This window comes from uncultured Roseobacter sp. (assembly GCF_947501835.1).
Lineage (GTDB): Bacteria > Pseudomonadota > Alphaproteobacteria > Rhodobacterales > Rhodobacteraceae > Roseobacter.
In genome coordinates, this window is sequence record NZ_CANMXR010000001.1 from 1 (window position 1) to 56,151 (window position 56,151).

The following is a 56,151-nucleotide window of genomic DNA, read 5'->3' on the forward strand; positions in this document are numbered from 1 at the left end:
TCTCCCATGTTCACAGATATCCTGTGATCCTATCGGGAGCTCGACCTCAGTTCAGGGTCAGCCCAATTACGCATGCTTCGGGCCGGGGAGCAGTAATTTGATCAGTTTGTTGCAAACAGTACCTTTGAACCACTTCTGAGTACCTAATTGTCGTCGCGAGTCCGGTCATCGCAGATCTCTGGTGGTACTTTATGTGGTACCATTTCTATAGTGTAAAATAATTATATTTAAATACAACACATTAAAAACTTAATAAGACGGACTGTCTCTCCGCCACTGGCCTGTTTCAAGAACAGCTTCGGGCCACGTTTGAGTGCCATGTATTGCGGTTTTGAATGGCGGTGGGGTCCGCAGTGATCTCAAAAATGCAGGCCGTAAGCGATACGAGCTGTCCGGAAAGGCAAATCAAACGGACAGGTTTTGCCAACAGCGAGAAAGATTACATGAAGCGACCGGGCGCACACTTAGATGGCCCGGTCTTCAGGTGAAGCAGAAATCGCTCTTTGTTCCAGCGCGTTAGCGTTTGATCAACGTTGGCAGGCCAAAAAACTTCGAGAACGAGAAGCCCTTACTTGAATTTCGCGGTGCACCATCGCCATGTTTGATCACCAAGGGCAGCAGGACATCGGCCATCCGCGCGTGACGTGGGAACATTGACCCGGTGAAGGGCTTACGGCGGCTGATCAGCGAAATCGGGAAACTAGCCATCCGCGCGTGACGCTTGAAGATGGACTTGTCGAAAGGCTTACGACCGCTCAGCAGTGAGATCGGGAAATTGGCCATCCGCGGCCCCCCCGGGATCAGGGAGTTCGTGCCGGTCTTGCCATTGATGAGATGCGGGAACGGCCAGTTGGCCATCCGCTGATGGCGCGGGATCAGCGACCCTGTGTAGGGCTTTCTGCGGCTGATCAAGGGGATCGGGAAATTCGCCATCCGGGCATGACGCGGGAATATCGAGCCGGTGAATGGCTCACGGCGGCTGATCAGCGGGATCGGAAAATTGGCCATCCGCGCGTGGGGTTGGATCGCGGACCCCGTGTAAGGCTTTCTGCGGCTAATCAGCGGGATCGGGAAGTCCGCCATCCGCGCATGCGGCGGGAACAGCATTTCCGCAAATGGCTTGCGGCGGCTGATCAGCGGGATCGGCCAGTCCGCCATATGGAAGTTCGTGGCATAGGGGTCCCTGGGTCGGGTAAACATCAGCGGATGGTCTGGCAGGATGCTGAGCGATGGTTTCACTGCGTCCTTGACGTAAACCTCTTCGACCAGATCGCCCAGATCAACGGCCCCCATCGCTGCCGTGACGTCGCGCGCGGTCTGAGCCACGCTCAGCGGTTTGAAACCCGCGCGCACCATCAGCACGGCGCCACCTTTCGCCAGACGCTTTTGATAGGCCTCCGCCGTCTCCGCCGCGACATCGGCGGCAACAAGAGCACCCGCTGCACCTTTCGCATCCTCATAGAGGCGCAGGATTTTCTGATTGAACCGTCTCCGATATACGAGTTCCTGTCTGACCAGACGGGCTTGTTCTACGCTGTCGAAATACCGCGTGATTACCTGTGTCATGATACCTCCACCGGGTTTGTGTTTGCGTTCGAAAGCTCAGGACCAGGTGCGCGCGTCTCCGGCTGAAGTCTTTGTCTCTTGGTGTTTTTGAGAAATGGCATTGCGACGACAACCGCCATGATCAAGAACACGATCTCGATTGTGAATACGACATTGTAGGGCGTTTGCGCAGCACTTCCAGCCGCGCCTTGCAGACCGACGATCAAATCCCGCACGATCCCCGCCAGCGCGATGCCGATGCCCGCCGCCGTGGCCTGCACAGCGCCCCAGGCCCCCAACGCCAGACCGATCCGCTCTTTGGGTGCGGCTCTGATGGTCGCCGTCAGCGTCGCGTGACCAAAAAGACCCGCACCGAGCCCGGTGGCAAAAACGCCTGCCAGGAATACCGCCACGCCGATGCCCATTGATGAAGCAATGATGCCAGCAAACCCCGGCACGCCGATGCAGGCCCCGATCACTGCAAACCGTGCGGGCGCCCCGCCTTGGGCCAGCCCCCGCGAGGCCACGGCAAACCCCAAAAGCGTGCCCGCCGCAAAAAGCGCCGTCAGTTTGGTGGTGCTGGCCACGGACAGACCAAGCGCCTGACCGCCGTAGGGCTCCAGCAGCACGTCCGCCATGCCGAAACCGAAGGTTCCCAGCCCGATCACGATCAGCAACCGCAGCATGCCGTCAGCTTGCATCAGCAATCGCCAGGCTTCGGAAAATTGCATGGGACGGGCGGCTTTCATGGCGCGGGCGCGGTCCCTGTCGCGCGCCTCCTGCTGCCACATGGCAAAGAGGTTCAATGCGGCCGTCGCCACCGCCGCGCCCTGAATGACCTGTATCAGCCGCCCGGGCGTATAGTTTTCAAGCAAAGCGCCAAACACCAATGCGCTGACCACCATGCCGACCAGCAGCATGACATACATCAGGCCAACCACCTTGGGCTGGTCTTCTTCGGCAACAAGATCTGTTGCCAGCGCGAGCCCTACGGTTTGCACGATGTGAACGCCAGCACCCACGAGCAAAAAGGAAAGGGCCGCGGAGCTATACCCGACCCAGCGCGGGGCATCCACCGCCTCGCCATAGCCAGAGAGCACCAGCAGCGCGAAGGGCATGATGGCAAAGCCACCAAATTGATAAAGCGTGCCCTTCCAGATGTAGGGCACACGGCGCAGTCCCAGTGCTGAGACATGCACGTCCGATTTGAAGCCGATCAGGGTCCGAAAGGGTGCAAAAACGAGGGGGAGCGCCAGCATCAATGCCACGAGCGAGGCAGGCACTGCCAGTTCAACGATCATCACCCGGTTGAGCGTGCCCACCAAAAGCACCAGCGCCATGCCCACGGTGACCTGAAACAGCGACAGCCTCAGCAATCGGCTCAGCGGCACCTCCGCAGTGGCCACATCCGCAAACGGCAGGTATTTGGGGCCGATGGCCGCCAGTTTGCGCGTGGCGAAAGATCGATAGTCAAACATGTCTTTGATCAATTCCCGAACATGCCGCAAACCGCAGCACATAGGTTCTCGTCAGAGAAAATGATTGGGCCCGCTGGCAATGCGCCACGGGCCCGATCTTCTATTGGGTTATGACCGAATGCGATCCCGACGCACCTGCCGTGGCATGTACCTCCGGCGGCTGTAAGATCGCCTTTACCGGTGTGCCGTCCGACATGATGATCGTCACCTCGCCCGCGTGCTCACCTGATGGCACGACATAGGTGGCCTTGGCCGTGTCCGTCTCATTCAGCATCGCCGCGGCGGCTGTTTGATCCCCAGATCCCAACTCCTGGCCTGACAGGAAGTCAGACACCCAGGATGTGTTGGTCAAAACAGCCACATGGACTGCGAAGGATCCGATAGCGACAGCGCTTAGAAAAAGCGGAACACCGACGGTTGGCTTAACGACAAGCCACATCTTTGCATTGTTCATGATGTGCCTCCTTTATCCGAGCCAGGGGGTCGCGAACGCGACCAGAATGTGAGCAAGCAGCGCAATCGCGCCAAAGACGCGCGTGCCATCGATAAGATAGCTATGCACTTCCTCCGCTTCCTCAAGCGTCAGGCCTGTTGGCCAGACTTTGTCTTCACTTTCCGCCATTTTCCGTCCTCCGTTAATTGACGTAAGAAGCCGCACCCGGGATATCATTGCCGTCCGGGACACCTTACTTGAAAGAACGCACACTGTATTAATCAATGTGTCACGGATAGATTACAATCACAACTGTAAATTTAACTAGACAGCTTAATGTGATCTGATCGCTGGTCGAGAGGATGATCTCAAGCGCTACATCGTCTGCGAAGAGATATGTGCGACCCCGAGCCGACCTTGCCTGAAAGGCGACCAGGCGGACCCTGAGTGGGTACAGAGCTTTGGACGCACATCGCTTTCACGGGCGCCCGAGGGCGTTTAGCTTGAATGGGCCAACCTCCTAAACCGCTTGGCCGAAAGCCCGTCATGGCATAACCTTTGGTTGTTTAGCTGCATTTGAAGACTACCAAATTGAAGATTCCAGAAGTTATTTTTAATGTAATTCAATGCGCTACGAGAGGATTTTGAGTTAATTGGAGCGCGCCATGACTGAAAAAACCATGGAAAAGAAGCCCCCTGAGGCAGCAAGTGAAGACAGCAAAACCGCCCAAGCGGTGCCGCCACAAAGCGAGTCCAAGGCAGAAACGATGCTGTCACTTCCCGATATGCTCGGCCTTGAGGCCCCGCAGAGCCATGAACCCATTCTGTCCGGACACCCCGATGCGCAGACCAAGGCGCGGCTGCTCTACAACTACTGTATCGCTTCGGAAAGAAAGGTCACGGAGAGCGTGCATATTCTCTATACGATCGCGGAGCATTACGCCGGCGATAACCCCAATGAGTTGGACAGCCCGGAGGTGATCAACGGCATCCCGCGTTTTTTCAACTCCCTGACGGCCCGCGAAAAATCGGAGTTTTGCTATAATCAGGTGACCGAAGCCCTGTCGCGCGAAGCGCTGCCCGTCACGGTCAACTCGCTGCTGGCGACGCGGCGCACTGACCCCAATGACCGCACCAGTTCCGCCGCGGGTCGCTTTGTGCAACGCGTGACGCGTTATGTGAGCTACACGCTGCTCATCCTGCTGCTGCTGTTTGCGGTCTATTCGCTTTGGAACTCGCTGGTCCCGCAGGAGTGGCAGGTCGGCAAGGACACCGATTTCATCCAATGGGCGTCCTGGATTGCCTTTGGCTGCGTCGGCGCACTGGTCCATCTGCTGAACCACGCGCTGACGGCCACCCGCATGAAAACCTTCGAGCTGAGCGAGGAACGCAAGGTCTGGCCGCGTTTGTTACTGGGCGGCATGTTTGGTTTCGTTGTGCCCTGGATCTTGATGACAAGTTCGGCGCTGGACCTCGAAGCGGGTCTCGCGGTGGGATCGGTCGCGGCCTTCTTCGGCGGCTATTCAGTGCGGTTTTCAATTGCGCTGCTGGAACGCCTCCTGCAGGCCCTGTTGCCCGAAACCAAGCCAAACGGTTAGCCGCGCCCGGCAGAGCTTCCTCGCCTAAGTCTGTTTCCAATCACCCTGCTTGTTCCACCAGCGATGCGGGTTGTCCTCGTCATCGAGCCCCTTGCATTGGCTGCGCAGCACATCCGTGACGGTGATGACCGGCTCATAATAGCTGTGCACCTCGTAAATCGCCTCGATCACCGATCTCAACTGGTCCCGGTCGCGGGGCAGGAAAAACCGCATCTCGTCCACGTCCGGTCGACGACGTATGTCATCTTCGGCGCCTGTGGGGGTTCCTTCACGCGGGCGGTAATACTCAACACCACTTACGGCACGGTAGCCATTTTGATCGGTTTTGCCCTGTGCCAACGGGGCAACCTGCGTCACCGCTTCGAAAATGCGATCCACGTCCTCTTGTGGCGCCTGAAACGCGACCATCCACATGGGCAGCATTGCAATCGGGGGCGTATCGAAAACGCCTGATGTGATGGAAGTGTCAGTCATATTTCACCCCGGTTTCGAGCAGTTCAAAGCCAGTGATCTCAAACTCATAAAGCGCACTGTTGTCCGGCTTCATCGTGCGCGCCATCAATCGACCATCCGCCGCATGATACACCGCATTCGTCGTGTGCAGCGCGCGGTAGCATGTGTCGCCGTTGGGGTAGTAGTATTTGATCATTGGTCTTCTCCTTGGGAAATCTGGTCCGGCAACCCCCGGCCATTGTTCCACCACCGATTTGGATTTGTGTTATTCGGATCGTAGGCCGCGCGGCTGGCCCAGTCTTCGCGCAGGTAGATGACAGGCTGCTCATAGTGGTGGAGATCGAGGATCACATCCATGACGCGCTCCAGCGCATCGAGGTCGCGCGCGATTGAAATCTTGAGCTCAACCATTGGGTAGGTCTCGGTGGCACCGGCACTGTAGCCCGATTTATGCGTTGTGGTCGTCGACTGCGCCATCGGCTGCGTCGTCTCCGCGCCAACCGCTGAAACGGAGGCATTGCGTTCATAGCGCCCATAGGCCAGCGGGTGCACTTGCATGATCGCGTCCAGCAGGCGGTCGGTCTCTTCTGGCAGGGTCTGGATTTCCAGGGTGAAGACCGGGTCGAAGCGGCCTGAGCGCGCTGAATAATCTGATAGCATTGGGCCGTCCTGTGCTGCGGAGCTTGCCCCTGTCTAACAATTCACTGCTGACATGTATGTGTCAGCAGTGTTGTGCTACCCAAGTGTATGACCCGTTCAACCCGTTTCTTTGAAATCATCCAGATGCTGCGCCGGGCCACCGCGCCGATGACCGCTGCGCAAATGGCTGAAACGCTGGAAGTAACCAAACGCACGATCTACCGCGACATCGCTTCGCTTCAGGCCAGCGGTCTGCCGATCGATGGCGAGGCGGGCGTTGGATACATCCTGCGGGCGGGATATGATCTGCCGCCAATCATGCTGGATGAAGAGGAGCGCGAGGCCATCGTTGTCGGGCTTGCCCTCTTGGGCCGGACGGGTGATCAGGCGCTGGAAAAAGCCGCGGTGCGCGCCAGCTCAAAGATCGCTGATGCCGCTGCAGCGACGCCGGGATTGCCGGAAACCTTTCGTGTGTCCGAATGGAATCAGATCCCGGCGGGGGCGCTGTCACCTGCGGACGCGCGCCGATACATCCGCGAAGAAACCGAACTGCAGATCACCTATCGCGACGAGGCAGGCCGGTGCACGGACCGCTGCATCCACCCCATCGCGCTGATCTACTACATTGATGTGGTGGTCTTGGTGGCATGGTGTGTGCTGCGCGACGGTTTGCGTCATTTCAGATTGGATCGCGTTCAGGCCGTCAAACCTACTTCCGGTGCGTTTCATAAGTCCGGGGAAGCCCTGCGACGGATTTGGCAGTCCGAAGACCCCAGCCCGTAAAAAATCATGGGCTTTCGGCTGATCTTTGAAACGGTTTACCACCACCGATCTTGCGGGTCTCCGCATCCGCGCTTTGCTGAAAACATCGAGACCTCGCACCTTGATTGATACAAAAATGACATAAAGGGGCAATCGCTTGAGCATTTTTGCAAATTGTTCAGGAAGTCATTTGTCCTGCAAAAGAAGCAAAAAAAGAGCATTCATCCGTAAAAATACGAATTACGGGCGCAAAATCTAGTCAGTTTAACTAAAATACCCGGAACGCTGACCGGTGAAGTACCGCACCCAAGCTCAACTTTGGGTTTGCTGAAAAACACGCATGCGTTGAAGTTGATCCACACGATGGACTCGGAAAATAAAATAAAGGGACAGAAAATGACCACGAAACTGGTGATTGGCTTGGACGGGCAAGGGTCAGGCGACCGCGCTCTGACGTATGCCAAGGATCTGGCAGAGAGGATTGGAGATTGTGAACTTTTGGTTGCTTATGTGATCGAATGGTCGCCCTACTCCTTCCAGACTGCAGAAGAAAACGCGCAACGCCACAAGCGCCGCGAAGAGGAAATCTCGATGGCAAAGGAGCGTATTGTCGATCCTGCCGTCGCCTCCCTGCAAGGCGCTGGGATGACCGCGTCGGGGATTGTGCGTCATGGCGACGTTGCCCACACGCTCAACAGCATCTGCGAAAAGGAAGGTGGGCATCAGATCATCGTGTGCCGGTCGTCTGAGGGCGGTTTTGCACAGCGTATTTTTGGCAGTTCGACCGCAAATCTTGTCATGAGCGCAACGGTGCCGGTCACGGTCATTGGATGAAAAGGACATGAAAATGAAATTTATTAACAGAGCACTGCTCGCCGCAGCGGCGACCGGCGCGGCCCTGCCGGCTTACGCACAAGAGGCCATGAGCCTGGATGAAAAGGTCAACACGGCTTTTGCAAATTTCACCGGGCCCTTTGTCAGCCTGATCTTTGCCCCCCTGCCCGGCACCAGTTTTCCGTGGATCGTTTTGTGGCTGGTTGTGGCCGCGTCGATCTTCACCATCTACTTTTCTTTTGTGCAGTTGCGTTACTTTGGGCACGCGGTTTCGCTTGTGAAAGGCGACTATTCCGACCCAGACGATGCGGGCGAAGTCAGCCACTTTCAGGCGCTTGCAACAGCGCTCTCCGGCACCGTCGGCCTGGGGAACATCGCGGGCGTCGCCGTGGCCGTGGGCATTGGCGGTCCGGGGGCGACATTCTGGATGATCCTCGCGGGTCTTCTGGGCATGGCATCCAAATTCACCGAATGTACGCTGGGCGTGAAATACCGCAACGAATACCCGGACGGTACCGTTTCGGGTGGCCCGATGTACTATATTTCCAAAGGTTTCAAGGAACGCGGCATTCCGGGGGGCGGCGCGCTGGCGATCCTCTTTTCGGTGTTCTGTATCCTCGGCGCACTTGGCGGCGGGAACATGTTCCAGGCCAACCAGGCGCATGCGCAGATTTCGGGTATCGTTGGGGATTATCCGGGCTGGATCACCGGCCTTATCTTCGCAGGCGTGGTGTTTGCCGTCATCGTCGGTGGCATCAAGTCGATCGCGAATGTGACGGAAAAAGTCGTTCCTTTCATGGGCATTCTTTATGTCGGTGCGGCGCTGATCATTCTGGTGGTGAACTATGACAAGATCGGCTGGGCCTTCGGTCAGATTTTCGCAGGTGCCTTTACCGGGCTCGGCGTTGCAGGTGGCTTTGTCGGTGCGCTGATCCAGGGTTTCAAACGCGCGGCCTTCTCAAACGAAGCCGGTGTTGGTTCGGCAGCGATTGCACACTCTGCGGTGCGGACAAAAGAACCCATCACCGAAGGGTTCGTATCGCTACTGGAGCCGCTGATCGATACCGTTGTCATCTGTACGATGACAGCCTTGGTGATCACAATCTCGGGCCAGTTAATCCTGGATGCTGAAACCGGCAACTACGTGTTGAACGAAGCGGGTTCGGCCATTGCAACGGTAGATGGCAACAGCGGTGTGGCCCTAACATCGGCGGCATTTGCCTCCGGGATCAGCTGGTTCCCCTATGTTCTAGCCATCGCGGTTGTGCTCTTTGCCTTCTCCACCATGATCTCCTGGTCGTACTATGGGTTGAAAAGCTGGACCTATATCTTTGGTGAAGGCAAGACATCCGAGCTGACCTTCAAGATCATTTTCTGCATCTTTATCGTCATCGGCGCGGCAGCCAGCCTCGGTCCGGTGATTGATTTCTCGGATGCGGCGATCTTCGCCATGGCGGTGGTCAACATCACGGCGCTTTACTTCCTGATGTCGATTGTCCGTGAGGAGCTGCGGTCCTATTCGGAGCGTCTCGCCTCCGGAGAGATCAAGAAGTTCGCACACTAGAACAAACAATCTCAAGGCAGTGACCTGCTGCCTTGGGAAACCTCAATTCAGACACGGCGTCCGTTGCGCCGATTGTAGTGGGCTTTTACGTTCTGATCGGCTCACTGAGCAATCTGCATGTGTTTTTGACGTTCCGCAGACAAAAACACGCATAGGTCCTCGAACCTCATCGGCTCCGAAAAATAAAATCCCTGCAGCGTTTCGCATCCCATTTCCTGCATCATGTCGGCGTGTTCCTGTGTTTCCACACCTTCGGCGGTCACGCCTATATCCAGAGAGTCCGCGATCCCGATGATCGACCGCACCATGTTGCGACACACCCTTGAGTGCGGTGCACCGAACACCAGGCGCTGGTCGATTTTCAGAACATCCGGACGCACCCGCATCAGGCTGATCATTGAGGCGTGCCCGGATCCGAAATCATCGATTTCGATGGACAGGCCCTTGTCGCGGAGCCGATCAAGATTGAAGTCCAGATATTCCGGCTGATCATCCAGGAAGACCGACTCAAGGATTTCAAACGACATCTTGGTGTGGCGAAACGGGCGGGCGTCAACGGCGATCAGAAGCTCAGGGTCACAGAGTCTGTCAGCCGTCACATTGAACGACACTCTGGGCAGGGTCAGGCCCAAATCTTCAAGCTCAGCAACATGTCGCAGGGCTTTTTCCATTACGATCTTATCCAGAATGGTCAGCATAGAGAGCTGCTGGGCTACCTGGAGAAATTCGGACGGTAAAACGACACCTTTCTGCGGATGGATCCAACGGGCGAGCACCTCTGCACCGACAATGCGGCGGGTTTTCGCATCGAATTGCGGCTGAAAAAACGGCTCGAACTCGCCACGGTCCAAGCCCACTCGGATCAATTCCGCGGTCGCGCGGACTTCATTCACCTGCTGGTGCTCCTCGGTGCCGTAACACACCACCTGATTGCGGCCACGTTCCTTGGCGATATAGAGTGCTGCGTCCGCAGCACGTACCAACTCACTATGCGCAACAAGTTTGCAGCTTGACGATGCGATGCCGAAGCTCGCGCCGTAGCGCAGCGATTTTCCCTCGTATTCAATTGGTTCTGCAATCCTTTTGAGCAAGGCCGTCGCAAGGATCTGCGCTTTTTGCAGCGTGCCATCGACGGTCATGAAGACGATAAATTCGTCACCGCCGACGCGCACTGGGACATCATCCGGCCCGATTTCTTCGCGCAGTATTCGCGCCACTTCGCATAACACAAGATCGCCCGCTTCATGGCCCATCGTGTCATTGACGTTTTTGAAGTGGTCCAGATCGATCCTGACAATTGCCAGGGCTCTCGCCTTATCGGGGTTTGCGCAAATCTCATCGAACGTCGTGTTGAAGTAACGCCGGTTCGGAAGCCCCGTCAGTTCATCATGCAATGCCTGCCATTCCATCGCCGATGTCGTGGCAAGCAAATTGGCTTCGTCGCGTTTGCGGTCGGAAACATCCTGCGAAATCGCCATGTAGCCATAGGGTTGCCCCTCGTCATCGAACATCGTCGAGATGCTCAATTGGATCCAATACTCTTCCGTGCCATGGCGATAGTTGAGAACTTCGATCGTGATGGGTTCGAAAGCCTGCAGTGCCGCGCGGATTTGAGCACGGGCTTCGGCGCTGGTATTGGGTCCTTGCAGGAGTTTGCTGGGCAATTGGCCCCTGATCTCCTCGGACGTATACCCTGAGATGTTTTCGAAAGCCGGGTTGTGCCACATTATCCGGCAATCGAGATCAGTGATCAGGATCGCCTCGCCTGCCCGTTCGGCAATTGCAGCAAGCTCCTTTAGTTCTTTTTGCTGCTCTCTCAGCTTGTTACGGGACATTTCCATTTCTGCATGCGGCAACAGGATACTTTGCTTGCCCAGCCAACCGAAAACAGCGAAAGGCAGCAGCAAGGCAGCGGCAATGGACAAGATTGTCTGGATCACCAGGGCCTGACCGATCTGGCGAAACAGGCTGGCTTCGGACTTTACCGATAGAATAAGACCGGTTGCTTCAATGGGGACATTGATCGCGCCCTGCCCCGCCGAAACCAGCGCCCAGTTTGAGGACGGATCAACGATACGCGCATACATCGAGCTTGTGCCGTCGGAGATCGTATCGGTTTCAAAGGGAATGAACACCACCGTGACAAGGACCCCTTCCGCAAACCCCCTATTTCGAATGGGGGCGGCGATCAGCAGCTCCTGGGTTCCCCTTTGTACCGCGCGGTAGCTGTCGATTGTGCGCACGGTTGGTTCCCCGGTGCTGAGGACAAAGGCGGCCAGATCAGCGGCACTGGCGGCAAGTTCCATGGACTGCGCCTGCGGCGAAACGATGTGGAAACTGATGGGTTGCCCTTCGAAATCGAAAACGAAGAACTCAGTGACTTCCTGCGGCAGGATTGTATTGCTCAAGCGGTCGACAAACGCGTCGTCTCGGGCCTGATCGCCCATCACAAAGGACACCAGAGAGGGTTCGGTCGCGAGAAACGCGGTGAGTGAGACACTGGGGTCGAGCAAGGCATCGACCCGGGCTGCTTCTCTCTTGGCCTGAGACATGATTGCTTGTTTTTGCGTGTCCGCCAAAAACGGTTTGGACGTGATCCAGACCGCAATGGCGGAAAACACCAATGCAAAGGCAAAGCTGCCGATCAATAACCCCCAGAAGACCCGGTTGATTGATCTGCCAGCCATTATAAATGGCCCAAAGGTGAATGATCCACCAGAACAAGCCGCCCGGTTTCGTCAAAGGACGCCATGCACAGGTCTCCCAATCCAAGGGCTTCATGAGCGTCACGATATGCAGGAGAATAGGGCGCGAATGGTTCAGCGTAGGTCTTTAAGATTCCATCGACAGGAGCGTCCAGACGTGTGAGGGCCAGCCGCACGGCCGCGCGCCTTTGTTGAATGGAGAGAACTGCCCAATCCGATGCCTGTGCCGACTGCTCAATGGCGGCGAGTAATAATCTGGTCAGGTCATACCCATGCACAAAACCGGTTGAGGCCGGAATATCGGACAGCGAATGAAACGGGCTTTGCGGATTGCTCGCCAGATCCAATGCGCGCTTCAGGGCCGGAGCTTTCCGACGCTCCTGCTCCAGGCCGCAGGTCTGCAGCACTTCCAAATCCATATTCGATAATGTCGCAGGCGCTATTCTATCCTCGAAATCCGCCGCCAGAATACCCCAGTGGCTGATGACTTTTGTGCTCGGCAGCTCTTTATGAATTTCGTTAAGCAGCAAGGCGCCCTCTGCCGCGCTGGCCAACATGATCACGCAATCGGGGCTCACGCGCGCGATGCTCTGGACCAGCGTCCGGGCGCTTGCAGCCCCGATCGACGACGGAAACATGAAGACATAGGGCTCCTGAGCCTCGGCGGTCTCGAATGCCGTGCGCATCGTGCCTTCGTTGGCCCGCCCCCAACCTGTGTCCACCAGCAGCAATGCTGTGCGCGCGCAATGGGCATGCGAGAGCGCCCTTGCTACCAGAAACGGTCCCGCCTTTGTGTCATCGACGGACAGCCGGTAGATCCAGTTTTCAACGCCATCGTCTGCGCGTGTGATCGGCCCCGCCGCTGACCAAGGCAAAAGCAACAAGACACCGTTTTCGTTGATGAAACGCTTGTTTGTCAGATAGGGCGGCGAGTGTACGCCCCCAATCACCGCAAGTCCCTTTGGATCACGGAGGTAGTTGCGCATCGTCGCGAGGGATCGTTTGGAATTGGCACGGTGGTCTCGTGGCAGGACCTCAAGGTCAAATCCACCAGCGCGACTACCCACCTCGGAGAGCGCTGTCGTGACACCAAGTTCTATCGCTTCTGCGCCATGTCGGGAGATTGAATAATCGGCATCGATGTAAAGCCGAAGGGTTTCACCAGATGCGGGCGCTGCAAGCGCAACGAGCAAAATGAGGTATGAGCGGAAAAATTTGAACATGAACTCCTCCGGCACTGCGCCTCAGAATGATCCCCCATCTTCGTACACGCCAAGCTCTCGTGAATTCGTTAAACCTATTTAGGTTGATGTCGGAAAAAACGCGTTTTATGCTCCCCATTTTGCTCAAATTTGCCGCGCTCTGATGTAAATTTGAATTGGGTCTTTTCAGGCGTCCATTGATCGCCTGACAGATGCGGTGCGGCTCAGCTCGTGTACCCGGCAACCACTTGCAAGAGCTTAAAGGAGGTTGCCGCGTCATGCTCGACAACGGCCAGGAATTCTTCGGCACCAAGCCGCAGCGCGTCGATATCTGTCTGCGCGCGCATGCTCAGCACCCGCGGAACATTGCGGATGAGCCCCAACTCGCCCACCAATGTGCCAGGCCCAACCGTCGCGATCTCGGTCTCGCCAAAGCCGTCGTCGGGCTTGAAAAGCGCGGCCTCGCCCGAGAGGATCATATAGGCTCCGTCCGTCGGCGCATCATCTTTGCTAAAGATCACATCACCTGCCGGCGCCGAAAACCACTTCGCGCCAAAAGCCAGCAACCTCAATTGCTTACGGTTCAATCCTGAGAAAAGTGTGGTGGATTCAAGCGCACGCACCTTGCGCAGCAGATCAGCGCTCGCCGCCCCATCTTCGACATCCGCAATCCCCTGGTCAGAGGAGATCATGCGGCCCTGGCGGATTTCCAGATAGGTGTCGAACTGTTCCGGCGCCTCGAACCCCTCCCCCAAATGGATGATCGTAGTTTGTGGCAACAGATGACGTAATTTGCTGTTCAACTCATCCAGAGCGCTTTGGTCATGGCCAGCAAGCATCTTATCCAGGATCAGGATGTCCGGGCGTTTGACCGCCGCACGGCTCAAGGCCAGCGGTTCCGCAAAGATCGTCGGGAGGTTTTCGCCCGACAAGGACAATGGTAAATCATAGATGAGTTCGATGACCGCCGATTTCAGGCCCTCTTGCTCCAGCACCTCCGATACCAGTTTGCGCAGGTCGTCCGCGCGCGCACCCGCACCGTCCGAAATTTTCCCGTAAAGCGCATTTTCCAGCACGGACAATCCCGGCGCGATCTGGTCCGGCCTCAAAGGCGAATAAAGCGCGCTCAATTCATCCTGAATGCCCATGCTGTTGCGCTGGCGCAATTCAAGAATACGCTGCTGCATGTCGGCGGAAAACGCAGGGCCAATTTGCTCCGCGGAAATCTGCGCGGGCACGGTCATCAGCATGATTTTATCGGCTTCAGGCAACAGATCGGTGCCCGTGCGTCCTTGGGTGCGCAGCAGTGCCACCGAGCGCTCGAAGAGCTCAGGATCCAGCCCCAGTTTACGAAAAAGCGGATGCTCCGTGCCGTCGGTGCCAAAGATCTGGTTCAACAGATCAATGACTTCCTTGGACAGATCCAGAAGCCCCTCTTCCAGACCGAGCTTGCGCATGACTTCAAAGAGTTCCGTCTGACCGGCCAGTTCGCGCTGGGTCATGGGCTGTCGCATGGTCGCGAAAAACAGGTTACTGGCAACCGGCAGTGCGGGATTGTAGCGTTCCGGATCAAACCGAAAGACATGCCTCTCCAGGCCAGCAGCGACCACCGCCTCCCAGATTTTGGGGCGCGCCTTGATCAATCCGGCACTCAGCGCTGTTTGTGAGGTTGAGCTCATTTTCTGATCCAGAGCCCGCCGATAGAGCGCGCCGCCCTGCCCCATGACGTCGAACAGCGACAACCACCACTGGCGCAATTCCGCATCGTCCTTAAGACCCGCCAGCGCCGGGTCCAACCATTGCGCCTCCAGCGGATCATGGCTGTTACCGGCCGCAGCAGCCTCTTCTGCCGCTGCCTTTGCCGTCTCCGTCAGATCGCCGACGGGGTGTTGTTTCAACGGCATCATGACATTGTCGCCAAAACTACCCTGAAATAGCACCGGGCGGGCGCTGGCATATCCGATCCGCGCCGCGATGACCTCCTGGTGCAGCGTGTCGAGCGGCTGACCCCCAATGGTAATGTCACCGGAAACCGGCAGAATTTCACGCGTCAGAACCTCGGCCAGCGCACGTCTGTCTTCGTCACTGGGCACGTCAATGCCTACCAGAGATCCCGGCTCAAAGCGGGCGGAGATGTTTTCCAGAATAGCGTTTCCGTCAAAATCCTGGACCGTGATGCCCTCCAGTGCGATGGTTTGATCGAGCCGCGGCGCGTCGGCAGGGCGCCCCTCCATCAATGCGGCGTCAACCGCACCGGCAGGCGAGAACTTTTCTGTCACGGTTTCCCACCTCAGGCTCATATCCTGCGCCTGATTGTAATAGGTCAGCAGTTCTTTCCACGGCGAGCTAAGGTCTTTGTAGGCCGCCAATGCTGCGACCAGCGCACCAAGAGACACCGCACCCTGAATGACCAGATAGCCCCCGACTGAAAAGAAGAAAAATGGTGTAAGTTGCGTGATGAAGTTATTGATAAACTTCATGAAAAATTTCTTCTGATAGATTTTGAAGCGAATGTTGAACACGATGCCCAGACGGTCGCTGATCATCGAAAGCCGATGCCGCCAGCCGCCGTGGATGCGCAATTCTCCGGCACCTGCCGCGCTTTCGCCGATCATGGAGGCCAGGTGACGCACCTCTTTGATGCGCTCCTTGTTCATCAGGTTGATCTGGCGTTGCAGTCGCGGAATCAACCAGGCCTGCAGCGGGATCAGCGCGATAGCCGCCAGCCCGAACCAGACGCTTTGCAAAAACAAAAACACCAGGATGGTGAGCATCTGACCGGCCTGTAAGACCGGTTGGGTCAGGGCGTCCCCCATCATCCCGCCCATCGGCTCGGTTTCGCCCGTGATCATCGCCACCATCTCGCCTTGCGATGTGCGCCTGAAATAGGACCTGGGAAACCGCAGCATTCGAGAGATCAACCCATATCGCAGGCGGCGCAGCATGCGTTCCGACAAAACTCCTTTCATCGTATTGATTCGCATTTTCAGCAGGCCGTGTGTCAGCACCGACAGCAGGAAAAAGGCGCAAAGCAGCGACAAAAAGCCGATCTGCGTCATTTCGAAGCCAAGAAAATCAATACGGGAGGTCTGCGCGCCAATTGCGTCGTTGATGATGCGCTTTGGCAGCTCCAGCGTCAGATAAAGGAAAGGAAACAAAGCGGTTGTGAATGCCAGAAGGACCATCTGGTCGCGCTTTGAATACTTCCAAATGAATTGAAAGAGAGTCTTTTCTATGATCCGCACCCCCATGCGAGACGTCAGATCTTAATGTACCCGCGTCCTTATCTTTACGCGCACCATACCTCAGCAGTTTCAATTCGCGAAACCTGATTGTTTCTTTCGGCACTCGCGAAGATGCTGGCAATCGTCAGGCAACAGGCGCCGGACCGTGTGATTTCGCAAAACATGGACGGACTTCAGGTTTGAAACGCCAGCATGACGCCCTTTTTCGGCCTGATCAGGGCCGCAGTTCCATGAGACGGTTTTGCCAGACAAATCCGGAAGGGGCGATTCAATGTCGTTTATGCATCGCGAAAAAAATGCGCGTCACACCAGGCTGTTCGAATTGATCAGACAGAAAAATCAGGCGGAAACGACAGTTGCCCGCGTCGCGCAATTCGATCTCCGCCCTGTCAGCGCAGAGGAGGCCGCGGCCTTGCAAGCCGCCGCCGCAAGGTCGTTGCAGGTGAGCGCATAGGCCCACCTGCAACAGATGTCTAAAAGAAGGCCTCGGCGTTCAGGCCGATGGTCATCGCGCCGATAACCTCACCGGTTGCCGGGTCGGTCAGAGCCACCGATACCTGCCCCTGATAGGATTGTGTGCTTTCATCGAATTCAACTTCATCGACAAAAACCGCGCCCGCACCAACACCATAGGTCTTGGCATGTTTGTCTTCATCCCCCTGCCAATAGTCAGAGGTGACGTCGCTCGCAGCCACGTTCAGACCCACCGCATCCATGACAAAGATTTCGGTGATGCGCCCACCGGAGGCCGCAACCTGCTCGCCCAGGAAGACAGACAGAGGCCGGCCCATCACATCGCTGATCAGCGGCTGACTGTCCGCGCCCACTTCTCCACGCCACTGGGTATCCCATTGTTCGATCTGGGCCGCACTGGCACCGGCTGTTTGCGTGTTCTGCGCATTGATGGCGTCGATCACCTGCGCGTTCTGCGCCCATCCCATCACCTCTGAATCTACAAACGCCTTCATGGCGGGGGGGGCATCAACGGCGTGAACCAGGCTCGCCGCGACCACCAATGGTGCGGACAAAAGAAGTGTGCGGAGCATGTCGAGGGTCCTTTTATTAGCATTTGGCACGTCACAACGACGCCGCCATTGCCGCAGGCTATTCAACAAAGACTTAAGGCAAGGTAAAAGCTGTCAGCCGTCCGCGCGAAAGCCTATTGCCACAACAAATTTTTCCGAACTGTCGGACCGTGAGGCGGGTGGTTTGATGTTCGCCACCTTGGAGAATCGCTGTTTGAGAAGTTTCTGCAACTCTCCCTCGGCGCCCCCCGCCAGCACCTTGGCCACGAAGGTGCCGCCCTCGTCCAATACATCAAATGCAAAGTAAGCCGCCGCCTCACAAAGCGCGATGATGCGCAGATGGTCCGTCTGCTTGTGCCCCGAACTGCTTGCGGCCATGTCGGACATAACCACATCAGCCTTGCCGCCGAGCCAGTCCTTGACCTTAAGATCGGCGTCATCTGCCATGAAGTCGAGCTGGTGCAACTCACACCCTGCAATCGGTTCCATCTCTTGCAGATCGATCCCGAGAATGGTGCCCACCGCCTTGCCGGATTTCTCCCCCAATGCATTGACACGTTTAACCGCGACCTGACACCAACCCCCCGGCGCAGCGCCCAGATCAACCACGCGTGCACCCGGCACCAGAAACCGATACTTGTCATCTAGCTCCATGATCTTGAAGGCGGCCCTGCCCCGATATCCTTCGGCCTTGGCGCGTTTGACATAAGGATCGTTCAACTGGCGCTGCAACCAGCGCGTGGAGCTCAGCTTGCGCCCGCGCGCCGATTTCACCTTGACCTTCAACTCGCGCTGCCCGCGTCCGGAGGTGTTTTTGCCCGTGGGGGTCTTGGCCATCAGAACTCTCCGTCTTCCAGCACGCCATCCGCGCTCATCTGGGCATATAGCAGGCCCTCGCGCAGGCCGCGATCCGCAACCGACAACCGATCCGTGGGCCAACAGCGCATCAGCGCTTGCAGGATCGCGGCTCCGGACATGATCAGCGCCTGACGGTCGTGGCCGATCCGCGGGTCCGAGCGTCGCCCGGCCGGACCCAGAGCCAGATAGGACCGGATCACACGGTCGATCTCATCCGAGGTCATGTGCAACCCATCCACCTTGGTGCGGTCATAACGTTTGAGGCCCAGGTGGCTGGCCGCCACGGTTGTGACCGTGCCGGAGGTGCCGACAATCTGGAATTTCTCATGCGGTTGCGTGTCGTGATAGGGGGCGAAATCGCCCAGGTTTTCCTCAAAAAACCAGCTCATCAGGGCAAAACGCGCGGCGTCATCTTCCACATCGTTGAACTGCTCGCGCAGCGTCGCAACCCCCAAGGGCACCGAAATCCAGTCCACCACCCGCGCCGCGGGCAAGTCGGACTGCAGCTGTTTGAACCCGCTGTGCAGCCGCATGATCGATTGCGGCCTGTCATGCGCGGGCACATCCTTGAGGTCGATCCAAACCAATTCGGTCGACCCGCCGCCAATATCGACCACCAGCAGGTTTTCGGTGGACCGCCCCACCAGCGGCGCGCAGGAGATCACCGCGAGCTGCGCTTCTTCCTGCGGTTTGATGATGTCGAGCTTCAGGCCGGTTTCGCGGTGCACGCGGCGGATGAATTCATTGGCATTCAGCGCCCGGCGGCAGGCCTCTGTCGCCACCAGACGCATGCGGCGCACCTTGTTGCGACGCAGTTTCTGCTGGCAGATCCTGAGCGCCTGGATGGTGCGCGTCATCGAGCCGCGCGAAAGCCGCTGGGTGCGTTCAAGCCCGGCGCCCAATTGCACGGACTTCGAGAAGCTATCGACCACATGAAAACCGTTGCCCTTGGGCTGGGCGATCAACATGCGGCAACTATTCGTGCCCAGATCCAGGGCTGCGTACAACTCACCTGACCGGGGCGGAACTGGCGCGGGGCTCAGAGCCGTCTTCTGTTCGAGCGCGCCCGCACCTTTGGGACGCTGTGGCGCCATCTTACGCGCCTTTCATTTCGAGTTAACGCTAGCCTAGTCGCTGGTGGGGTTCGGCGCAAGCGGTCGCTGTTGGTTCTGGAAAGGGCATCGGCGCAGGATGACGGTGTTTGGCAGGGGTAACGCGGATCAACTCCGCACGGCCCTCACAGTCATTATGAAGATTTTGCGGCCCCGCGCCTCTCGTGATTAGCGGCACAATAGGATAGACCATGTGCGTCGCGGAAAGATGTTGTTCTGTCGAAAACCGGCATCGAAATCGGGTTTGGTGTCGTTAGACAGAGCGGAACGGATCAAGAGGAATCAGCTCATGCCTGATGTCACGATTGTTTATTGGCGCGATATTCCGGCCCAGGTGATTGTGGGCAAAGGGCGGCGTGGGTCCAAACGTCAGTTGCCGGAGCGGTTCGAGCAGGCGATTGATCGTGCGGCCATGAAGGTTGGCGCAGAGGATACGGATGCCTATCTTGCCGAATGGCGCAAGGCCGATCCGTTTGTCGTCGATGGGGATCCGGACGCGGTTGCGGATGCCGAAGCGGCGCGCCTGGATACCGAATATGACCGCGAGCGCATCAAAGCGCTGATCAACAATGATGGCTGGGCCTGACCCTGACCGGACTTTTCGACACCCTTCTTTCCCGAAAGGAACGCCTGATGGCCTTGTTGAACTTCAAAAAGAAAGAAACACCCGGCACGACACCATCGAACCCTCAGGTTGAGGCGTTCCTGCAGGATTATTCCATCGAGGTGATGCCGCGCACCGCGGAAAAGGTGGAAAACTTCCGCGATCTGCTGCCGGAGGGCACGCGCGTTTACATCGCGCATATCGAAGGCACCCCGATTGAGGAGATGGTCGCCACGGCCAAACGTCTGCACGCAGACGGCTTTCCGGTGATGCCGCATTTCCCGGCGCGGATCATCAGGGACAAAGCCACGCTCGCGGACTGGATCGGGCGGTATCAGGGGGAAGCAGACGTGAAACAGGCGCTGCTGCTGGCGGGCGGTGTTGCCACCCCCCAGGGCGATTTCGACAGTTCCATGCAGTTGATGGAAACCGGGCTTTTTGACGAAGCAGGCTTTGAGCGTTTGCACGTTGCGGGCCACCCTGAGGGCAACCGCGACATCGATGCGGATGGATCGATGACCAATGTGACCGCCGCGCTAAAGTGGAAAAACGACTTCCAGAGCCGCACCGACGCCAAGATGGCGCTGGCCACGCAGTTCGCCTTTGACGCCAAACCGATCATCAAATGGGCGGACGATCTGGCAGCCGATGGCATTACCCTGCCCGTGCACATCGGTATTGCGGGCCCCGCCAAACTACAGACGCTGATCAAATTCGCCATTGCTTGCGGCGTTGGCCCCTCTCTGAAAGTGCTGCAAAAACGCGCGATGGACGTCACCAAGCTGCTGCTGCCCTATGAACCCACCGACGTGGTGGCTGAATTGGCGGCGCACAAGGCGGCCAATCCGGACTTCAACATCACCAACGTGCATTTCTTCCCGCTGGGCGGCATCAAGACCAACACCACCTGGGCGATCAACAATGGCGGCGCTGCAGCCGCCCCCGCAAACGCCTGATTTAAGGACAGCTTCATGACAAAGACCATCGTCGAATCCAAAACCAAGACCGCGATCATCGGCTTTGATCAGCCGTTCTGTGTCATTGGTGAACGGATCAATCCAACGGGTCGCAAGAAATTGGCGCTTGAATTGGAAGCAGGCGATTTCAGCACGGTTGAGGCGGATGCCATCGCGCAGGTCGCGGCGGGTGCCACGGTGCTGGACATCAACTCCGGGGCGGTTTTCACCAATAAAATGGCTGAGGACACACGCTACGCGGACAATAACTTTGTCGAGCCGCCGCTGATGAAGGAACTGGTGGAGCGGGTGCAGGCGATTGTCGACGTCCCGCTGTGCATTGACAGCTCGGTACCCGGCGCGCTGGAATCCGGTCTGGCCGCCGCCGAGGGCCGCCCGCTGCTAAATTCGGTTACGGGGGAAGAGGAACGGCTGGAAATCGTATTGCCGCTGGTGAAAAAGTACAACGTACCGGTGGTGGCCATCTCCAACGATGACACCGGGATTTCCGAAGACCCGGATGTGCGTTTTGCCGTGGCCAAGAAGATCGTAGAGCGCGCCGCTGATTTTGGCATTCCCGCCCATGATATCGTGGTCGATCCTCTGGTGATGCCGATTGGCGCGATGGCGACGGCGGGGCATCAGGTGTTTACACTTGTGCGCCGGCTGCGTGAGGAACTGGGCGTCAACACCACCTGCGGCGCGTCCAACATCTCCTTCGGGCTGCCCAACCGCCACGGCATCAACAACGCCTTCCTGCCGATGGCCATGGGGGCCGGTATGACGTCGGCGATCATGAACCCGGTCGCCCTGCCCGTTTCCGCCGCAAAGATCGAAGCGAAGAAGCTGGAACTTGCGGCGTCCGGCGTGGTGTTTCCCGAAGATATGGACCTTGAGCTCTTCTGCCAACTGACCGGTTTGGGATCGACCAAACCACGGCCCGGTAAGGAGATGGAGGCGATTCGAGCCGCGAATTTTCTGACCAACAATGATCCGCATGGCGGGGCCTGGATCGAATTCAACAAGGAAGCCCCAAAACCCGGTCAGGAAGGCCGTGGTCGCGCGGGCCGCAGTGGCGGACGGCGCCGCCGCGCCTGACCGCTGAAATACCTGAGAAAAAGAAAACCCCGGTGTGATTACGCCGGGGTTTTCTCTTATGAAGAGGCGTGAATTTGACCCCGGGGAGATCGACGCCCTTTTGGACCAAAAAGTTTTTTTCCAAGTAACCCGGTCTTAACGGACTGCCCCCTACAACCGCTCTCATCCAACCAGGAAGCCGATGTGGAGAGAGCGATGCACCTGCAAAGATCTTTGAACCTGCGAGCAGTGCAATGAGTGATCCAATCGCGCTCCCCGCCCGCCTCGATCTATCGGCCGCATCGTCTTTGATGACGACTTTAAAAGACCAAGATGAAGGTGACCTCGTCATGGATCTGTCGGAGGTCAGTCACCTCGGCGCTCTGTGTTTGCAGGTCATGATTTCCGCCGCAACAAGCGCCATTGCCGCCGGGCGGTCTGTTTCGGTGCTGAACGCGTCTGAGCGTGTGACGGATCAATTGCGTGTCATGGGCATGACACCGGAAGCCATTTCAAGGGGACGCATATGACACTGGAAATATTAGCCGTGGATGATAGCCGCACGATGCGGGATATGATCCGACTTGCCCTGCTGCCTGCGGGGTTCAATGTTCACACTGCTGATGATGGTGTGCACGGCATCGAGGTTCTGGATGGCATTGAACCGGACGCAATCATCACCGACATCAATATGCCGCGCATGGATGGTTTTGGGTTTATCGATGCTGTCCGTGGGCAGGACAAGCACCGTGCAACACCGATCCTGGTGCTGACAACTGAAGCCGCGCCGGAATTGAAAGCGCGCGCAAGGAGCGCGGGCGCGACGGGTTGGATCGTCAAACCTTTTGATCCCTCCAAGCTGATCAAAGCTTTGCAGATGGTCGCTGGGTAAGAGGTTTCGATGTCTGATAGCAATGACCCAATGGCAGAGATCCGAGCATCCTTTTTCATAGAATGCGAGGAACTCTTGGAGGCGCTGCAGGATGGCCTGCAATCGCTTGATGATGGGGATGAAGACCCCGAGACGATCAACGTGGTATTCCGCGCGGTACACTCGATCAAAGGGGGGGCTGGCGCTTTTGGTCTGGAAGCATTGGTACGTTTTGCGCACCGTTTCGAAACGGTTCTGGATGAAGTGCGCGCCGGGCGCATGTCGCCGGATGCTGACGCGCTCAAGATCTTTTTCCAATGCGCGGATCACCTATCAGATTTGGTGCGCATCAGTAGAGAAGACGAGGCGCTGCCCGACGAGGAAACGGCCAAACTGCTATCCCTGCTGAGCGGCCTGCTTGGTGACGCCGGTGCGGAAGAAGAGGAAGAGGCGGAGGAAGAGGACATCGACTTTCAACCCGCGACCCTGTCGCTGGATTTGGATTTCGGAGGCGATGAAGGCGATGGTGATTTACCGCTCCTACCCCCGCTTGATGACCTGCCTGCACCAAGTACAACCGTTTACCGCATCCACTTCCGTCCGGATAACGAACTGTTTGAGACGGGAAATGAACCTTTTCATATGCTCCGGTCACTCGATGAGATGGGCGAATGCACTGTAACCTGCCATCTGGACAAAGTGCCGGATATGGAGGCTCTCGCGCCCGAGCAATCCTATCTTTCTTGGACAGTCGAATTGCGCTCCGACGTTGAAGAAGCTGAAATCGCTGCAGCTTTTGAGTTCGTCGAGGGCCTTTGTACGCTGGAAATTACAAAGACCGATGCAGCCGACGTGCCAGTTCCTGAAAGCGACGCAAGCGATCAATTGGTACAACCGCTCCCTGAGATCGAGGCGGAATTGCCTGTTGCCGAAGCAGGTCAGCCTCGGAATGCCACTGTGGCCGATGAAGCTCCTGATGCCGGGGCACAGGAAGACCCACCAACAACGACCGATACATCCAAAGTCTCCGAAGCGGCCAAAGCACCAGTAAAGAGCCCAACCGCCTCCAAACCATCTGCGCCCGCCGCCGCAAAGTCTGTGGTCCGTGTGGACCTGGACCGGATCGAGAGGCTGGTCAACTTGGTGGGTGAACTCGTCATCAACCAGGCGATGTTGTCCCAAAGCCTTGAAAGCTCCGGCCTGTCTCCTCACTCCGACGCAATGAACGGCTTAGAAGAATTTCAACGCCTTACACGTGATATCCAAGACAGCGTGATGATGATCCGGGCGCAGCCCGTGAAGTCGTTGTTCCAACGCATGTCACGCATCGTACGCGAAGCATCGGCGGCGGTTGGAAAAGACGTGCGTTTGCACACTGAGGGTGAAGGGACCGAAGTTGACAAAACGGTTATCGAGCGGCTTGCCGATCCACTGACTCATATGATCCGAAACGCTGTCGATCACGGTCTGGAAGGCCCCGAAGATCGCAAAGCAGCAGGAAAACTGGAGCAAGGGCGTGTAAATCTGAGCGCCGCACATCGATCTGGTCGTGTCGTTATAGAAGTTTCTGATGACGGGGGTGGCATCAATCGTCCAAAAGTTCTTCAGATTGCCATTGATAAAGGCCTGGTGCCAGCCGATGCGTCTCTGTCCGACAGCGAGATTGACAACCTCCTGTTTCTGCCGGGTTTCTCTACAGCATCGGTTGTTTCTGACCTTTCCGGGCGGGGCGTCGGGATGGATGTCGTTCGAACCTCCATTCAAGCGTTGGGTGGCAGAATAACCATTGCGTCGACACCTGGCGAGGGGACTACTTTTTCGATTTCCCTGCCGCTCACGCTGGCTGTGTTGGATGGGATGGTCGTTCAGGTTGCAGATCAAACGCTGGTGCTGCCGCTGAATGTTGTTGTCGAAACGCTAACCCTTTCGAACAATGACGTGGAAATGGTTCGCCCTGGTGCGAATGTTGTGCGCGTCCGCAGTGGATTTGTACCCCTGTTCGATTTGGGCCAAGAGCTTGGGTACCGTCCACCCGTGGAAGACTATGAGGGGTCTGTCGTGTTGCTAATAGCGCATGAAGACGACAGCCATGCTGCACTTGTTATCGATAGCATTCAGGACCAAAGGCAGGTCGTCATCAAGGGGCTTGATGACAGTTTTTACCGGGCTCCCGGCATTGCTGCAGCGACCATTCTTGGCGATGGGCAAATCGCGCTCATTCTAGATACATCGGATATCATCTCTAACGCGATCGGCGCGTCTGGAACTGCGGCACAATCACTAATGGGAAAATCGGCATGAGCGAAAAAGAAACACCAGCAACCATCGAGCTTTTGACTTTCCAATTGGCCGACCAGGAGTACTCTCTGGACATAATGTCCGTGCGTGAAATCAGAGGATGGACCCGGACAACCCCACTGCCGCACGCACCCAGTTATATGAAGGGTGTGATCAATCTTCGCGGCACAGTTTTGCCGGTTATGGATCTTTCGGAGCGATTAGGCCTCAAACCTCAAGAGCAAACTGATCGAAACGTTATTATTGTCGTTAATCACAACGACGTGATGACTGGACTGCTTGTGGACGCAGTTTCTGATATTATCGCATTGACGGCTGAGGATCTCCAGCCACCTCCGGAAATGCAACCTGGCTCGACATCGAACGTCGTCAGTTCGCTTACTCTGATTGATGAGAGAATGATTAGAGTCCTGGATCTCAGCGCAATTGTTCTGTCCGTGCAGAGCAACGCCGCCTAATGAGTAGAATTCGATCTGAAATAGGTATGGATACCGAAAGCTTCGACGCTATCGCAAAGCTGGCCTATCAGGAGAGTGGCCTGCAGTTAGCGGTTGAAAAGACTTCGATGATTCAATCTCGGTTGCGCCACCGACTGAAAATTTTGGATCTTGAGAGCTTCTCGCAATACAGCGCCTACGTTTGCTCGGAGAAAGGTCTTGCTGAGCGCCGACACATGATTTCAGCGCTCACCACAAACGTATCTCATTTTTTTCGAGAAAAGCACCACTTCGACCTTCTTGCAAAACAAGCACGTACCACACTGCTTCCAAAACTGCGATCTGGGGGGGCTGTTAGAATTTGGTCTGCTGGGTGTTCCAATGGTCAGGAGGCTCTTTCCATTGCAATAACACTGCTGGAGATCGCCCCCGACATTGGCAACATGAATCTAAAGATACTGGGAACGGACATCGACTCCAATGTAATCGACTTCGCCAAAACCGCCCGCTATCCGGAGCGCTTAACCTCCGGCATCCCGCCAGATTTGGTCTCAAAGTACTTCGGCGCTATCGATACAGAAAGTGAGCGCGTTTATCTCGCCAAGAATACCGTTCGGTCGCTTGTGTCTTTCAAAGAACTTAACTTGTTGTCTGAATGGCCTATGCGCCAACGGATGGACATCATCTTTTGTCGAAACGTTGTTATTTACTTCGATCAAGAGACCCAGAACCGACTTTGGCCTCGTTTTCATCGTGCAATGACGCCAGGAGGGATTTTGTTTCTCGGTCATTCTGAAAGAATAGCAGATCCCGAAAACGTGGGGTTTTTTACTGATGGTCCAACGACATATAGACCAACCCGCTGACCAGCATGACCCCCAAACCAACTAAAGGAACATCAAATGTCTCTGCGTGACCAACTACGCATTATGGTTGTGGATGACATGTCCACCAGCCGTGGCCTGATAACCCAAGCACTCGATGCGTTTGGCATTAGAAACGTGTCGACTGCTGAAAATGGTTTGGATGCGCTCAAGGCTTTGGCAGCAAGTCCGGTGCACTTGGTCATATCAGACTATAATATGCCTCAAATGGACGGGCTTCAGCTGTTGCATCAACTTCGAGCGTCTCCAAAAACAAAGGGAGTCGGGTTTATCCTAATCACCGGACGCGCTGAACAACAGATAGTCGATCATGGTAAGAAACTCGGGATGAACAACTATCTGAAAAAGCCCTTTGAACCAGACGGGCTTCGAAATTGCATCGAAGCTGTGGTTGGGCGATTGTAGCCTATGTCGAAGATCAATGAAGCGGATCACGCTAAAATCATTCTAAAGCGTATTGCCGTATATCTGGATGGGCTTGCCGGTGATGTGGCCGACTTGGAAGATACAGTCAGTGACGTCGTCAAAGTGAAGGAAGTCCAAGATGAGCGTGCAATCAAAAATCTTCAGTCTCTAGATTTTTTGCGTCAATCGTTGGAAGACTTGGCTCGTATGGCAGCCGCTTTTGGAGAGTCCAGCAAAAACGAATCGAGTGAAGCATTGATCCAATCAGCTGCGAGTAAGTTAAAACTGAAATCCAGTCGACTCTTGCTGGGCGACACCTCCGGCGCGCCCGTAAAGAGCGGCAAAAACGGTCTCGGCGAGATCGATCTTTTTTGAGGTTATCCCTAGACAACATAGTCCTCCGTGGATCCGAAGTCGATAACTCGCCACTCCGTTCTTTTTTTCCTCATACATCAAAGTCGCATTGTCGAACTGACTAAGAAAGATTGGCTTCAAAATCCGATCCAAATCTGGTCCGAACCTTTTGAGGTGCAGCCACAATGAAAGGTTCAGTAGTAACTTGGGAAAAAGTTCCGCGCACGGCCCGGCTCTAAACCAGCAAATAGGCCATGGACAATCATTGATGCCCGGATCGCAATTGGCGCAGTCAGGCCTAAAACCCGCGTCCACCAGCCACAGCAATTCTGTCAAAACTCACCGATAGCAACGGCGCTAGACAGCTCTGCTTGTCACAGTGACAGGCGCTCGGCTCTAACAGGTCGATGAAACGCGTTGCGAACCTGCCAAGGCAGCCCTAAGTATCCTGTCAGTGAAGCAAAGTTATGACATGGCCCCTTTGTAGATTTGTTCGAGACTGGAATTAAGATGCCAAAAACCGGTGAGAATTCTGATCAAGAAAGATCGCGCGGCACGCACAGACCCCCATTGCCTAGACGTGCATTCGTGGGCGCAGTTTTATCGGCATGCTGCATTGGCACCTTTTCAATACTTGGACTGATCGGCGCACGCGAGGCGCCCGAGACTACATCGTTCACTTTTTCCCGCGGAACCACCTTCGACGTTGGTCAAGAGCAAGCGCTCAGGGAGTATTTGGCTCGTCTCGCCGCAGACGCGCGCATCGCTATTTTATTGTCTGGCCACACCGGAACACGCGGAGATCAGCAAGCAAACATTGCGCTGTCCAGATCGCGCGCGCAGGTGGTCGCATTGATTGCGCAGGATCTAGGGATTTCACGGGACCGCATCAGGATCGCCGCGACCGGAAATGCACAGCCGCTCCCGCGTCCAGCGGGCCTGTCAGACAGAGAATATCAGTCAATGCTGGCGCGCGTTACGGTTTCTACACAGGTCGTTCGATGAAAGGCGACCTAGGCCCAAACGACCAACAGCCGATTTTACCACTCGCAATTTGCTGTTTCGCCGCCATTGGCATTACGGTGGCCGTTCTGGAGTTCGTCGAGATCCCGGTCTTTTTCGTAAATTCGACTGCGGTGATCGGTGCAGCTTGCGCCCTTGTCTTTGCAATTGGTTTTACCATGATGTTGCCCGACAGACTTCTTTACTCGGACGCTCAACTGATCAAGTTTCACTTCGGTTTGCGCCACGGTATTAGTGATGATCGGGCCAATGCAGCTCTTTCGATGATTCAACGCGCCCACTCCAAAGCATCCATGCTGCGACGGGCTGGCAAATCCGTGCGGGCTGATCTGCGAGCTGATCTGGCAAAAGCTGCTGACCAGTTGGACGGGATTGCCGGTCAATTGATGGATGATCCGCAAGCGATCCGCCACGTGCAGCCCCTCGTCATCAGAAGCGACCTGCTTGTTGAGGCCGCGACGGCTCATGCTGAACTGCGCAAAGCGGCCTCCGAAACGGTGGTTAACGAAAGTAGGCAGAAAATCCGTGCCGGGCTTGCCGCTTTTCAGGAAGGGGTCGACACTCTTGAGGCCTCCACTGCCGCACAATTGATGCACAGGGTTGGGGCATCGACCAGCACAGCAGAGCTTTTGTTGGGAGATGGTAAGGGCAACGCGGATAAAATATGACTATGGTGGAATCTCAAACGTCACAAAAATCGCAGCACCTTCCACATCACCGCCGCATTCGAACTCTAAATGCGATACAAAATTTTAACAGGAGCTACCCACGGCCATGATCCGTTCAATCGTTCGCACGTTTACTGCACTTTGCTTGGTCATGCTGGCCAGCGCCTTCACACCAGTTCCGGGGCATGCAGCACCGGGTGATTTGCTGACAGAGACGGTTACGGCCCCAGTGCGCGACTGCGCGCCGGGATGGAACACGAATATGCCGCTGATCGCCTGGGGTGCGGATGGCATCGTTGCGCACGCGAATGGCAATAGCCTCAGCCCGAACGATGGGGCACTCAGCGCGGCAAACCTGCCACTTGAACTGACAGTTCGCGATGATTTCGCGGGCCAGGTGAATGACTACGTGTCCTGCGCGTCGCCGTTTCTGCGCGGCACCTTGGGCATGCTGGTGTCCGCCGCCCCGGTAACGGAAGCCGATGCGCGCACCGAGCAGGTGATCTTCTTCAAACACTCCTTTTCCGCTGGCGATGGCATCGTGGCGTCGGAAGAAATTTCACGTGCCGCTGATCTGGCGGGCAAACGTGTGGCCATACAGGCCAATGGTCCGCATGTCGACTTTGTCGGTCGCGTGCTGCAGGACGCTGGCCTGTCCTTTGACGACATCGAAATCGTCTGGACCCAGGCGCTGACCGGCGATGGCGACACACCTGCGAATGCCTTGGCGAACGGTCAGGCCGATGCGGCGGCCGTTATTTTGCCCGATGCGCGATTTCTGACCTCGGGTGGTGCTGTTGGAACGGGTGCCGAAGGGTCGGTACGCGGTGCTAAAATTCTGATCTCAACGCAGGAGGCCGCCTCCGTCATTGGTGATTATATCGCCGTGCGCGCGGATTATTTTGACGCGCACCGAGATGACATCGCAAGGCTGGTGAACATCCTCTTCAATGCAGAAGAAGACATGCGCAGCTTCATGGCGCGCGACGGTGACCGTGATCGAACCGCGATGGCTCAGTTGATGGCAGATGCGTTTCTGGGTGGCCTGCCACAGGAGGAAGGTGTGTTTTTGTGGCAAGATGCAATTACCGATGGCTGGTCGGGTAATGCAAAGCATTTTGCCGACCCAAAGGAACCCCGCCGGTTTTCGGTTCTTCTGGATGAGGTCAATCTGGCTCTGAAGGGCGCGGGCCGCGTGCAACGCGCCTACAACCTGGAAATTGCAGAATGGGATTTCGCGTCTTTGACGGAAGGTCTTGATGATCTAACCGAACGTCAGATAGCCGCCTTTGACCCCGAAGCAGCAGCCGCCGCCGTGACGCGGTTGCGCAGAACTGGTCAGCTGGAGGCGAATACGAAGATCGATTTCAGCGTATTCTTCGAGCCGGATTCGACCTCGTTTCCGGTCAACCTCTATGCGGATGACTTTGCGGAAATTCTCCGGCTCGCTTCAACCTATTCCGGTGCGATCATCACGGTAGAAGGGCATTCAGACCCCCTGCACTATCTGCGGCGCGAAAAGGATGGAGCTGCGGCCTCAGAATTGCGCGCCATCAGATCGTCCACCCAGAACCTGTCGCTCGACCGCGCGATAAAGGTTGTCGATGCGCTTGAATCCTATGCCGAAAGTGAAGGCGTTCGCATCAATCGCAATCAATTCACCGTCGATGGTGTGGGTATTTCCGCGCCAGCCTTTAACCCGCCCACGACGCAGGAAGAGTGGCGACAGAATATGCGGGTGATTTTTCGGGTTCTGACAACGCAGGCCGAAGCCACCACATTTGCACCGCTTTAGGGAGGTGCCGTCATGAAAAAGAAGCATGTCGTTGAATTCGCGATTGTGGTGGCTGTCCTGGGCGTATTCTTCGGCAGCGAGTTCCTCGATGGTCTTGGCAACGCGCCTGAAACGGTCGAGCCGCCACAATTGCTGGCTGAATTCGGGGATCCGGATTGGAATGCAATCGCGGTCTGGCCTGCGGTAGCCGAAGAGGTTGAGGTCATTGCGCAGCCGGACCCCAATGTCACTGTAGCGGTTCTTGTGCTCGACGATTCCGGGTCGATGGAAGAGGAAATCAGCCAGGCCAAGGCGGCCCTTGTCGAAGCCGTCGGGTTTTTGTCTGAAACGGATCAGGTTGCCGTCATTGGATTGAACGGAGGCGTCATTCTCCCCACAACGCCGGTCGATGAGGCACGATTGGCCTTGCAAAATGCGCTGCGCCCTGTCGTTGCGCGCGGGGGCACGCCGCTCACAGAGGCCATTGCATCGGCGCGGACAATCTTAGAAAACTCAGCTGCCGCACGGCGATCGTTCGGCAACTACCGGATTATTGTGACGACGGATGGCCGCGCCGATGACGCCCTCGCACTCAGGCAGGCCGTGGTAAAAACCGTGACAGAGACGCCGATCCAAATCTCCACGATCGCCACAAAGTCCCTGCCTGATCACGCCCTGAATGCCGCCGGTTTCACCAGCTTTACCACCATCAGCGGGGTCGACGGGCTTGCCGATGCCTTGCGCAGCGCTGTCGCAGAAGGCACCACATTTGACCCGATCACCGCTTTTGAGGAGCAATAACAATGGGCCGCCGCACAGATTTGAACTGGGATGAATGGACGCCCGGGCTCGATACCGATGAGATGACGCTTCGTGAGGTATTGGCTACGATGCCTGCCGCAGCAGCGGACGATGTCCCTGAAATCATTCAGAAATACGAAAACCCGTCCAGCCCGGACGCCCTGCCCGGTGCTATCACGCTTGCGCGGCATGATTGCATCCACGTCCTGATTGGCCGCGGCCTGCACGTTCAGGACGAAGCATTCGTGATTGGCGCCACGATGGGCGCGGCCTCTGACATCACCGAAGCGCATATCGATACCTTCATTCGCGTATCTACAACTGAATATCCTGAACATTGGCGCTTTCAACAGGAGCATATTCCGAGTTTTCGGCTTGGTGTCGGCTATGCCGTGGACAATCTCAACGCCCGAGATTTACACCTGATTGCCCTCGAAGAAGAGCCTTGGCAAAGCATGACAGTTCGGCAAGCCCGGCGAGAGTTGGGTATCGTTAAGGAAGAATTGCGCGCCTACTTTCGAAAAGCGCAACTACTGGTCCCAGGCACCAAAGCGAGCCAACGCCTGGATACGTCCATGCACCGCGAAGACGTGGCTTTGAGCCGCGATGACACATGAGGTTTGGACTGACATCCACTTGTCGAAAACAACGATGCTTCTGTCCGTTAAGCGCGGCGATCATTCTCTGATCATTGAAACATCGAGCGACCCAGGCGCATCGAATTTGCGCCATCGCAAAAGACATGTTCGAGATCCCGATTTAGCCTTGTAACTCCAAGGGCTGCGCGGCTATACCCGTCGGCGGAGACGTGGCCGAGTGGTCGAAGGCGCTCCCCTGCTAAGGGAGTAGGCCCGGAAGGGTCTCGAGGGTTCGAATCCCTTCGTCTCCGCCACCCACCATTTTCATTCAATCGCGCTCAGTGTGGTTTGACCCCATATAGGTTTGTTTTTGTTGGTTTATCTGCACTCGTTGTTGCTATTGATTTTTTCTCCGATTAGACTCTTTTCTATTCATTTCGTGGTAGAAAACGTGGTACTTTATGGCTGCTCTGAGCGTAAAGCTGACGAGGAATCTGGTGCGAACTCTCGGCCCAGGTCGCCACGGCGACGGCATCGGGTTGTATCTTGTCGTCGACCCGCGCGGCGCTGGATTGTACGTGTCACAGTGAAGGGCCAACATAACCGCGAAGGCAAGCCGTTGCGCACCGACTTTGGCCTAGGCGGTGCAGATGTAGTCACCCTCAACGAAGCGCGAGACCTGGCTTTGGAGTATCGGCGGCTCGCAAAGCAGTGCATCAATCCACGCTACAATGGACGCCAAGAAATCCCCTGCTTCGAATAGATCGCACGACAAGTCCATATCGGGCGCCTGCCAACATGGAAGAACTCCAAGCACGGCCAGCAATAGATCAATACGCCGGCCGAGTACGCCTTCCCAAAGATCGGCCGTCTGCCGGTGTCAGAGATCGGGCAACACTAAGCTAATTCCAACACAACTTCAGAAGAGCAAGGCAGGTTTGGACCTATCCGAAGGCAACTGAACGAACCACCCTGGTCGGGCGCGCGATTTGGTCCGTCATCATGCATCCGAAAATTGCTCCAAATATCGCTAAAACAACTCCAGATCATTGCCGGTATTGGCCGGAGCCCGGATTTGAGAGACTGTTTCGGCTGGGGCATCCCCGCGGATTTTTTGCATCACACGTCCCGTCGCAGGCCAAAACATCAATTGGCGTGCGGTTTCTCCGCCCAGCGAATGCCCTTCGCACTCAATACCTTCTTGCTCCAGGAAATTTAGAATGAACGCGCTGTTTTGTTCGCCAATCTTGCTCAGACCGGAGACCATCTGAGCGCCACCAAAGGCTTTGGCGCGCAACCGGCTTCTCTGCCCCCCCTGCTTTTGTATTTCGTTGATCAAAAGCTCCATCGCATTCAGGCCCGCGAGGTTGCAGGTGTCGGCATCGCTCCCGCTTGTTGTCAGCAACATGTGGTTCATGCCACCCACACCCGCCGCAGGATCCCACAGGCAACATGACACGCAGGATCCCAGCAATGTGGTGATCACCATTTTCGGGTCACTGCCAACAGCCTGTTCTCCCTGAGTGATATGGTGTCGCACATCGGTCATCAGAGCTGAACCCGGCTGGCCATTCTTGCCGAACGCGTTTTCTTTGCCGCAGCTTCTCGGATCGCGGTGCCAATCTGATCCAGGGGCAGTTCGCTTTGAACCGCGCCGATCGATTTAGCCGCGCGCGGCATACCGTAGACGACGCAGGACGCTTCATTCTGGCCAAAGGTGGACGCTCCGGCCTGGGCAAGTTTCAAAAGCCCTTCTGCCCCATCCCGTCCCAGGCCCGTGAGCAAACCGGCGGTCACGCGCTTTGCATCATTGACTGCGGACGAAAAGAGCTTGTCGACGGCCGGGCAATGCAATGCCGGAGGATCATTTGCGATGAAATGACAATACCAATGCCCGGCCCTGCGGTACAACTCAGTGTGTTGCTGATTGCCCGGCGCCAGGACAATTTCACCTCTTTCCAGTGCCTTATGTTCCGATGCTAACCTTACAGTCTGCTGCATTTGCCGGTTGAGACGTTCGGAAAAACTGCGCAGGAAGTTTCCGGGCATATGCTGCACCACAACCACAGGCGGACCTTCCGGGTCCAGCATCGGCAAGACCGTTTCCAGTGCTGCAACGCCGCCTGTCGAAGCCCCAAGCAAAATGATTGAGCCCTCTGCACAGGGGCCCGCCGCGGTTACACGCGGCGCGGGATGGGCTGCATGATTTGGTTGCGCCGCTGCCAGGGCATTCGATTGAATGCGCATCTGCAACTGTGAGGGCCGAGTGCAGGCCGCGTGATAGACCCGCTCACAGATGTCCTGCGTCAGCTCTTCTCCAAAGCTTTTTGAGGGTTTGACCATGCAATCAATTGCCCCGCGCGACAGCGCCTGAATGGCGGCATCGCTGCCTGCAGCGGTCAGGCTGGACATCATCACCACGGGCATCGGGCGCGCACGCATGAGCCGCGCCAGGAACTCCAACCCGCTCATACCCGGCATTTCAATATCGAGGGTCAGAACATCGACGGGCTGGGCTTTGAGGAAATCGCGGGCTGCGATGGCGTCACAGGCCTCCCCCGCAATTTCGAGCCGGGGATCGGCAGATAACACAGCGCGGAGCCAGGCGCGCATCACGCGCGAATCGTCTACGATCAGGACCTGTTTTGTTGGTGGATTGCCTGCAGGCGTGCCATGCAAATAGGGTGATGTCACAATTGCATCCCGTGCGGTTTGGTACCGAACCGATGTCCGTTTAACGGTTCTGCGCTCTCATGCACGGGTATCGCAAAGAGTTATGAAGCGATGCTTAATGGCACACCGATTTCATAAACCGCACCAGCACATGGACGATTAGGCGGCGTGATCTGCAATCAACTGGCGGGACACGATCATGCGCATGATTTCATTGGTGCCCTCCAGGATCTGGTGCACGCGCAGGTCACGGACGATCTTTTCGATGCCGTAATCCGCAAGATACCCGTATCCGCCGTGGATCTGCAGCGCGTCATTGGCCACGTCAAAGCAGACGTCGGTGACAAAAACCTTCGCCATGGCACAATATTTGGTCGCATCCACCGCGCTGTTGTCGAGCTTCCAGGCAGCCTGGCGCAAAAACACCCGTGCAGCCTGTAGCTTCACTTCCATGTCTGCCAGTTTGAACTGAAGCGATTGGAACTGATCGATGGATTTTCCAAAGGCCTTGCGGTCCGCGGCATAGCCAAGTGCGGCATCAAGCGCGGATTGCGCGCCCCCCAGTGCCGACGCCGCGATGTTCAGACGGCCCCCATCAAGACCCGCCATGGCATAGCTGAACCCGCGCCCTTCCTCACCGATGAGATTGTCGGCAGGCACCTTGCAGGCGTCGAATTGCACCTGTGCGGTGGGTTGCGCACGCCAGCCCATCTTGCTCTCCAGACCACCGTAGGAGAGCCCTTCGCTGCCCGCCTCGATCACCATCGCCGAAATCCCTTTAGGACCGTCGTCGCCCGTGCGCACCATGCTCAGGTAGGCATCCGAATACCCACCGCCGGAGATGAAGGCCTTGGTTCCGTCGAGCACATAGCCCTCATTGGTGCGGGTGGCGCGGGTGCGCAGGGCGGCGGCATCAGAACCGGATCCGGGCTCCGTCAGGCAGTAGGAAAAGATCTTCTCCATCGTGCAAAGCTGCGGCAACCAATGCGCCTTGCTGTCGCTTGAGCCGAATTTATCGATCATCCCGCCGCACATGTTGTGGATCGACAGGAAGGAGGCGACCGCAGGACAGGCCATCGACAGCGCCTCAAAGACCAGCGTCGCATCCAACCGGCTGAGCCCCGAACCGCCGTAGTCTTCGGACACGTAAATCCCGGCGAGACCCAGTTCTGCAACCTTGGGCCACAGTGCCTTGGGGATTGTCCCCTGCGCTTCCCAGTCGCGCGCAAAGGGCGCGATGTGCTCTTGTCCAAAGGCATATGCCATGTCGAAGATGGCGGATTGTTCTTCGGTGAGTGCAAAATCCAAGAGCTTACCCTTTCTGTCTGCCCCGCCCGTCCTGCGGAGATCCTGGCACGTCAAATACCATCAATCCGCACCCCTACAACAGCGCAGACCGGCCTTCAGATAAAATCGATATGACGGTTGAAGGGCATTTCCCGTATCCGCTGGCCGGTGGCGGCAAAGATTGCGTTGGCCAGGGCGGGGGCGGCCGGGGGCACCGGGGGTTCGCCAATGCCGCGGATTTTCTCCGCGTTTTCCAGCCCGCGCACATGGATTTCGGGTGCCTGATAGAGCCGCATGCCCTCAGCGTCATAGTAGTTCGACTGCTCAACCTGCCCGTCGGAGAAGGTAATTTCGGAGTTGATTGCGTGCCCAAGCCCCCAGATCACACCGCCCTGCACCTGGTTTTCGAAATTCACCGGGTCCACGATGCGGCCAACGTCCGCAGCGACATAAACATGATCGATCCTGAGGCCCTCCGCGGTCTGGGTGACTTCGATGACCTCAGCCACGGGCACGCCGAAGGAATTGACCAGCGCAACACCGCGCCCCTTGCCCGCAGACAATGCGCTGCCCCAGTTGGACATTTCCGCGACCGCCTCCAATACAGCCTTGGCCACCGGATCGTTGACCAGCCGCAACCGTTCGGCCATGGGATCGGCGCCAGCGGCATGGATCACCTCATCCAGCGCAGATTCGCCAAAAAACCCCGCCGTGGAGGCACCAACAGACCGCCACGAACTTGTCAGCGCCAGTTCCGGAGCGGCATAGGCCGCGACGCGAAAGTGCGGGATGGCGTAGGGGGCGTTCCAGGCGCCTGCGGCAATCTGCGTATCCGGCCCGGGCACCGGCAGTCCGACACGGCCCATCTGGCTGCGCACTGCGGAAGGTGTGGCAATCTCCAGATCGAGGGCTGTCACCTGCCCGTCTTGCACCGCACCTTTAGCCCGCGCCATGCCGATCTGGCGCGGATAATCCTGCGCGAAATCCTCTTCGCGGCTGAACATCAGTTTGACCGGCGTGCCCTTGAGCTGCATCGCAACTTCGGTGGCCCGGTCGATATTGTCGAATTCCAGCCTGTGGCCGAAACTGCCGCCCGCGAACTGGTTGTGAAACACCACCTGATCGGCTGCCAGCCCCGTCTGTTCCGCGACGCGCTGTTGCACGAAACGGGGCATCTGGTGCGACGCCCAGACATCGGCCTGTGTCTCTGTCACCCGCACCACCGCGCTCAATGGCTCCAAGGGCTGGTGCGCCACATAGGGTGCCCGATATTCGACGGTGACATCCGGTGTGTCGGTCACTGCCGAGGATGCATCGCCGTCATCGCGCCAGACCCGGTCCAATGCGTCAGGTGCAAAGGCCTGCGCAACAGCGGCCCAATGGTCGTCCTGTTCCGCAGGATAAGGCGCCGGCCCCCAGTCATAGTCAATCACCTCCAGCGCCTGCAGCGCGTACCAGGTGTTTTCCGCGATCACGGCGACACCATTGGCCAGCGGTACGATCTGCTGCACGCCGCGCATGGCCTCAGCGGCGCTGGCGTCAAAGCCGTTGAGCGCCCCGCCCTTGCGCGGATTGCAGCGCACCGCACCCAGCACCATGCCGTCGATCTTGAGGTCAATCCCGTAGGTTTGCTGGCCCGTCGATTTCGCGACGATATCCAACCGCCGCATCGGCTTGCCAATCAGCTGCCATGCGCTTGCATCGCGCAGCGCCACATCGGTCACCGGCTCCAGCGTCGCAGCCGTTGCAGCAAGGGCCGTGTAGGCAATCTCCGTACCATCGGGCAGGATCACCGCGGCCTGCGATGTCCGGAGTTCGTCGACCGGCACTCCCGTTTCGACCGCCGCGGCGGCTTTCAGCGTTTCGCGGGCGACCGCACCTGCCCTGCGCAGCTTGTCAAAACTATCGGGCACAGAGGTGGAGCCGCCGGTCACCTGTGTGCCCATGAGTTTGATCATCGCGCCCATCGCGCCGCGCATCGTTTCCGCCACCCTGCCGGTGTCCGTCGACATGAAGGGCACGGCCTCATCCGCCATCGCCGTGTTGTAATAGGCAGGATCCGGGCGTGCCTGTTCGATCTCGAACTGACCGAAGGCGATGTCCATCTCCTCGGCGATCAGAGCGGCCTGCATGGAGGCCGCCCCCTGCCCGACATCCACATGCTGGGCAATCAGGGTGATGCCCTGGGGTGTCACGCGCACAAATGGGTTAAAGCTGGCCGCATCGGGTGCCAGCCCCTTGGCCAGCGGGTTCGCGTGAGGGGTCATCACGCGGTAGGTGCCAAAGGCCACGCCGCCTGCGATGGCTGCGGCCCCGATCATCAGGCCCCGACGCGTCATGGTTCCAAGACGGCTCATCTGAAACTCCTCGTGGTTGGGGACAGAATACGCATGGCAGCGGCCCGCGAAAAGAGCACTGGCCCATCAAGGCGGCATAACCCAACGTCAGTCGCCCCTGCTCAATAGCCGGTCATTTCCAGATACCCGCGCCCCGCGTGGGTGCCTTTGATCCGCACCGGGCCTTCCCAATAGGGGATGGAGGTCGCCATCCAGGCCTGCGGGTTCAGCGCCTCAACCGTGACATCGACGTCTTTCTCCGGCAAGACAGCCTGCCAGCGGGTGGGCACCTGACGCCCTGCCACAGCGCTGGTGGTGAGCGGTTCTGCCGAAAACGCGCCGTCCGGAAACGGGGTCGTTGTGCCATCCGCGTCAATCCATGTGGCTGCCGTATAATCGCCCCCGTCACTGTCCCTCAGGGTGAAGCCCATCAGGCGGTCGCCCCCGTCGAAGGCCATTGAGAACCAATCCCAGCTGACCTGCGACGCGCCCAGCGGTTGCGAGGCCCACTCACGGTCCAGCCACGCCTGTCCGGTCACCTCGACCGGCCCATCGGGCAGCATCAAGGTGCCGGAAATCTCGAAAAAGGGCTGCGAATAGTAATAACTCGCCCGTCCCGAGGCGGATTTCTGGGAATACCCAGCTTCTCCGTGAAAGATCAAAGGCCCCTGCGCTTCGAGCTGCATGTCATAGGCGAAATCCGTGCCCGATGCGCGCAGGGTCATGACCTCCATCTCCGCACCCGCCATTTGCCAGTCATCAATCCAGGCCTCGAAGGGGTCCGCAATCACCCCGGCCTGCCCAATGCCGCCACGCGCGCGCCGCTCTGCCACGTAATGCGCCGTGGGTGTGGTCACTGCCGCATGCCCCAGCCAAAGCTGAGGGCTGTCCCAGCCGGGGCGTTCCCCCGGTTCCAGCGCGCTGCGGAACAGGGTCCATTGCAGGCCATAGTCGGTCCCCTCGGCATCCTTCAGGTTGGCGGTCAGATACCACCATTCAATGCGATAAGAGGGGTGCGCCCCATGATCGGCGGGGAATTCAAAAGCAGTGCCACGTTCAGGCAGATCGAACCCTTCCGCGTCACTGCCCAGGCCCGCAAAGCTTTGTGCGGCGACGATCGCAGCGCTCAGAAGCCACGCAATGGTGATTATGATCAAGGACTTACCGTTCATTGCTAAACACGCGCAACAATCGGTCCGGTGGGGTGCGGGCCAGTCGGATCGCGGGCCAGAGGGCGGCCAGCACAGCAGCCAGCAGCGTCAGCATCCCCAGCTTGAGGTATTCCCAGGGAAAAAGGAACATCGGCAACCGCCACCCGAAGGCCTCGACATTCACCACTGTCAGCAACACCCAGGCGAGCGCCAGACCCAGCGGGATGGCGAGCAGCCCCGTGGCCGCGGCCAGGCATACCGCGCGCAGCAACTCCAGCGTGGCCAGGTGACGGCGTGTCAGCCCCAGCGCCCAGACCGGCGCGAGCTGCGGCAACCGCAGGCTTGCCAGCGTCAGCAGGCTGATCAGGATGGCGAGCCCCGCCACCGAGAGCGTCAGCAGGTTCAGCGCTGCGGTCACCGAAAAGGTGCGCTCAAAGACGGACAGCGAGAAGGCCTTGAGATCCGCCTGATTGATCAGCGCATCTTCGGCAAGATCGAACCGTTGCCGCAGATCTGTTGCCAGTGCGCTTGGGTCCTGCGTGCGCAACCCAAATCGTTGGGCCCGCTTTTGCGGGTAGCGTTGTGCAAACTGCGGCTCTGAGATCACGACCTGCCCGGCTGAATTGCCATAATCGCTGTAGACGCCCAGGATCAGATCACCGGTCTCCAGATGGTCGCCCGGGGCGAGATCGTTGCGTCTCGCCAATTGCTCATTGATCAACGCCCCCTCGCTTGCGGCCAGCCGGTCCCAGGCCGCTGGCAGGGCCGCGAGCACGGGCCAGTTTTCCCGGTAGGTCGCGTGGTTGCGTACGCCGTAGATCTCGGCAGGGAGCCCGCCAATCCGCAGATCTTCGGAAAGGATCGGCAGCACCGTCACGCCCTTGTCCTCAAGATAGGAGGTAATGGCGGCGGCCTGCGCCGGGGTTCTGGTATTGAGGTAAAGCTCGGATGCAAGGCGCTGGTCCAGATAGCCGGTGAAGGTCAGCCTGAAGCTCGATACCATCGTGGAGACGCCAATGTTCGCGGCCATCGCCAGCAGGAGCGCCATCAGCGCCATGGAGAGGCCCGGCAATTGCTGACGGCTGTCCGCCCAGAACCATGCGGCCAACGCGCCCTGATGCAGGTGGCCTGCCAGGTTCAGCGCCCCACCGAGCAGCAAGGGCAACAAAAACGCCGCCCCGATCAGCAAGCAGGCCAGCAGCGCAAACCCGGCAAACAGCCCCTGCCCCCACACCGCGAGCGCCAGCCCGGCCACCAGCAGGACACAGGCCAGCAGCGCCAGCCACCGCGCACTTGCGGCGGCATGCATGCTCATGGCGCGGGGGTGGTTGAAGGACAGCAACGGCAGGCGCGCGAGCTTGATCAGGGCCGCGGTTGCCGCAACACCCGTACCTGCCAGGGCCATGCCGAGGCCGGACAGCCACCATGCCGGGCGCAATTGCAATTGACCGGTGATTTCCGCCCCGTAGAGGCCGCGCAGCGTGGCCGCAACATCCGGCAAAAGGGCCGCGGCAATGAGATACCCCAGCGCCACGCCCACCGCTCCGGCCACCAATGCGAAGACGCCAAGTTCCAGCGCGAGGAGCGCCATCAGGGTGCGCAGCGGCACCCCGAGGGCCCGCAGCGTTCGGAACACGGCGCGGCGCTGTTCGAACGCCAGCCCCACCGCGCCATAGACAATGAAAATCCCGACCGCGAAGGAGAGCAGACCAAAGGCGGTCAGATTGAGGTGAAAGCTCTCCGTCAACCGCGCGACGTCATTCTGGGGCGCGGGCTGGGATATCTCATAGCGGTCCGGCAAAGGGGACAGGCCCAGCGGCTGTGCGGCATCCACAATCAGCCGGGTGATCTGATCCGGGGTGTTCAGCAAACGTTGCGCGGTGGCGATATCTGTGAGCGCAGTGCCCTGAGCGCGGGTGTCATCGACCCTGACCGCCACGGGCATCCCATCAAAGAGCGCTGCGTCCTCGGGATGTGCAACCACCGTTTCAGCGCTGTCAAAGAGATCGGTCTGCGCAAAACCACTTGCTGCTGGGGCTTCGTCGCGGGGGGCAGTTTGCGGCAGTGTCAGAGGTTCCAGCCCGATCAGGCGCAGCGACTGACCATTGAGGCGCAACTGCCCCTCCAGCACCGGGCTCACCTGCCAGCCCGCTCGGCGCAGCGCCACATATTCCGCTGTGCTCAGCACCGCCCCGTCAGTACGGCGCATCTGGCGCAGCCCGCTGCCCGTCACCACATCCGCCGCCGTGTCATAGCTGGCGCGCGCCTCGGCGTTGATCGCCTGCACCCCGGACCATAGGGCGGTGGCCAGAGCGAGCCCCGCGATCAGGGTGGTCAGTTGCCAGGGATTGGCGCGCCAATGCGACAACAAGGCGGTGAGGCCCAGCCAGGTCATGCGGAGGCCGCGGACATCTCGGTGCCGCGCACAGAACCGCGCGACAGGGTCAGGCGCCGCTGCATGCGCGCGGCCTGTCTGGGGGAATGGGTGACCATCAGGATGGCCGTTTCGGTTTCAGCAGCACTTTCCAACATCAACCCCAACACCGCGTCCGCCGTCGCTTCATCCAGATTGCCCGTGGGCTCATCCGCCAACAGCAGTTTTGGACGGGCCGCGAGGGAGCGCGCAATCGCAACGCGCTGCTGCTGTCCCCCGGACAGGGCCTCGGGGTATTTCGACAGATGGTCCTGCAATCCGATCTTTTCCGACAGATGCGCCGCCAGCTGAGGGTCATGGCGACCGGCCAGCCGCGCGAGAAAGGCGATATTGCTTTCCACCGTCAGGCTCGGGATCAGGTTGAACTGCTGAAAGATCAGCCCCACGGAATCGCGACGCATCTGCGCGGTTTGGACGTCAGAAAAGCGCGTGATATCAACGCCGTCCACTTCGATCTTGCCACCGCTTACGGCATCGAGCCCGGCCACCAGATGCAAAAGCGTGCTTTTGCCACTGCCGGATTCGCCTTCCAGCGCCAGTGTCTCGCCGCGCGACATGGCAAAGGAGACATCCTGCAGCACCGCGACGGCGTCCGCGCCGTAGTGCTTTGCCAGATTTGAAATCTTCAATACCATGAGTTGCCCTGTACCGATGTCCCTAAAAGACATGGCGCATTTTTACGGATGCGCAAGACAAACCGACACCGCTGGCTGCGGCCTTTTCGCCGGTTGCTTGGCTTGACACCTACAACCAAGCCTGGCCGGGATTGGTTTTGCAGCTCATCCCGCGCCATTCTTGTGGTGAAGCCACGGAAAACAGACCGGCAGGCCCGCGATTGTGATCACCGTCAAACGGTATATGGTGCGCCCGAACGCTCACCACCTCAGGTCTCAATATGCCATCTTATGCCATTGAAACACCGCCCGTTGTTGCCTTGCCGATTGCCGATACAGACGCGCTTTTCCCGGTGCGCCGGGTCTATTGTATCGGTCGCAACTACGCGGCCCATGCGATTGAAATGGGGCATGACCCGGACCGCGAAGCGCCGTTCTTCTTTCAGAAGAACCCCGACAATCTCGACCCCAGCGGCACCTTCCCCTACCCGCCGAAAACCGCGGATGTGCACCATGAGGCTGAGCTTTCGGTCATGCTGCGGTCGGGCGGGATCAATATCGCGGTGGCGGATGCGCTGGAGCACGTCTTCGGCTACGCGCTGTCGCTCGACATGACCCGCAGGGATCTGCAGGGCGAGATGAAAAAGGCCGGGCGTCCCTGGGAGATCGGCAAGGCCTTTGAGCGCTCCGCCCCGGTGGGCCCGATCCATCCCGCGTCTCAGGTGGGGCATCTCGATGAGGGGGCCGTTACGCTGAAGGTCAACGGCGATCTGCGGCAGGCGGGTGACCTGAACCAGCTGATCTGGAAAGTCCCGGAAATGATTGCCTATCTGTCGGAATATTTCGAACTGGCGGCCGGCGATGTGATCATGTCGGGCACGCCCGCCGGCGTTGGCCCCGTCGTCAGAGGCGACGTGATCGAGGTGGCGATTGACGGGCTGGGCAGCATGACCGTCACCGTTGTCTGATGCTCCGGCGGGCCCGTCATGCGACCGCGTAGCATGAAGCAATGACCGCCGATCTCATCCACGCCGGGCTCGGATGGCCCACTGCAACTCTCCTGATCGCTGTGAGCTTTCTGGGCTCCTTCATCACGGCGGCCTTTGGCATCGGCGGCGGCGCGGTTGTGCTGGCTGCCCTTGCTACGCTCTTGCCCGCCGTGGCCGTCATTCCGGTGCACGGTCTGGTCCAGGTGGGCTCCAACGCTGGGCGCACCTATCTGTTTCGCCGGGAGATATACCGCTCCGCTGTCGGGCCGTTTCTGATCGGGTCGCTGATCGGCATTGCCCTGGGCAGCGCCTTTGTCGTGCAACTGGATGCGGGCACGCTGCAGATCACGCTGGGCGCGTTTATCCTGTGGAGCGTGGTGTCCCGCCCCCCGGCTTTCCTGCGCAAATCCGCCGCGCTGACGGGCGCTATCTCCAGCTTTCTGACCATGTTCGTGGGGGCCACCGGCCCCTTTGTCGCCACCTATCTGAAATCGATTGAATTGAACCGGGTGCAGCACGTGGCCACCCATGCAACGTTCATGACCCTTCAGCATCTGCTGAAAACCGCTGCCTTTGGGCTGCTGGGCTTTGCCTTTGCGCAGTGGGCCGGGCTGATCGTTCTGCTGATCCTCTCGGGCTTTATGGGCACCATGGTCGGGCGGCGGGTGCTGTTTCGCATGAATGAGGCGTGGTTCAAACTGGTGCTGAATGGCATCCTGACCATTCTGGCCCTGCGGTTGATCTATGCAGGTGGTATGGATCTTTGGGGAGACCGTTAGCGTTTCAGCACCAGAGACAAGAGGCCGAGAAGGGCCGAGACGATGATCAGGAGCAGTGAGACCGCGTTCAGCACCGGCGTCGATCCGAGCTTGAGCCGGTCGAACATTGTTACCGTCAAGGGCGCATCCGATCCCACCAGCATCAGCGTGGTGTTGAAGTTCTCGAAACTCATCAGCACGGCCACCACGGCGGCCGCCAGCATCGCCGGGAAGAGAAATGGCAGGGTGACCTGACGGATCGCCCCCCATTTCGTGGCGCCGAGATTGAGCGCCGCCTCTTCGAGGCTGGTATCGAACTTTTGCAGACGGGCCGAAATCACCAGTGTGGCAAAGGTGGTGATGAAGGAAAACTGCCCCAGGATCACCAGAAGCAAGCCCGGGCGCAGGCCGTCGAACCAGAGCCCCGTGGCCTCCTCCAGCGCGTTGGCGATGGAGCTGCTGAAGACCAGAATGGAGATGCCCAGGATGATGCCCGGGATGATCAGCGGCAACAGCATCAGGATATAGAGGAAATTCTTGCCTGCGAAATCATGGCGCACAAAGAGGAAGGCATTGCAGGTGCCCACGATCACCGAGAGGCCCGAGACCCAGAAAGCAACGATGCCGGAGGTGACGATGGCGCGCAGAATGGGGCGTTCGTGAAAGACTCCGATGCGGGGCGCTTCGGTGCCGAAAAACCAGTCCCATGTGAAGCCGTCCCACGGCAGCGAGGGAAAGACGCTGTCGTTGAAGGCAAAGACACAGACCGTGACCAGCGGCAGCGCGAGGTAGAGGAAAAACAGGGTGACATAAAGCCGGTAGGACCACTTAAACGGGGCCGATTGCGGGATGGTTGTGATCATCTCAGCGCCCCATCGTCTTGCCCAGCGACTGCCCCGAGAGCTTCAGCGCCAGAAACACGATCAGCGAGGATAGCCCCAGCAGCAAAAAGCCAAAGGCGGAGCCAAGCTCCCAGTTAAACCGCGTGATGAACTGGTTGTAGATCAGCCCGGTGAACCACAGGCTGTCCTTGCCACCGAGCAGGATCGGCGTGAGATAATTGCCAAGGCTCAGCATGAAGACCACGATGCAGCCCGACACGATCCCCGGCATGGCGTGCGGGATGACGATCTCGCGCAGGATCGACCAATTGGTGCCGCCCAGGTCATAGCCCGCCTCGATCAGGCTGTCATCGAGGCTGTCGAGCGTGGTGACAAGCGGCACGACCATGAAAAGCATCGAGGTATAGACCAGCCCGGTCATGATCGCCGCGTCATTGTAAAGGAACTCCACCGGCCCGCTGACCACGCCGAGATATTGCAGGAACGACGACACCACCCCGGTCTCGCGCAGCAGGATCATCCAGCCAAAGGTGCGCACCAGCTCGCTGACCCAGAACGGGATGAGGCACATCAGAAAGAGCGTGGTCTTGGTGCGCCCGCGGGTCAGTTTCGCGATGTAATAGGCCACAGGAAAGCCGATCAGCAGCGTCAGCGCCGTGGCCGCAATCGACATATAGGCGGTGCGGGCAAAGGTGTTCCAATAGAGCGGTTCGTTGAAGAACACGGCGTAATTGGCAAAGCTGGTTTCATATTCGCGAATGCCGGTCTTTTCCCGCAGAGACACCAGAAACATGCCGACATGCGGCAGCACGATCAGGGTGATCAGCCAGATCAGCAAAGGGGCCAGCAGCAGGATGAACCCCAGTTTGGATTTGTCCGACGTCATCTCAGGCGCCCTGCCGATAGCATCGGGTCTGATCCGCTTCCCAGCCGAAATGGATCTGATCCCCTTTTGTCAGGTCGCGGAATTCGGCGGTTTGCGGCAGGGCCACGTTCAGCTCGCTGCCCGTGTGCGCATCGCGCAGGATCAGGTGACTGTTGGCCCCGTTGAAAAGCACGCTTTCCACCTGCCCGGCGCCGGTATTGGCCATTTGGTCCATATCCGCGCCCTTACGTGACAACCGGATCGCTTCGGGGCGCACGAATACCTGCACTGTGTCGCCCTGACCAAGCCCATCGCCGGTGTCTACGCCGCGCAGGTGAACGCCGTCGCGGGTGACCAGATTCAAGGCGTTTGCTGCCGCTGCCTCGACCTTGGCACTGTATTTGTTCGCCTCACCGACGAACCCAGCCACAAATGCGGTCTCGGGCTGGTAATAGAGGTCCTTGGCCGTGCCGATCTGCTCAAAAGCCCCCTTGTTCATCACCGCGATCTGATCGCTCATCACCAGCGCTTCGGACTGGTCGTGGGTGATGTAGACAAAGGTGGTGTTGAATTCGGATTGCAGCTTCTTCAGCTCCACCTTCATATGCTCGCGCAGTTTCAGGTCGAGCGCGCCCAGCGGCTCATCCAGCAGCAGAACGCTGGGTTCCAGCACCATGCAGCGCGCGATAGCCACGCGCTGTTTCTGCCCGCCGGAGAGCGATGAGACGGATCGTTCCGCCACACCGCCCAAACCAACCCGTTCCAGCACCCGCTCCACCTGTGCCTTGATGTCGGTCTTGTTGACCCCAAGCTGGCGCAGGCCAAAGCCCACATTGGCCCCGATGTTCATCATCGGGAACAGGGCGAGGTGTTGAAACACCATCGACACCGGGCGTTTGTTGGGCGGCACCTCCAGCACCGATTTGCCCTTGATCAGCAGATCACCCCCGGTCGGGTTCTGAAAACCTGCGATCATGCGCAAGAGCGTGGTCTTGCCACAGCCCGAGGGGCCCAGAATGGAGAAGAATGTGCCCTTGGGAACGCTGAAGCTTACATCCTGAACCGCTTGAAAATCATCATAACTTTTGGAAACAGCGCGGCATTCGAGGTCGGGGATGTCGGACATTATGGGTCAGGCTTTCGCGAAAAAGATGGAGCGCGGTATCCGCGCTCCACAGGTCGTATCTTCGAAACGGGTTACTTGGCCGCGTTGATGCGATCCAATGTGGCCCCTTCCAGCGCTTCCAACCCGGGCGGCACCGCAGGGTACCACTTGATGTTGTTGAGCGCTTCCGGGGTGAAGCTTGCCTGATACTTTTCCTTCAGCGCAGCATCGACACCGGCATCACCCCCCTGCGAGGCGGTGAAATTGCCTGCCGTATTGGTAATCATCGCCGCAATATCGGGGCGCATGACAAAGTTGATCCAGGCATAGGCGGCGTCATCCGCGCGACCCCGCGAGGGAATGGCGAAGGTGTCGATCCACCCCAGCGCCCCAGCCTTGGGCGCCACAAAGGTGATGTCCTTGTTGTCGTCGTTCAGCTGCCAGCCGCCGGTGTCCCAAGCCATAGAGGCCGTGACCTCACCCGAGCGCAGCAGGTTTTTGATCTCGTCGCCACCGTCCCAATAAGTTTTCACATTGGCCTTACAATCGATCAGTTTGGCTTCGACCTGATCTAATACCTCCTGATAGGCATCCGGGTCAGCATAAGCGGCAAAGGGATCGAGCCCCATGGAGAAGGCAAAACCAATGAGCGTCGGGCGTTTCAGACGGTACGACACCTTGCCCGCAACATCGGCACCGCAGAGATCCGTATAATCCTGCACGCCCGCCGCTTCGGCTGTATTCACCACCAGACCGCTGGTGCCCCAGACATGCGGCACGCCGTATACGTCCCCCTCCAGCGTGGTGTAGATCTTGGTGGCTTCCAACATCGACGGGATAAAGAGGTTCTTGTCGATCTTGGACATGTCAATTGGCTTGTAGATGCCAAACTCGGCCTGCGCCCCGGCGATCCGGTCCTGGCTCGGCTGCGCCAGATCAAAGCCGCCGCCATTGGTGGCGCGCAGCTTGGCAATCATCTCTTCGTTGTTGGATTTCGTGACTTCGACGGTGTGACCGGTTTCCGCCTCGAACTTGGCAATCACCTCTTCAGGCGCGTAGCCGCCCCAGGTCAGCAGCCGCAATGTATCGGCATGCACCGCCACGGACGACAGCATCATCGCTGCAGCGGTTGAAAGCATCAAAGTTGTTTTCATGGTCTTCTCCTTTAAATTCGAAATCGCTTTTATGTCGGCTATTGGGGTATCTGCACGTCGATCCTGGCACCCCCCAAGTCCTGCGGCAGTTTCGGTACCTGTCTGATGTGTGATCCCCCCGGAACATCGGCGACGCAAGCCGCGGATACGTATCAGCTTTTGCATGAGCATAGGCGCTAACTGCGCAGTCTCACAACCGAATTCGCTCAACATAACGACATGGTAAATGTCACGCGCGTGGGCAATGTGCCGGGCTTGGCACAAATTACCGTGTCATCCCTGCCCTATTTTCCCCTTTCATACGGTGACACGCCAAGGCGAAATGCGGACGACAAAGATGATGCCAACCGGTAGGGTCGGGTTTGATCAGCACAGACGCCAACACGGGACGATTTACGCTGATGTGGACGATGAGGGAGTGGCTAGATGAAATCTGCGCGCATTTGGGCCGCGATGCTGATGAGCGTTCTTCTACAGCCCGCCAACGCGCAATCCCTCTCCGGTTTTGGCGAGACAGCGGAATTGCCAGCGCATCGCACGCTGATTGCCCATCGTGCGGAGGCCAAACTGGCCGCCTTTGTCAGCGATGGCTGCAGCGGCGGGATGTCGGATATCTGGACGGCCACTGCGGCGCAATTCCCGGCCTGGGCCGAAAATCAGGGCGAAAAGCCACCCTGGGAGGCCTGCTGCGTGGCCCACGACCGGCTCTATCATTCCGCGAATGGCGCAACAGAGGCCGGGCAGAGCTATGATGCGCGCCTGAGGGCAGATGAAGAACTGCGTGCCTGCGTCTTGTCACAAGGCGCGCAGGACCGCGACACCCTGGCGGTGCGCTATGGTCTAAGCGTGGAGACGATTGACTACACCTACAAGGGGATCGCTCAGGGGATGTACCTGGCGGTTCGGTTGGGCGGCGGCCCCTGCTCTGGCCTACCCTGGCGCTGGGGCTATGGCTTTCCCGACTGCTCGATCCTGCGTCATCTCCGGCCAAATGATCCCGCTGAGACCGCAACATCCAAATAAGCCAATCGCAATGCCCCGCCAAACCCGGCTGGCGATCAACCTGAGCGAGAGAAAACTTGTGTATTTTTAAAAACGTCGTAAGGCTCTGATTTGAAAGAGGGCCCGTGCCGTATTTTCTCTGGCCCCTGCAAACGACACCATTGAACCACTTCTGCATTGGCACTTTACACCCAGTGCACTGAAAACCGACCATAAAACGCTTTCAAAGTGAAAAGATTACACCGGGGACATGACCATGAGACACGCAATCGCACTTCTACTTACCCTGTTGACCAGCTGTCTTGTTGCGACAACCGTGCAGGCTCAGGTTGCATTGCCCACGTCCTCATCGGCCGCAGAAACCGCGGAGCCGGTAGAACTCACCAGCCCCGAAGCCGTGCGGGAAATGGTGGCGCAGATGTCGGATGATCAGGTGCGACAGATGCTGTTGGAGCGGCTCGACGCGGTTGCGCAGACAGAAGCTGCGGAGAACGCGGCACAGTTGACCTTCAGTGAACGGCTGACCGACACCTGGGAGGCATTTTACACGCCGGTTCTGGATGCGGTCGGTTTGCTGCCCACGCTCTTTGTCAAACAGGGCGAGGCTTTCTCGAATTTTGCCACGGCGTTTGGCATCACCGGGATTTTCACGCTGATCGGCCTGACGCTGATTGCACTGGCGGCAGGCTATGCTGCGGAACGCGTGGTGCTGGCCATCTGCAAACGGCGCGACCAGGGGCTGGGGACGCCCGACAGTGCGTCGCTGCGCAGTACACTGGGGTTTCTGGTGCGCAGGCTTTGGCGCGAAGTTCTGGGTCTTGTCGTGTTCTACGTCGTCACCCGCACGGTCGGGCAATTCCTGCTGACGCTGGATCAGATCGCGATTGCCGCGCCAGCCGTGCTCAACATGATCATGATCCCGCGCTTTGCCGCTGCCCTCTCGCGCTTTGCGCTGGCCCCGAAGCAACCCGATTATCGCTTGGTCAGCATCGACGATGCCTGGGCGGCCTTCTTCCACCGTCACTTTGTGACACTGGCGCTGGTGGTGGGTTTCGGCTTTTTCCTGATGGGGTTCAATATCCGGTTTGGCGTGCCACTGTCAGAGACCCGGATCGGTTTCTGGTTTAGCCTCGCCCTGCACCTCTACATCATCGCCATCGCCTGGTACGGCAAGGAAGGGCTGACAAAGATGATGCTGGGCACCGACCCGGACCGCACCGCGTTTGATGCGCAGGTGGCCCATGCCTATCCGATCTTCGCCATCTGTGCCTCGGCGGTCACCTGGATCATCGCGAATATCGTCGCGGGCTATGGGTATTTCGGCCTGCTCATCACCGCGCCACACCTCAAAACCATGTTCTGGCTGCTAATGACACCGCTGATCGACACCGCGATCCGCGGTCTGGTGCGGCATTTGCAGCCCCCGATGATTGGCGAAGGACCGATTGCGGAACAGGCCTATAAGTCCAACAAACGCAGCCTGATCCGCATCGGCCGGGTGCTGGCGCTGGGGTCCATCGTGCTGATCATCGCCAATGCGTGGAACATCAACCTCTCCGATGTCGGCGCGTCCGACGGCGGCTCGGCAATTGCGGGCAATATCATCGAATTCATCGTGGTCGCGGCCTTTGGCTATGTCGTCTACGAATTGGTCTCCTTGTGGATCAATCGCCGCCTGACACGTGAAATCACCTCCGAAGTCACCTCGGATCAGGAAGCCGGCGAAGGCGGCGGTGCCGGTGGGTCACGTCTGGCCACGGTGCTGCCGCTGGTGCTGATGGCCGCACAGGCGGCGATTGCGACGATCTTTGGCCTGCTGGCGGTGGGCAGTCTGGGCATCGACATCACGCCGCTGCTTGCCGGGGCCGGCATTCTGGGGCTGGCCATCGGGTTCGGCGCGCAGAAGCTGGTCACCGACATCGTCTCGGGCATCTTCTTTCTGGTGGATGATGCGTTCCGGGTGGGTGAATATGTCGATGTCGGCGGCACCATGGGGTCGGTGGAAAAAATCTCCATCCGCTCGATGCAGCTGCGCCATCACCGCGGCAATGTGCACACCATTCCCTATGGCAGCGTCGAAAAGGTCACCAATTTCAGCCGCGACTGGGTGATCATGAAACTGATGTTCACCGTGCCCTTCGATACCGATCCCAACCGGGTCAAAAAGATCTTCAAGAAGATCGGCGCGGAGATGCTGGAAGACCCGCTGTTCAAGGATGATTTCCTGGAGCCCTTCAAAAGCCAGGGCGTGTTCCAGTTTGATGATGTGGGCATCGTGATGCGCGGTAAATTCATGGCCAAGCCGGGCACGCAATTCACCATCCGCAAGGAAATCTACAACCGTGTGCGCAATGAGTTCAAAGCCAATGGGATCGAATTTGCGCGGCGTGAGGTGCGGGTCGAAATCCCGGGCATGGAAGATATTGAAAGCCTTGAAGAGAATGAAAAAGCCGCAGTTCAAGCGGCGGCGTCAAGTGCGGTGGACCAGCATATCGCGGAACAACAGGCTGCGGCGGCCGCAAAGAAGTAGCGGCGCAACGGGTTCAGTCGCAGGTGCTGAGCAAATAGGTATCCATGATCCAGCCGTGACGCGCGCGTGCCTCGGCCCGCATCGCCACGATGCGTGCCGCCACATCAACGAGCTTGCCGCGATCCAGGATTTGCTCCGGCATGCCCAGATAGGCGCCCCACCAGATGTGCAGATCGCTGCGGTCCAGCGTTTGGAAACTGGCCTCGCCGTCCAGCATCACCACCACCCGCTCTGCACCCTCCGGCCAGCCGTGGTCGCGCAGACGCCGCCCGGTGGTGATCAGAACGGGGCCGTTCACCGTATTGAGCGGCAGCGCATGGGCGGCGGTCAGCGCCTGAACGGCGGTGATGCCCGGCACCACGCGGATATCGGGTTTGGGATCCAATCGCTGCGCAATGCGGATGGTGCTGTCGTAGAGCGAGGGATCGCCCCAGACCAGCAGCGCCACCGGCCCTTTGATGTTGGTTCCTGCCACAGCGGCCTGCCAGCGCCGGGCGATCTGGTCGTGCCAGCGCGCCACACGTTCTGCATAAGGCAGGTCCGGGTCCCGCACCGGGTAGTCAAAGGGAATGATCTCGGCCTGCGACCCGCTGACGTCGATGATCCGGTGCCGTAGGGTTGCCAGATCGTCTTTACCCGCGCCCTTGTGCGGCACCAGAATGACCGCCGCGTCGCGCAGGGCCGCCATCCCTTGCCCGGTCATATGATCGGGGGATCCGGTGCCGATCCCGATAAGCCAGAGCGTGTCGATCACTGTGCAACCCTCACAAAAAACCCCGGACCCCACGGAGGGATCCGGGACGGTTGTCTAGCAGCGGTTTACGCCGCGTTGAAGAGGCGCTGGGTAAAGAGACCTGTGGCCTTGTTCGCGCGCATGGCCTTGGCGCTGGCCAGCACAGCAAGGTCGGCAATCGGTTCGATGATCACAACCAGCATATAGGCCGCCCCGAAGGTCAGGACCGACTGGAACGTCTCGGCGCCGACACCTTGACCATAGAAGGCCCAGAATGCGACCCAGGCGACAACACCGCCCTGATACATCGCGGACAGTTTGAAGACGTCTGCATAGGCCAGATCAACATAGGCTTTATGCTCGGGAATGAACCTCTGCGCCAGCGCCGAGATCGCAAAGAGCGGTACAAGCAAGGTGGTCACATTCACAAAGAACATCGGCAGATCGCTGGGCGCGAAGAAGGTGCCCTGAACCAGCAGACCGAGGGCAAGCCCCAGCGCGGCAGGTGCCGCGCCCATCAGCAAAAACAGCGTGGTGCCCAGAATGAAGTGCACTTCAGAGACGCCCACGGGGAAATGCGGCAGCACCTCAAAGAAGATGAACGTTCCGATGGTCGCCAGCGCCGTGCGCACGGCAAAGGATCCGACGGAGTGGTCCTTGAGATCCTTCAGCGCGAGCTTGGCGGTATAGCCCGCCGCACCCGCTGCGGTGGCATAGGCGAAGGCCATTTTGGCACCATCTACGATCCCGGGTTCGATATGCATGTTTTTGTCCTTTCTGTGCTGCCCCTCCGGCAGCGTCTGATCCGTTTGCAAACGGGTTATGGGTTGGGACGGCAGGTCTCCTGACTTGCGGGTCACGGCGCGCGGGTCCTTCCCGGCCTTGCGGCCAGTGGGTCTTTCCGTTGCGCTCGCCGCTTACAGTTGCGGGGGCAGTTCGGGCCTTTCACCCAATTCCCTTTTCAGCCACAGAATGTGGCACCGTATTTCTAGTCCTATCGCTGATGCTCCGGCCCGAACAACAAAAAAGCGACTTTCAACTCTCAGCAAACGGCCCATAGAGGATCAAAGCCGGTTTTTCTCCGACATCCTGCGCCAGTTGTTCCGCCAGTTCCGACACGGTGGATCGGGTGATCTGCTGATCCGGACCGCTGACGCTTTCCGCGAGAATCGCCGGTGTATCTTTTGGCAGCCCTTTCCGGGTCAGCGCCTCAAGCAGCCGTGGGAAGGTCCGCTTGCCCATGAAAACCACCGTGGAGGCGGACGGATCTGCCAGTGCGTCAAGGTCCAGATCTTCAGGCAATTGCCCCGACACATCATGGCCGGTGACAAACTGCACGCGGCGGGCCGTCAGCCGCCGGGTCAGCGGAATGCCCGCCGCCGCCGCGGCCGCACAGGCGGAGGGAATGCCCGGGATGATCTCATAGGGGATACCTGCCTCCCGCAGGGCCACCAGCTCCTCTTCGAGACGGCCAAAAAGGCCGCTGTCCCCGGATTTCAGCCGCACCACGCGTTGATCCATCTGTGCATATTCCACCAGCAACCGGCTGACGTGATGTTGCTTGGGCGATGGCCTGCCCGCGCGTTTGCCCACGCCCACCAGATCGGCACCCGATCGCGCATGGCTCAGGATCGGCCCCGAGGAGAGATCGTCAAAAAGCACCGCATCCGCACGCTTCAGCCGGTCGACCGCCTTGAGGGTCAGTAGTTCGGGATCACCGGGGCCGGAGCCCACGAAGCTGACGAAACCGGTCACGCACCCTCCTCCGCCGTGATGAGGTGAAAAAAGGTGCCGGAGACATTGCCCCGGTACGATCCGGTCTCAGGCACCGGGTTGCCATCCGCATCCGCCACCTGCGCCAGCGGTGCGTCCGGTTGTTCGAGTATGGTTGAATAGTGGAACTCGTGGCCTCTGAGCGCGGCACCGGGCGTATATCCCGGCAAGGGCGCGTCCAACACCGCGCGGCGGTAGCCCAGGTGGAATTTGCGTTTTTCATAGCTGGTCACCAGACCCAGCAGGCCCGCCATCCTGTGGTGCGTGCCTTCCTTGTCGATCAGCGTATCGCCCAAGGCCATATAGCCACCGCATTCCCCATGCACGGGGCGCGTTTTTGCATGTTTTCTGATGCCAGACAGGAAGTTATCCGCCGCAGCTAATGTTCCACCGTGCAGTTCCGGGTAGCCGCCGGGCAGCCAGATCAGATCGGCCGTTGCGTCAGGAGCCTCATTGGCCAGAGGCGAGAACGGCAGGATTTCGGCGCCCGCCCGGCGCCAGCCTTCCAGCACATGCGGATAGGTGAAGGAAAAGGCCGCATCCCGCGCCAGGGCGATCCGTTGCGCGGGCGGCACCGGCAACTGTGCGCCGGCGTGCTCTGGCAGTTGCCCTTTCGCTGCATCCCGAATGGCGCTGATGTCGACATGCTCGCGCAGGAATGTCGCGTATCCGGCGATAGCGACCTCCAGATCCGGGTGCTCCACCGCCTGAATGAGCCCGAGGTGCCGTTCCGGCAGGGTCAGATCGCCGCGCCTCGGCAGCACGCCCAGCACATTGACGCCCGCGTTTTCCATGCCCAGCCGCGCGAGCCGCTCGTGACGGGGCGATGCACAACGGTTCAGGATCACGCCAGCAAAAGGCACCTGCGGGTTGTAAGCCTGAAACCCCAGCGCCGTGGCCGCCGCCGATTGCGCCTGCCCGCTGACGTCGACGATCAGCACCACGGGCCAGCCCATGCGCTGCGCGGTCTCAGCACTGCTGCCGAACCCGCTTTGTCCGCGGGTGGCGACCCCGTCATAGAGGCCCATGGAGCCTTCGGCGACGCAGATGTCCGCGCCAAGCGCCTGACGAGAGATCGCCGCCAGCAGATCCGGCCCCATCGCCCAGCTGTCGAGGTTGAACGACGCCCGACCACTGGCGGCGTGATGAAACGCCGGGTCGATGTAATCGGGCCCGGATTTGAACGGCTGCACCTGCAATCCGTCCTCTGCCAGCGCCCGCAGCAGCCCCAACATCACCGTTGTCTTGCCGGTGCCGGAGGACGGCGCTGAAATCATGATCCCGGGCATCTCAGTCATCGCCATGACTCCAACTTGCCCAGGGACTTTCGGCGCTTTGTGGTCGGTAGCGTCGGTCATAATCCGCCGCATAGAGGCAGCTCTCATCGAACCCTTCGCCCGCAAGCGCAGGTCCCACCAAGATCAACGCGGTACGCGCGATGCCGTCATCCACCCGGGTCGCGATATCCGTCAGGGTGCCGCGGATGATGCGTTCATCCGGCCAGCTCGCCCGGTAGACCACGGCAACGGGGCAGTCACCGCCATAGGCAGGCATCAACGCCTGCACAACGCCGTTAAGGTTCTGAATGGACAGATGGATCGCCAGTGTCGCGCCGGTGGCTGCAAAATTCTGCAAGGTCTCACCCTCAGGCATGGAAGAGGCGCGCCCGGGTGTGCGGGTCAGCACCACCGATTGCGCCAGCCCCGGCAGCGTCAGTTCCGT

Annotated in this window: 53 protein-coding genes, 1 tRNA gene and 1 riboswitch (1 of these 55 only partly in view); of the genes, 25 read left to right on the forward strand and 29 right to left on the reverse strand. The window is 58.6% G+C overall.

Annotation, left to right across the window (positions count from 1 at the left end; translation table 11 throughout):
• Positions 1-516: 516 nt before the first annotated feature.
• From Q1A20_RS00005 to pufB, 4 genes are all read right to left on the reverse strand, one after another.
• A complete protein-coding gene (locus Q1A20_RS00005; protein ID WP_299405107.1) occupies positions 517-1,566 on the reverse strand; it encodes a PucR family transcriptional regulator in 1,050 nt (349 codons plus the stop codon).
• Positions 1,563-3,023, reverse strand: a complete 1,461-nt coding sequence (locus tag Q1A20_RS00010) for a PucC family protein (protein ID WP_299915498.1) — start codon at positions 3,021-3,023, stop codon at positions 1,563-1,565. Before Q1A20_RS00010 ends, Q1A20_RS00005 begins: the two co-directional genes overlap by 4 nt.
• A gap of 100 nt (positions 3,024-3,123) precedes the next feature.
• On the reverse strand, positions 3,124-3,477 hold the full coding sequence (locus Q1A20_RS00015; RefSeq protein WP_299405102.1) for a light-harvesting protein: 354 nt from the start codon (positions 3,475-3,477) through the stop codon (positions 3,124-3,126).
• Between the two features lie 12 nt (positions 3,478-3,489).
• A complete protein-coding gene (gene pufB / locus Q1A20_RS00020; protein ID WP_298975149.1) occupies positions 3,490-3,645 on the reverse strand; it encodes a light-harvesting antenna LH1, beta subunit in 156 nt (51 codons plus the stop codon).
• A gap of 476 nt (positions 3,646-4,121) precedes the next feature.
• Here pufB and Q1A20_RS00025 point away from each other — a divergent pair, with 476 nt between their 5' ends.
• Positions 4,122-5,054: a hypothetical protein gene (locus tag Q1A20_RS00025; RefSeq protein WP_299915499.1), complete on the forward strand. Its 933-nt coding sequence runs from the start codon at positions 4,122-4,124 to the stop codon at positions 5,052-5,054.
• A gap of 24 nt (positions 5,055-5,078) precedes the next feature.
• Here the strand turns inward: Q1A20_RS00025 and Q1A20_RS00030 are convergent, their stop codons facing one another.
• Genes Q1A20_RS00030 through Q1A20_RS00040 form a run of 3 tightly spaced genes read right to left on the reverse strand, consistent with a single transcriptional unit; the run spans position 5,079 to position 6,167 of the window.
• A complete protein-coding gene (locus Q1A20_RS00030; protein WP_299915500.1) occupies positions 5,079-5,528 on the reverse strand; it encodes a hypothetical protein in 450 nt (149 codons plus the stop codon).
• Positions 5,521-5,703 carry a hypothetical protein gene (locus Q1A20_RS00035; RefSeq protein WP_299915502.1) on the reverse strand — a complete coding sequence of 61 codons (183 nt, stop codon included), beginning with the start codon at positions 5,701-5,703 and terminating at the stop codon, positions 5,521-5,523. Before Q1A20_RS00035 ends, Q1A20_RS00030 begins: the two co-directional genes overlap by 8 nt.
• Positions 5,700-6,167 (reverse strand): hypothetical protein, encoded by a 468-nt coding sequence (locus tag Q1A20_RS00040; protein WP_299915503.1) that lies wholly within the window; start codon positions 6,165-6,167, stop codon positions 5,700-5,702. Before Q1A20_RS00040 ends, Q1A20_RS00035 begins: the two co-directional genes overlap by 4 nt.
• Before the next feature lie 87 nt (positions 6,168-6,254).
• Here Q1A20_RS00040 and Q1A20_RS00045 point away from each other — a divergent pair, with 87 nt between their 5' ends.
• The 3 genes from Q1A20_RS00045 to Q1A20_RS00055 all read left to right on the forward strand — a co-directional run bounded on the left by Q1A20_RS00045 (position 6,255) and on the right by Q1A20_RS00055 (position 9,306).
• Positions 6,255-6,929 carry a YafY family protein gene (locus Q1A20_RS00045; protein ID WP_299915504.1) on the forward strand — a complete coding sequence of 225 codons (675 nt, stop codon included), beginning with the start codon at positions 6,255-6,257 and terminating at the stop codon, positions 6,927-6,929.
• Positions 6,930-7,304: 375 nt separating this feature from the next.
• Positions 7,305-7,742, forward strand: a complete 438-nt coding sequence (locus Q1A20_RS00050; RefSeq protein ID WP_299405089.1) for a universal stress protein — start codon at positions 7,305-7,307, stop codon at positions 7,740-7,742.
• Positions 7,743-7,755: 13 nt separating this feature from the next.
• Positions 7,756-9,306: a sodium:alanine symporter family protein gene (locus Q1A20_RS00055; protein ID WP_298975156.1), complete on the forward strand. Its 1,551-nt coding sequence runs from the start codon at positions 7,756-7,758 to the stop codon at positions 9,304-9,306.
• Between the two features lie 101 nt (positions 9,307-9,407).
• Here the strand turns inward: Q1A20_RS00055 and Q1A20_RS00060 are convergent, their stop codons facing one another.
• From Q1A20_RS00060 to Q1A20_RS00085, 6 genes are all read right to left on the reverse strand, one after another.
• Positions 9,408-11,993: an EAL domain-containing protein gene (locus Q1A20_RS00060; RefSeq protein ID WP_299915505.1), complete on the reverse strand. Its 2,586-nt coding sequence runs from the start codon at positions 11,991-11,993 to the stop codon at positions 9,408-9,410.
• A complete protein-coding gene (locus tag Q1A20_RS00065; protein ID WP_299915506.1) occupies positions 11,993-13,234 on the reverse strand; it encodes an ABC transporter substrate-binding protein in 1,242 nt (413 codons plus the stop codon). The genes Q1A20_RS00060 and Q1A20_RS00065 overlap by 1 nt, the downstream gene beginning before the upstream one ends.
• Before the next feature lie 203 nt (positions 13,235-13,437).
• Positions 13,438-16,398, reverse strand: a complete 2,961-nt coding sequence (locus Q1A20_RS00070) for an ABC transporter transmembrane domain-containing protein (RefSeq protein ID WP_299915507.1) — start codon at positions 16,396-16,398, stop codon at positions 13,438-13,440.
• 533 nt (positions 16,399-16,931) lie between these two features.
• Positions 16,932-17,504 carry a hypothetical protein gene (locus tag Q1A20_RS00075; protein ID WP_299405076.1) on the reverse strand — a complete coding sequence of 191 codons (573 nt, stop codon included), beginning with the start codon at positions 17,502-17,504 and terminating at the stop codon, positions 16,932-16,934.
• A 93-nt stretch (positions 17,505-17,597) separates the two neighbouring features.
• Positions 17,598-18,320, reverse strand: coding sequence for an RlmE family RNA methyltransferase (locus Q1A20_RS00080; protein WP_299405074.1), 723 nt, complete (start codon positions 18,318-18,320; stop codon positions 17,598-17,600).
• Positions 18,320-19,435, reverse strand: coding sequence for a Ppx/GppA phosphatase family protein (locus Q1A20_RS00085; protein ID WP_298975165.1), 1,116 nt, complete (start codon positions 19,433-19,435; stop codon positions 18,320-18,322). Before Q1A20_RS00085 ends, Q1A20_RS00080 begins: the two co-directional genes overlap by 1 nt.
• 307 nt (positions 19,436-19,742) lie before the next feature.
• Between Q1A20_RS00085 and Q1A20_RS00090 the strand changes: the two genes are divergently transcribed.
• The 17 genes from Q1A20_RS00090 (at position 19,743) to Q1A20_RS26110 (ending at position 32,946) form a co-directional block, all read left to right on the forward strand.
• Complete coding sequence (locus tag Q1A20_RS00090; protein WP_298975166.1) at positions 19,743-20,039, forward strand: virulence factor; 297 nt, start codon at positions 19,743-19,745, stop codon at positions 20,037-20,039.
• 47 nt (positions 20,040-20,086) lie between these two features.
• Complete coding sequence (locus Q1A20_RS00095; protein ID WP_299405070.1) at positions 20,087-21,013, forward strand: methylenetetrahydrofolate reductase; 927 nt, start codon at positions 20,087-20,089, stop codon at positions 21,011-21,013.
• A 15-nt stretch (positions 21,014-21,028) separates the two neighbouring features.
• On the forward strand, positions 21,029-22,111 hold the full coding sequence (locus tag Q1A20_RS00100) for a methyltetrahydrofolate cobalamin methyltransferase (RefSeq protein ID WP_299405067.1): 1,083 nt from the start codon (positions 21,029-21,031) through the stop codon (positions 22,109-22,111).
• A gap of 233 nt (positions 22,112-22,344) precedes the next feature.
• The gene (locus tag Q1A20_RS00105) at positions 22,345-22,620 is read left to right on the forward strand and encodes an STAS domain-containing protein (RefSeq protein ID WP_298975171.1); all 276 of its coding nucleotides are present in this window, start codon (positions 22,345-22,347) and stop codon (positions 22,618-22,620) included.
• A complete protein-coding gene (locus Q1A20_RS00110; RefSeq protein ID WP_298912239.1) occupies positions 22,617-22,982 on the forward strand; it encodes a response regulator in 366 nt (121 codons plus the stop codon). The genes Q1A20_RS00105 and Q1A20_RS00110 overlap by 4 nt, the downstream gene beginning before the upstream one ends.
• Before the next feature lie 9 nt (positions 22,983-22,991).
• Positions 22,992-25,262, forward strand: coding sequence for a chemotaxis protein CheA (locus Q1A20_RS00115; protein ID WP_299915508.1), 2,271 nt, complete (start codon positions 22,992-22,994; stop codon positions 25,260-25,262).
• Entirely contained in the window at positions 25,259-25,717 is a 459-nt protein-coding gene (locus Q1A20_RS00120; protein WP_299405060.1) for a chemotaxis protein CheW, read from the forward strand. The genes Q1A20_RS00115 and Q1A20_RS00120 overlap by 4 nt, the downstream gene beginning before the upstream one ends.
• A gap of 26 nt (positions 25,718-25,743) precedes the next feature.
• Positions 25,744-26,562 (forward strand): CheR family methyltransferase, encoded by an 819-nt coding sequence (locus Q1A20_RS00125; RefSeq protein WP_299405058.1) that lies wholly within the window; start codon positions 25,744-25,746, stop codon positions 26,560-26,562.
• A 36-nt stretch (positions 26,563-26,598) separates the two neighbouring features.
• Entirely contained in the window at positions 26,599-26,985 is a 387-nt protein-coding gene (locus Q1A20_RS00130; RefSeq protein ID WP_299405055.1) for a response regulator, read from the forward strand.
• 3 nt (positions 26,986-26,988) lie between these two features.
• Positions 26,989-27,360: a hypothetical protein gene (locus Q1A20_RS00135; RefSeq protein ID WP_299405053.1), complete on the forward strand. Its 372-nt coding sequence runs from the start codon at positions 26,989-26,991 to the stop codon at positions 27,358-27,360.
• 489 nt (positions 27,361-27,849) lie between these two features.
• Positions 27,850-28,344 (forward strand): OmpA family protein, encoded by a 495-nt coding sequence (locus tag Q1A20_RS26105; protein ID WP_367180859.1) that lies wholly within the window; start codon positions 27,850-27,852, stop codon positions 28,342-28,344.
• Positions 28,345-28,421: 77 nt separating this feature from the next.
• Positions 28,422-29,030 carry a hypothetical protein gene (locus tag Q1A20_RS00140; protein ID WP_299915510.1) on the forward strand — a complete coding sequence of 203 codons (609 nt, stop codon included), beginning with the start codon at positions 28,422-28,424 and terminating at the stop codon, positions 29,028-29,030.
• Positions 29,031-29,136: 106 nt separating this feature from the next.
• Positions 29,137-30,825 carry an ABC transporter substrate-binding protein gene (locus Q1A20_RS00145; protein ID WP_299405045.1) on the forward strand — a complete coding sequence of 563 codons (1,689 nt, stop codon included), beginning with the start codon at positions 29,137-29,139 and terminating at the stop codon, positions 30,823-30,825.
• A gap of 12 nt (positions 30,826-30,837) precedes the next feature.
• Positions 30,838-31,605, forward strand: a complete 768-nt coding sequence (locus Q1A20_RS00150; RefSeq protein WP_299915511.1) for a VWA domain-containing protein — start codon at positions 30,838-30,840, stop codon at positions 31,603-31,605.
• A 2-nt stretch (positions 31,606-31,607) separates the two neighbouring features.
• Complete coding sequence (locus Q1A20_RS00155; RefSeq protein WP_299915512.1) at positions 31,608-32,222, forward strand: hypothetical protein; 615 nt, start codon at positions 31,608-31,610, stop codon at positions 32,220-32,222.
• Between the two features lie 185 nt (positions 32,223-32,407).
• Positions 32,408-32,497 (forward strand) — tRNA-Ser (locus Q1A20_RS00160).
• Positions 32,498-32,769: 272 nt separating this feature from the next.
• On the forward strand, positions 32,770-32,946 hold the full coding sequence (locus Q1A20_RS26110; RefSeq protein WP_367180860.1) for a hypothetical protein: 177 nt from the start codon (positions 32,770-32,772) through the stop codon (positions 32,944-32,946).
• Between the two features lie 267 nt (positions 32,947-33,213).
• On the opposite strand, the gene Q1A20_RS00165 is transcribed toward Q1A20_RS26110, so the two are convergent.
• The 7 genes from Q1A20_RS00165 to Q1A20_RS00195 form a co-directional block, all read right to left on the reverse strand.
• A complete protein-coding gene (locus Q1A20_RS00165) occupies positions 33,214-33,732 on the reverse strand; it encodes a chemotaxis protein CheD (RefSeq protein WP_299915513.1) in 519 nt (172 codons plus the stop codon).
• A complete protein-coding gene (gene cheB, locus Q1A20_RS00170) occupies positions 33,732-34,877 on the reverse strand; it encodes a chemotaxis-specific protein-glutamate methyltransferase CheB (protein WP_299405035.1) in 1,146 nt (381 codons plus the stop codon). Before cheB ends, Q1A20_RS00165 begins: the two co-directional genes overlap by 1 nt.
• A gap of 138 nt (positions 34,878-35,015) precedes the next feature.
• Positions 35,016-36,164 (reverse strand): acyl-CoA dehydrogenase family protein, encoded by a 1,149-nt coding sequence (locus Q1A20_RS00175; protein ID WP_299405032.1) that lies wholly within the window; start codon positions 36,162-36,164, stop codon positions 35,016-35,018.
• Positions 36,165-36,259: 95 nt separating this feature from the next.
• A complete protein-coding gene (locus Q1A20_RS00180) occupies positions 36,260-38,500 on the reverse strand; it encodes a molybdopterin cofactor-binding domain-containing protein (protein ID WP_299405030.1) in 2,241 nt (746 codons plus the stop codon).
• Between the two features lie 101 nt (positions 38,501-38,601).
• Positions 38,602-39,651: a lipocalin-like domain-containing protein gene (locus Q1A20_RS00185; RefSeq protein ID WP_299405027.1), complete on the reverse strand. Its 1,050-nt coding sequence runs from the start codon at positions 39,649-39,651 to the stop codon at positions 38,602-38,604.
• A complete protein-coding gene (locus Q1A20_RS00190; protein WP_299915514.1) occupies positions 39,641-42,025 on the reverse strand; it encodes an FtsX-like permease family protein in 2,385 nt (794 codons plus the stop codon). Before Q1A20_RS00190 ends, Q1A20_RS00185 begins: the two co-directional genes overlap by 11 nt.
• Positions 42,022-42,699 (reverse strand): ABC transporter ATP-binding protein, encoded by a 678-nt coding sequence (locus Q1A20_RS00195; RefSeq protein ID WP_299405022.1) that lies wholly within the window; start codon positions 42,697-42,699, stop codon positions 42,022-42,024. The genes Q1A20_RS00190 and Q1A20_RS00195 overlap by 4 nt, the downstream gene beginning before the upstream one ends.
• Before the next feature lie 260 nt (positions 42,700-42,959).
• On the opposite strand from Q1A20_RS00195, the gene Q1A20_RS00200 reads away from it, so the two are divergent.
• Positions 42,960-43,646 (forward strand): fumarylacetoacetate hydrolase family protein, encoded by a 687-nt coding sequence (locus Q1A20_RS00200; RefSeq protein WP_299405020.1) that lies wholly within the window; start codon positions 42,960-42,962, stop codon positions 43,644-43,646.
• Positions 43,647-43,687: 41 nt separating this feature from the next.
• Positions 43,688-44,446, forward strand: a complete 759-nt coding sequence (locus Q1A20_RS00205; RefSeq protein ID WP_299405017.1) for a sulfite exporter TauE/SafE family protein — start codon at positions 43,688-43,690, stop codon at positions 44,444-44,446.
• On the opposite strand, the gene Q1A20_RS00210 is transcribed toward Q1A20_RS00205, so the two are convergent.
• The 4 genes from Q1A20_RS00210 to Q1A20_RS00225 all read right to left on the reverse strand — a co-directional run bounded on the left by Q1A20_RS00210 (position 44,443) and on the right by Q1A20_RS00225 (position 48,391).
• Complete coding sequence (locus tag Q1A20_RS00210) at positions 44,443-45,288, reverse strand: ABC transporter permease (protein WP_299405014.1); 846 nt, start codon at positions 45,286-45,288, stop codon at positions 44,443-44,445. The genes Q1A20_RS00205 and Q1A20_RS00210 overlap by 4 nt on opposite strands.
• 1 nt (position 45,289) lies before the next feature.
• Positions 45,290-46,153: an ABC transporter permease gene (locus tag Q1A20_RS00215; RefSeq protein ID WP_299405010.1), complete on the reverse strand. Its 864-nt coding sequence runs from the start codon at positions 46,151-46,153 to the stop codon at positions 45,290-45,292.
• 1 nt (position 46,154) lies between these two features.
• Positions 46,155-47,258: an ABC transporter ATP-binding protein gene (locus Q1A20_RS00220; protein ID WP_299405007.1), complete on the reverse strand. Its 1,104-nt coding sequence runs from the start codon at positions 47,256-47,258 to the stop codon at positions 46,155-46,157.
• 71 nt (positions 47,259-47,329) lie between these two features.
• The gene (locus Q1A20_RS00225) at positions 47,330-48,391 is read right to left on the reverse strand and encodes an extracellular solute-binding protein (RefSeq protein WP_299405005.1); all 1,062 of its coding nucleotides are present in this window, start codon (positions 48,389-48,391) and stop codon (positions 47,330-47,332) included.
• Between the two features lie 426 nt (positions 48,392-48,817).
• On the opposite strand from Q1A20_RS00225, the gene Q1A20_RS00230 reads away from it, so the two are divergent.
• Positions 48,818-49,414 carry a hypothetical protein gene (locus Q1A20_RS00230; RefSeq protein WP_299915516.1) on the forward strand — a complete coding sequence of 199 codons (597 nt, stop codon included), beginning with the start codon at positions 48,818-48,820 and terminating at the stop codon, positions 49,412-49,414.
• A gap of 235 nt (positions 49,415-49,649) precedes the next feature.
• Positions 49,650-51,923 (forward strand): mechanosensitive ion channel family protein, encoded by a 2,274-nt coding sequence (locus tag Q1A20_RS00235; RefSeq protein ID WP_299915517.1) that lies wholly within the window; start codon positions 49,650-49,652, stop codon positions 51,921-51,923.
• Between the two features lie 13 nt (positions 51,924-51,936).
• On the opposite strand, the gene cobF is transcribed toward Q1A20_RS00235, so the two are convergent.
• The 5 genes from cobF to cobM all read right to left on the reverse strand — a co-directional run.
• Entirely contained in the window at positions 51,937-52,677 is a 741-nt protein-coding gene (gene cobF, locus Q1A20_RS00240) for a precorrin-6A synthase (deacetylating) (protein WP_299915518.1), read from the reverse strand.
• Positions 52,678-52,742: 65 nt separating this feature from the next.
• Positions 52,743-53,420 carry an energy-coupling factor ABC transporter permease gene (locus Q1A20_RS00245; RefSeq protein ID WP_299404995.1) on the reverse strand — a complete coding sequence of 226 codons (678 nt, stop codon included), beginning with the start codon at positions 53,418-53,420 and terminating at the stop codon, positions 52,743-52,745.
• Between the two features lie 52 nt (positions 53,421-53,472).
• Positions 53,473-53,656, reverse strand: a riboswitch (cobalamin riboswitch).
• A 35-nt stretch (positions 53,657-53,691) separates the two neighbouring features.
• On the reverse strand, positions 53,692-54,411 hold the full coding sequence (gene cobA / locus Q1A20_RS00250) for a uroporphyrinogen-III C-methyltransferase (protein ID WP_299404992.1): 720 nt from the start codon (positions 54,409-54,411) through the stop codon (positions 53,692-53,694).
• Positions 54,408-55,727 (reverse strand): cobyrinate a,c-diamide synthase, encoded by a 1,320-nt coding sequence (locus Q1A20_RS00255; protein ID WP_299404989.1) that lies wholly within the window; start codon positions 55,725-55,727, stop codon positions 54,408-54,410. The genes cobA and Q1A20_RS00255 overlap by 4 nt, the downstream gene beginning before the upstream one ends.
• Positions 55,720-56,151, reverse strand: the 3' portion of a protein-coding gene (gene cobM / locus Q1A20_RS00260) for a precorrin-4 C(11)-methyltransferase (protein WP_299915519.1). Its footprint extends 363 nt past the window's final position; 432 of the gene's 795 nt are visible here — the last part of the coding sequence; the start codon falls outside the window, past its right edge; its stop codon occupies positions 55,720-55,722. The genes Q1A20_RS00255 and cobM overlap by 8 nt, the downstream gene beginning before the upstream one ends.

What these genes read in the sequence shown, in the direction of transcription:
- Q1A20_RS00005 (WP_299405107.1), bottom strand. Translation starts at nt 1,566, where the DNA reads ATGACACAGGTAATCACGCGGTATTTCGACAGCGTAGAACAAGCCCGT.
- Q1A20_RS00010 (WP_299915498.1), bottom strand. Translation starts at nt 3,023, where the DNA reads ATGTTTGACTATCGATCTTTCGCCACGCGCAAACTGGCGGCCATCGGC.
- Q1A20_RS00015 (WP_299405102.1), bottom strand. Translation starts at nt 3,477, where the DNA reads ATGAACAATGCAAAGATGTGGCTTGTCGTTAAGCCAACCGTCGGTGTT.
- pufB (WP_298975149.1), bottom strand. Translation starts at nt 3,645, where the DNA reads ATGGCGGAAAGTGAAGACAAAGTCTGGCCAACAGGCCTGACGCTTGAG.
- Q1A20_RS00025 (WP_299915499.1), top strand. Translation starts at nt 4,122, where the DNA reads ATGACTGAAAAAACCATGGAAAAGAAGCCCCCTGAGGCAGCAAGTGAA.
- Q1A20_RS00030 (WP_299915500.1), bottom strand. Translation starts at nt 5,528, where the DNA reads ATGACTGACACTTCCATCACATCAGGCGTTTTCGATACGCCCCCGATT.
- Q1A20_RS00035 (WP_299915502.1), bottom strand. Translation starts at nt 5,703, where the DNA reads ATGATCAAATACTACTACCCCAACGGCGACACATGCTACCGCGCGCTG.
- Q1A20_RS00040 (WP_299915503.1), bottom strand. Translation starts at nt 6,167, where the DNA reads ATGCTATCAGATTATTCAGCGCGCTCAGGCCGCTTCGACCCGGTCTTC.
- Q1A20_RS00045 (WP_299915504.1), top strand. Translation starts at nt 6,255, where the DNA reads ATGACCCGTTCAACCCGTTTCTTTGAAATCATCCAGATGCTGCGCCGG.
- Q1A20_RS00050 (WP_299405089.1), top strand. Translation starts at nt 7,305, where the DNA reads ATGACCACGAAACTGGTGATTGGCTTGGACGGGCAAGGGTCAGGCGAC.
- Q1A20_RS00055 (WP_298975156.1), top strand. Translation starts at nt 7,756, where the DNA reads ATGAAATTTATTAACAGAGCACTGCTCGCCGCAGCGGCGACCGGCGCG.
- Q1A20_RS00060 (WP_299915505.1), bottom strand. Translation starts at nt 11,993, where the DNA reads ATGGCTGGCAGATCAATCAACCGGGTCTTCTGGGGGTTATTGATCGGC.
- Q1A20_RS00065 (WP_299915506.1), bottom strand. Translation starts at nt 13,234, where the DNA reads ATGTTCAAATTTTTCCGCTCATACCTCATTTTGCTCGTTGCGCTTGCA.
- Q1A20_RS00070 (WP_299915507.1), bottom strand. Translation starts at nt 16,398, where the DNA reads ATGGTCCTTCTGGCATTCACAACCGCTTTGTTTCCTTTCCTTTATCTG.
- Q1A20_RS00075 (WP_299405076.1), bottom strand. Translation starts at nt 17,504, where the DNA reads ATGCTCCGCACACTTCTTTTGTCCGCACCATTGGTGGTCGCGGCGAGC.
- Q1A20_RS00080 (WP_299405074.1), bottom strand. Translation starts at nt 18,320, where the DNA reads ATGGCCAAGACCCCCACGGGCAAAAACACCTCCGGACGCGGGCAGCGC.
- Q1A20_RS00085 (WP_298975165.1), bottom strand. Translation starts at nt 19,435, where the DNA reads ATGGCGCCACAGCGTCCCAAAGGTGCGGGCGCGCTCGAACAGAAGACG.
- Q1A20_RS00090 (WP_298975166.1), top strand. Translation starts at nt 19,743, where the DNA reads ATGCCTGATGTCACGATTGTTTATTGGCGCGATATTCCGGCCCAGGTG.
- Q1A20_RS00095 (WP_299405070.1), top strand. Translation starts at nt 20,087, where the DNA reads ATGGCCTTGTTGAACTTCAAAAAGAAAGAAACACCCGGCACGACACCA.
- Q1A20_RS00100 (WP_299405067.1), top strand. Translation starts at nt 21,029, where the DNA reads ATGACAAAGACCATCGTCGAATCCAAAACCAAGACCGCGATCATCGGC.
- Q1A20_RS00105 (WP_298975171.1), top strand. Translation starts at nt 22,345, where the DNA reads ATGAGTGATCCAATCGCGCTCCCCGCCCGCCTCGATCTATCGGCCGCA.
- Q1A20_RS00110 (WP_298912239.1), top strand. Translation starts at nt 22,617, where the DNA reads ATGACACTGGAAATATTAGCCGTGGATGATAGCCGCACGATGCGGGAT.
- Q1A20_RS00115 (WP_299915508.1), top strand. Translation starts at nt 22,992, where the DNA reads ATGTCTGATAGCAATGACCCAATGGCAGAGATCCGAGCATCCTTTTTC.
- Q1A20_RS00120 (WP_299405060.1), top strand. Translation starts at nt 25,259, where the DNA reads ATGAGCGAAAAAGAAACACCAGCAACCATCGAGCTTTTGACTTTCCAA.
- Q1A20_RS00125 (WP_299405058.1), top strand. Translation starts at nt 25,744, where the DNA reads ATGGATACCGAAAGCTTCGACGCTATCGCAAAGCTGGCCTATCAGGAG.
- Q1A20_RS00130 (WP_299405055.1), top strand. Translation starts at nt 26,599, where the DNA reads ATGTCTCTGCGTGACCAACTACGCATTATGGTTGTGGATGACATGTCC.
- Q1A20_RS00135 (WP_299405053.1), top strand. Translation starts at nt 26,989, where the DNA reads ATGTCGAAGATCAATGAAGCGGATCACGCTAAAATCATTCTAAAGCGT.
- Q1A20_RS26105 (WP_367180859.1), top strand. Translation starts at nt 27,850, where the DNA reads ATGCCAAAAACCGGTGAGAATTCTGATCAAGAAAGATCGCGCGGCACG.
- Q1A20_RS00145 (WP_299405045.1), top strand. Translation starts at nt 29,137, where the DNA reads ATGATCCGTTCAATCGTTCGCACGTTTACTGCACTTTGCTTGGTCATG.
- Q1A20_RS00150 (WP_299915511.1), top strand. Translation starts at nt 30,838, where the DNA reads ATGAAAAAGAAGCATGTCGTTGAATTCGCGATTGTGGTGGCTGTCCTG.
- Q1A20_RS00155 (WP_299915512.1), top strand. Translation starts at nt 31,608, where the DNA reads ATGGGCCGCCGCACAGATTTGAACTGGGATGAATGGACGCCCGGGCTC.
- Q1A20_RS00165 (WP_299915513.1), bottom strand. Translation starts at nt 33,732, where the DNA reads ATGACCGATGTGCGACACCATATCACTCAGGGAGAACAGGCTGTTGGC.
- Q1A20_RS00180 (WP_299405030.1), bottom strand. Translation starts at nt 38,500, where the DNA reads ATGAGCCGTCTTGGAACCATGACGCGTCGGGGCCTGATGATCGGGGCC.
- Q1A20_RS00185 (WP_299405027.1), bottom strand. Translation starts at nt 39,651, where the DNA reads ATGAACGGTAAGTCCTTGATCATAATCACCATTGCGTGGCTTCTGAGC.
- Q1A20_RS00190 (WP_299915514.1), bottom strand. Translation starts at nt 42,025, where the DNA reads ATGACCTGGCTGGGCCTCACCGCCTTGTTGTCGCATTGGCGCGCCAAT.
- Q1A20_RS00195 (WP_299405022.1), bottom strand. Translation starts at nt 42,699, where the DNA reads ATGGTATTGAAGATTTCAAATCTGGCAAAGCACTACGGCGCGGACGCC.
- Q1A20_RS00200 (WP_299405020.1), top strand. Translation starts at nt 42,960, where the DNA reads ATGCCATCTTATGCCATTGAAACACCGCCCGTTGTTGCCTTGCCGATT.
- Q1A20_RS00205 (WP_299405017.1), top strand. Translation starts at nt 43,688, where the DNA reads ATGACCGCCGATCTCATCCACGCCGGGCTCGGATGGCCCACTGCAACT.
- Q1A20_RS00210 (WP_299405014.1), bottom strand. Translation starts at nt 45,288, where the DNA reads ATGATCACAACCATCCCGCAATCGGCCCCGTTTAAGTGGTCCTACCGG.
- Q1A20_RS00215 (WP_299405010.1), bottom strand. Translation starts at nt 46,153, where the DNA reads ATGACGTCGGACAAATCCAAACTGGGGTTCATCCTGCTGCTGGCCCCT.
- Q1A20_RS00220 (WP_299405007.1), bottom strand. Translation starts at nt 47,258, where the DNA reads ATGTCCGACATCCCCGACCTCGAATGCCGCGCTGTTTCCAAAAGTTAT.
- Q1A20_RS00225 (WP_299405005.1), bottom strand. Translation starts at nt 48,391, where the DNA reads ATGAAAACAACTTTGATGCTTTCAACCGCTGCAGCGATGATGCTGTCG.
- Q1A20_RS00230 (WP_299915516.1), top strand. Translation starts at nt 48,818, where the DNA reads ATGAAATCTGCGCGCATTTGGGCCGCGATGCTGATGAGCGTTCTTCTA.
- Q1A20_RS00235 (WP_299915517.1), top strand. Translation starts at nt 49,650, where the DNA reads ATGAGACACGCAATCGCACTTCTACTTACCCTGTTGACCAGCTGTCTT.
- Q1A20_RS00245 (WP_299404995.1), bottom strand. Translation starts at nt 53,420, where the DNA reads ATGCATATCGAACCCGGGATCGTAGATGGTGCCAAAATGGCCTTCGCC.
- Q1A20_RS00255 (WP_299404989.1), bottom strand. Translation starts at nt 55,727, where the DNA reads ATGACTGAGATGCCCGGGATCATGATTTCAGCGCCGTCCTCCGGCACC.